The organism is Staphylococcus sp. HMSC072B07, from assembly GCF_001815505.1.
GTDB lineage: Bacteria > Bacillota > Bacilli > Staphylococcales > Staphylococcaceae > Staphylococcus > Staphylococcus simulans.
The window spans coordinates 57,672-115,342 of the sequence record NZ_KV820901.1 but is presented as its reverse complement, the minus strand read 5'-3'; the positions used below and the strand labels follow the sequence as shown (position 1 = coordinate 115,342).

Genomic DNA, 57,671 nt, shown 5'->3' with positions numbered 1-57,671 from the left:
TGCTTCATCAACAAAACTTTTATTGTTATAAAGTTCTTTGATGTAATTCGCTATTTGAATTAAACGCGCTTTAGAAATCTTTTCGTCTACTGCTAATTGAATATGTTCAACATTTCCTGTTTCGAACACAATTACCATAATAACCAAATTAGCGGTTGCGTTAAACAAATGAACATCGCTGATTAAATCTTTTGATTGATTTGGTTTCATTACCAACGTAGTATACTGTGTAAATAATGACAATTCATTCGCATACACACTTAGTGCAGCAGATAAATTAAAGTTATATTCCATTAACAGTTTATTTAAACGTTGGTTATTCGTTTCTTTTAGAGGAGAAGTATTTTCCAACAGTTGGTCTACATAATATCTAAAACCCTTTAATGAAGGTGACCTTCCTGATGATGCATGAGATTTTTCTACTAAACCAAATGATTCTAATTGTTTCATTTCATTTCTTATAGTAGCTGGACTCACATCAACATTATGTCTCTCAATAATTGTTTTAGAACCGACAGGTAGACCATAATCCACATAATCTTCAACAATGGCATTTAAAATGCTCAATTGTCTATCTGTAATCATGTTTCCACCTCATTAGCACTCTCTTCTTCCAAGTGCTAATTATAATTTATCAAATTGGTCAAAGTAAGTCAATGTTAAAGCCTTGACCTCTTAAAATTAATCTAATAAGAATGCTTCAAAGACTTCATTGCCAATAACCTTACCTCGATCAGTCAATTTAACAGCGTTATTGTCATTAATAATTAAGCCCTTTTTACTTAGGTCAGTAAGTGCCTCAGCATAGATTTGATCAATGTTTTCATTGAATTTATGATTGAACACAGATTTATTTACCCCTCGATTCATTCTTAAACCTAAAAACATCTGTTCTTCCATTTGTTCGCGATGAGTGGGTGTGGTTTGATGTAAAATAGGACGTTCGCCGTTTCTAATCTTCTTAATATAGTGATTAACAGGATTGACATTTGAGTACCTTATTCCATGAACGTATCCACTGGCACCTGCTCCGAAGCCATAATAACCTTCGTTCATCCAATACACTTTGTTGTGTTCAGATTCATGACCAGGTTGACCAAAATTCGAAATTTCATATTGATGCATTGAAGATTGATTAATTTTATCAAGTAATAGCTCATACATTTCTTCCCCTACATCTTCGTTTGGAAGTTTTAACTTTCCTTTTCTATATAAATTATAAAATTGAGTTTTAGGTTCAAGAATTAGACCGTAACTTGAGATATGATTAATATCCATTGATAACGCAATATCTAAACTGTCTTCAAATTGTTTAAGTGTTTGACCAGGAAGATGATACATCAAATCAAGACTGATAGAGTTAATCTGGTATTGATTAGCGAGCTCGACAGCATTGTATATATCTGCCGTATTATGTGTACGCCCAAGTACTTTTAATAAATCTTGGTCAAATGTTTGAACACCCATTGAAATGCGATTGACGCCGTAGTCTTTTAAAAGTTTAATCTTTGATGGTGTAAGTTCATCTGGATTTGCTTCAAAAGTATATTCTCCTGAAATAGTAAAGTGCTCATTGATAGCTTTTAACAAACGCTCTAATTGTGACTCATTTAACGCTGTAGGTGTGCCTCCTCCTACAAACATTGTTTTTAATGTGCGATTGTCAGCTGTTTTAAATTCTTCAATTAAGCAATCTAAATACTCATCAACTGGTTGATTTTGTATAAAGTATTTATTGAAATCACAGTAAGTACAAATTCTGACACAAAATGGAATATGAATATATGCACTTTTAACTTTCATATTTTCGCCTCGCTTTTAGGACAAAATTCAAAATAAAAAGCTGGGACATTAGAGTCCCAACCTTATTATTAATCTTCATCCATTTTTAATACTGCTAAGAAAGCGTCTTGAGGTATTTCAACATTACCTACTGCTTTCATTTTTGCTTTACCTGCTTTTTGCTTTTCTAATAATTTACGTTTACGGCTGATATCCCCACCATAACATTTCGCAAGTACATTTTTACCCATTGATTTAATATTTGTACGGGCAATGATTTTATGGCCAACTGCAGCTTGTACGGGTACTTCGAATTGTTGTCTAGGGATTAACGTTTTTAACCTTTCAACAAGCGCTTTACCGCGTTCATATGCAAATTCTTTATGAACAATAAAACTTAAAGCATCTACTTTTTCGCCGTTTAATAAGATATCCATTTTAACTAAATCACTTTCTTTATAGCCGATAAGTTCATAATCAAATGAAGCATAGCCTTTTGTATTTGATTTAAGTTGGTCGAAGAAATCAAATACTACTTCTGAAAGTGGAATTTCATAAATAATATTGACACGAATATCATCTAAATAGTCCATATTGATAAATTGTCCACGCTTACGTTGGCATAATTCCATAACAGCACCTACATAATCATTCGGCACCATCATTGTTGCTCTAACGTAAGGCTCATAAATTTCATCAATTTGATCTCTCTCAGGCATTTGTGCTGGATTATCAACGATTTTTTTCTCTCCATTTTTTAGAATACATTCATAAATTACAGATGGAGCTGTCGCTATTAATTCGATTCCAAATTCTCGTTCGATACGTTCCTGAATAATTTCCATATGCAGCATGCCTAAGAATCCTGTACGGAAACCAAAGCCTAAAGCTTGAGAAGTCTCAGGTTCGAATTCTAGTGATGAATCATTCAGCTGTAATTTTTCTAAGGCTTCTCTTAAATCATTATATTTTTTATTATCAATTGGGAATAAACCACAGAACACCATTGGATTCATTTTTTTATAACCTTTTAATGGTTGTGCTGCTGGGCGTTCTGCATGCGTGATAGTATCCCCTACACGTGAATCATCCACATTTTTGATGCTTGCGATGATGTAGCCAACATCTCCAACAGTTAGTTCTTCGACTGGAAGTTGTTTAGGTGTGTTAATACCAACTTCGGTTACCTCGAATTCTTTACCAGTCGCCATCATTTTGATTTTGTCCCCTGCTTTAACTACGCCATCCATAATTCGAATTGAAGAAATAACACCTCTATAAGCATCATATTCAGAGTCGAAAATTAATGCTTTTAATGGTTCAGAAGGATCCCCTTCTGGTGGTGGTACGACTTCAACGATTTTTTCTAATATTTCTTCAATACCAATATTAGATTTAGCACTTGCTAAAACTACATCATCTTGATCTAAACCAATAACATCTTCAATTTCTTGTTTAACACGTTCAGGATCTGCAGCTGGTAAATCAATCTTATTCACTACAGGAAGTAATTCTAAGTCATTATCAAGTGCAAGGTATACGTTTGCCAGTGTTTGTGCTTCGATACCTTGTGCAGCATCTACAACTAAAATAGCCCCTTCACATGCTGCTAAAGAACGAGAAACTTCATAAGTAAAATCGACATGCCCTGGTGTATCAATTAAGTGGAAAATATAATTCTTACCATCTTTAGCTTCGTATTTTAATCTAACCGCATTCAACTTAATAGTGATACCGCGTTCTCTTTCTAAATCCATTGAATCTAATAATTGTGACTGCATTTCTCGTGTTTCAACACTTTTAGTGTTTTCTAAAATTCTATCAGCCAACGTTGACTTTCCATGGTCAATATGGGCAATGATAGAAAAGTTTCTAATATTTTCTTGTCGGTTTAACCGTTCTTCATTATTCATTCTATCTACTCACTTTCATAATATTCAAATAGAGCATTATGTATGATATTCTTTGATATAATAACGTGTTTGCCCCATAATTGCAACTAATGGCAATTTCATGTACATTTTACTGACAGACTCTATTTTACTGTAAATCATCGCTTGTTAAAAGCCTCATTGAAAATAAATGATTGCAGTTTAATAGTACATTTGATAAAATGTTTCTTGTTGTAATCAAATATTTATTTGATGATCATAGATCACTTTTAGGAGGTGACATTCAATGCCAAATATTAAATCTGCTATTAAACGTGTTAAAACAACTAACAAAGCTGAAGCACAAAACATTTCTCAAAAAAATGCTATGCGTACTGCAGTTAAACGTGCGAAAACAGCTATCGCTGAAAACGCTGAAAACAAAAATGAATTAGTACGTATCGCTGTGAAAAAAGTCGACAAAGCTTCTCAAGCTAACTTAATTCACTCAAATAAAGCTGACCGCATTAAATCAAAATTAATGGTTGCAGCTAAATAATGAAAAAGTTCAAGCATCTGCTTGAACTTTTTTTATATGGATAAAATAAAGAGTTCTAATATAAGCTGTTTGTCCATATACGAAGATTTTAATTTATAATCAGTTTCAGCACATGCATTCATAATATTCATCAAGTGCTTCAAATCATACTGTCTAGATGCTCTCAATGCTAATTTCACTCTAAATGGGTGGACACTGACAGTTTTAGCGATTTGAGCTTGTGAATAACCTTTTTTAGCTAGAATTTTGCATTGATAATATAACCTGAAATTACTAGCAATCAAAGCCAACAACTTAATTGGTTCTTCTTTTAGAGTAATTAAATCATTCACTAAATGCACTGCTTCAGTTTTTTTTCCTTGTTGAATATAATCTGTTAATAAGAAAACGTTCTGCTCTAGGCTTCTATTTACAATTGTCTCAACATCTTGTTTAGTTATAGTTGGACGATCTCCTAAATATAAGATAATTTTTTCTAACTCTTGTTTAACTAAGTTAAAATTTATACCTGTTAAATCAATAAATAAGTTCAAAGCATCTTGATTAATATCCTTATATTGTTCATTTAAGGTATGCTTAATCCAATTTTTAAGCTCATCTTCAGACATTTGCTCGATTTTAACCAGTTTTGTATATTTTTTTAAGCTTTTAACAAGCTTTTTACGCTCGTCTAGCTTAGGATTATAAACTTCAAATATAACCAATGAAGGACCATCATATTTTTCAATAAATTCCTGCAGTTGCTCTATATTATGATTTAAATCTTTATTACCTCTATCACCTGTAAAGATATAAGCGTTTTTCACAATAACAGCCTTCAAGTCAGAGAAGAACGGTAAAGTTAAAGCTTCTTCAATACATACACTGATTTCAGTTTCATTTAAATTAAAACTTGCATAATTGAATTCATCTTTTTCACCTTGCAAATACTGTTGCGTAAGTTCTTGCGTTTTCTTTTCTATAAGCTCTGGAACTTCACCATAAATAGCAATAATATTATTTTCCACAACTTGCACCTCTCAAAATTAGCATACTTAAGTATTATATCATTTGTCCGATAGTCAGACCATTTATAATTATTTTTCAGTTTCCACCTCAATTTCCTTATTTAATTTGAAAGTCACTTCCCCATTGTTTTGCGTATTGTATAACTTAGTACCTACTTTTTTTAATCTATCTACTACAGATTTATTAGGTAATTTATATACGTTGTTTTGACCGCTCGATATAATACTATAAGTAGGATGAATAGTATTTAAATATACTTCACTATTACTTGTTTTACTGCCATGATGTCCTACTTTCAATATATCTATTTTCGGAAGTTTATAATTCGATAGCAACTTCTGTTCATTTTTTATTGTCGCGTCTCCAGTTGTTAATATGTTATAGGTCTTAGTTTGTATCAAAGCTATTATTGAATGATCGTTTAAATCCTTACTTTGAGTGATTGCCGTATTATAAAATTTTATTTTATTATCTCCTAGTTTAATCGAAGAAATACTATTAACATCTAATAGAGTGGTTTTATATTTATGACACAAGTCTTTCAATTGCATTAATGTGTGAGTGGGATAACTTTTAAAATTAATGATTAAGCGTTTAATGTGAACATGGCTAATTATATAATCTAATTCACCGATATGATCAGCATGTGGATGTGTAATAATGACATAATCTAACGAAGAAATACCCCTTTTACGGAGGGTTGGAAGCACATGAAACTTGCTGATAGAATGAGAAGCATTTGCATTCTTGGTACTAAAATCAAAGAGCTCATTTTCGTTTTGTGCCTTACCTCCTGTGTCTATTAATATGCGTTGTCTAGCTCCTGTTTCAAATAAAAAAGAATCTCCTTGTCCAACATTAAGTGCTGTAAATCTTAAATGTGGTAATGATGCTGAATAAGTAATAATGATACTTCCAAGTATAAAAATAACAGTAGATTTTTTTATTTTGCCATTTGTAGTTAACGTAAGCATCAATACGAGCCAAATAAGGGTACCAGCTAAAAGTAAGCTGTTCATTTCCCCTATAAACCATCTATAGCATGTTAAATGCTTGAAAATCGGAATTAAGAGCGTGTCATGTAACCAATAACTAAACGAGATTATTTGATTTAATAACAGATTTGAACCAAAAAATTGATAATAGAAAAAAGTGAAGATAGCAATGGGAAATAGAATGAATGAATAAAATGGTATAAAGATGAAGTTAGCAACAAAACCAATCCATTGAATCTGATTAAAATGAAACGCACTCACTAAAAATGATCCGATTTGTGCTATGAATGTCATTGCATACATAGATTGTATAGTTGTTAATGTTTTTAAAATTGGAGCGCATAACATAATGAAAAAAGTGATTAAGAATGAGAATTGAAATCCAATATCAAAAACGATATCAGGATTGGTAACACATAAAAAAAGGAAGACTGTTGCTAGTATGTCTAATAATGATTGATAGAATCTTTTTGGAATAATCATGACTAAGGACATACAAAGTATTGCTCTTAAAGCGCTCGGTGCAAAATTAGTATAATAAGCAAATAAAAACAATACGAAGATAATAAAAGTCTTTGTAATAAAAAGAGGAATAGAGAAACGATTAAATACAAAGTAAAATATGGATGCTATTACAACGACATGTGAACTACTTACGGCCAATAGATGATAAATGCCGATTTCTTTATCAAGTTCAATTGCACCTTTATCAATATAACTGACATCCCCTGTAATCATTGCATAAGTATTTTGCCAGTATGGAGAATTTAATTTTAAGCGAGTTAATGAAAAAGCCTTGTGTTTTTCAATTATTGAATGAACGGAATTAGACTCGATAGCAGTGCACGATTTCGTATTAAATTTATTTACCATAAGTGAAATCGTGTCGTTAAAATCCGAATCAACTTTTAGCTGCCCTTCTACAATACAATTTAAGTTTGAGGGTAACTTTTTCAATTCAATTAAATGACTTTTTTGCTTTGGAAAATAAAAAAGTTTGACTGAATGATTTTGTAATTTTGCTATCCCTTCTACATATTTTTCGTTTTTAACCTTTAATTGAGTAATTTCAATGCGATTATTCAAATGACTATGAATCTTAAACCACCTTAATTCTTGAATATTAGACTTTATATGGCTAGAAAAAATTTTATAACTTATTATAGGTTGACATAATATCAATATGGTTGATAATATTGGTAGCTTTCTTTTGTATAACATTAAAAATAATAAGCCGGCAAGAATGTATGCAAGCGGCTTATTATATATCAATAAGATGCCTTCTAAAAATGCAAGTGCGATATATATCAAATATGAATCACTTCTTCGTTAAGAATTCTGCAACTTGATCGGCATCAAATGGTATTTTTTTATATTCAATCCCTGATTGTTTCAGTAATTTTAGAGCATAATCATGGTTATGGTAATCTTTAGCATAGTAGATTTTCTTAATACCTGCTTGAATAATAGATTTCGTACAGTTCAAACATGGGAAATGTGTGACATATATCGTTGCTCCTTCAGTTGAAACACCCTGTTTTGCACACTGAAGAATCGCGTTCATTTCTGCATGTATTGTTCTTATACAATGTCCATCTTCCATTAAACAACCTTCGTCAATACAATGTACTTCACCTGCAACTGAACCATTATAGCCACCAGCTATGATTCTATTATCTTTCACTATAGTAGCCCCTACAGATAATCTTGTACATGTTGAGCGAAGAGATAACAAATGGCTTTGAGCCATAAAGTATTCTTCCCATTTAATTCTTTCCACACTTTGAACCTCCTTTGTCTTATAACAATACTATTTTATTACAAATCTTCACAGTAATAAATCAATATTGTTAAACTGTAAAATATTCTTTTAACTTCTCGAACGATTTTTCTCCGATGCCTTTAACATTTTTCAATTGATCCACACTATTAAAAGGTCCTTTTGTTTCTCTAAATTCAATGATCGCCTTTGCTTTTGAAGGTCCTAAGCCATTCACAGTAGTTAATTCATTTTCTTTGGCACTGTTAAGGTTAACTTTCGCTTGTGGTGATTTATTAGTGCTTTGTGTACCAGAGGTGCTAATGCTACTACTTGTTGTTAGATTTTGACCTTTTTCTGGTATGAAAATCATTTTTTGGTCAGTTAATTTCTCCGAAAGATTGATAGTTGTTAAATCAGCCTTGCTCGTTAGCTTTGCTTTATTTAACACATCTTTTATACGTTGATTATCTTTCATTTCATAAATATCAGGGTGTTCAACAGCCCCCTTAACATCTACCACTACTGCTTTAGTTTTTCTATTTGCTTCAGTTTCTGTGTCGGCCTCTTTGTTTGATTCTTTCTTTTTTGAAAAATTTTGTTTGTCATTATCTAAATGAGAGTTGCTCACATTTTGAGCAGTTGATTCTATTTCTTGGTTACTACTATCAGAGTGTAGTTTCATTAAAATAAAAGCAAGCACAATAACTGCAATAACCAATAACCATGAGAAATGCTTATATTGGTTATAGTAGTGTTTTAACTGTTCTAACATAAAAAATTCACTCCTTTATCTTTTAAACGTTTAAAGGAGTGATTTTTCTTCTTTTATTTTTTAACTATGAAGAATAAGCGATCGCTTTGTTCATCATGATTTTCAATATCAAAGTCATAAAATGTATGAATGTGGCTAAAACCAACTTCATTAAGCATTTCAATATATGCTTGTTCGCTGAATGTTTTTTGAAAATGCTCTTCATCAAAACGTCGATAACTTCCATCGTCTTGTTGTTCAAAGAAAGTCATATAATGCCATACACTGTCAGGTAAATCACCTTGAATTGCTTCCCATGCTAAAAAGATATGTTCAGTTTCATCAATATATGTTTGATTTGCAAATAGCGTATTCATTTTAAACTTTGAGTGGACATCAAAGATAAATGTTCCATCAGTATTTAAATGGCGATATACATGCTTAAATGTTTCAATAACATCATGTTGATCAGTAATATAATTTAATGAATCACACAATATAGTAATGACATCAAAATTTTGACCTAATTCAAAATCTGTCATGTCACCCTCAATCCATCTAACTGAATCAGACTTTTGGGAAGCAACTGCGAGCATATCACTACTTAAATCCATTCCTGTTACACTTTTAAAATCAGTTAATAACGTCGTCAAACTACCAGTACCACAACCAATATCCAATATACTAGTTCGCTTAGAAGTTGCTTGTCGTATAATTTCTAGCCATTGATTGTATGGTTGATCTTGTGTAAGCTCATCATAATATTGGCTAAAGCCTTCATACTGGCTCATTTAATAAGCTTCCTCATATGTTTTCATCGGTGCATCTCTATAAAGTTTTTCAATGTTATAATAGCCGCGTTCATCTTTATGGAAGATGTGTACGATAACACCAGATAAATCTAATAAAATCCATCTTGCTTCGTTTAAACCTTCAAACACTGAAACATTAATACCTTCTTTATCTGCAGCTTCTTTTACCGCTCTACCGATTGCTTGTACTTGACGTTCATTATTACCATGACAAATAACAAAGTAGTCTGCCATATCATGAATACCTTCTAAATTAAGTGAAATAACTTCTTCTGCTTTTTTACTTTCAACTGCTTTAATCGCTATATCTAAAATTTGTTCTACTTGCATTTAATCATCCTTTATTCTTTCATCACTGAAATTATAGTAGTTTAAACAATCAATCGTCGCTTTGTACACACTGATATCTTTACCAATTAAAAATAGCACTGTTCTTTTAGAGATTTCATAAATTGTTTGATCTAAGTTGCCTGGTTGTTCTGCCATTCCTCTAATTTCTTCAACGCCTGGTATTTCTCTTTTTGGTTCAATATAGTCCGCAATAAAAACCAATTTTTCTGTTTTTGTCATTTGTGCACGACCAGTCGTATGATAGTGAATAGCAGCTAATACTTCTTCATCAGTAATACCATACTTCTCTTTCATAATAACTGCACAGACTGGGCCATGTAAAATTTCTGAACCATAACTTAATAAATCTGGGTCTAAATTATGCTGACCTACAATTTGATACATATATCCTAAATCATCATATTTTGAAAAGTCATGTAAAACACCAGCAAGTTCAGCTTTTTCCACGTCCCCTTTATGGATTTCAGCTAAATGTTTTGCTGTCTCAGCTACTCTTAATGAATGTTTATATCTTTTCTTTGGCAGTTTTTCTTCAACTAGTTTGATAGCTTCTTCAATTTTCATATAATCGCTCCCTTCTGATATATGATTCAACCTGTTTAGGAACTAGAATTTGTATTGATTCACCTGATTGTACACGGTGACGAATCAATGATGAACTGATATCAATTCTAGGTATCCTTACAGCTATCATGTCTTCTGATACTTCCTGTACTTCTTTTCCTCGATTGACAACAACAAATGTAACAATTTGTTTAAGTTCATCAATACGATACCAACGTTCTAATTGTTCGTATTGGTCTGTGCCGATAATAAAGAAAAGTCTTGAATCAGGATGTTCAGATTTAATTGCATTTAGTGTGTCGTAAGTATAACTTTGACCTTGTCGTTCAATTTCATCCAAGCATACCTCACCAAATCCTAATTCTTCTGTAGCGATCTCTAACATCTTTAGACGATGTGTTGTGTTTAATTCAGAATTATGGCTTTTAAGTGGTGACATGTAACTCGGTAAAAATAAAAAACGATCTGGTTTTAATTGATGATACACTTCACTTGCTACAGCTAAATGTGCTGTATGAATTGGATTGAATTGGCCCCCGTATAATACTATTGATTGCGTCATTAATTAAGGTAATTCAATTTGCTTATTTTCTTTTGATTCTTTATATAGAACAATCATAGACCCAATTACTTGTACCAATTCACTATTTGTTGCTTCACTTACAGCTCGTGCAAGTTCACTTTTATCATCCATATTATTTTGTAAGATATGAATTTTTATTAACTCTCTATTTTCTAAAATTTCATCTAGTTGCTCAATCATATTTTCATTTAAACCAGCTTTTCCAATTTGAAAAGTAGGGTTCACATGATGCGCTTTACTTCTTAAAAATCTCTTTTGTTTTCCTGTAAGCATTTAATTTCTCCTTTTTAATTGTTCGATTACTGCCGTTTTCATCGCCTCAGTATCAGCTGTTTGACCTGTCCAAATTTTAAAACTTTCAGCACCCTGATTAACAAACATATCCAAGCCATTATATATAGGATTACCTTTTTCTTCAGCGAGTGCTAATATCGGCGTTTTGGATGGAATATAGACGATATCACTAACAAGTGTGTGAGGTGCTAGGTTGTCTAATGATATCACTACATCTTTATTTTTATTCATTCCAGCAGGTGTAGTATTTATGACAATATCAAAACGATCCAACATTTTCTCAGCATCACTTAGCGTTAATTGTTCTACAGATAAATCCCAAGTATCGAATCTGCTCATTGTACGATTCGCAACAGCTAAAGGTGTTGTAACAATCTCATTCAATGCGGCTGCTAAACCTTTACTAGCGCCACCTGCTCCTATTAGCAATATTTTTGCATTTTCTAGTTTTGGATATACTTCTTGCAACCCTTTAACATAACCAATGCCATCAGTGTTATAACCTAACCAACGACCATTTTCAATCTTCACTGTATTAATAGCGCCAATTGTTTCGGCATGTGAATCTATTTCATCAAGGTAAGGTATAATGTTTTCCTTATGCGGAATAGTAATATTAAAACCATCCAATTGTTTTTCATTTATAATTTCTTTAATTAAATGAAAATGTTTTGGTGGAATGTTTAATGCTTCATAAGTGTCATCTCGCTTTAACGCTTTAAAGTTTGCGTCGTGCATAATTGGAGATAACGAGTGGTCTATAGGATGACCGATTACTGCAAATTTCATAACTATCACCTGCTACATGATTGAATTTCTCAATACAACATCAACTGATTTCGGAACTCTGACAATAACTTTTGCTCCAGGTCCAATTGTTATAAAACCTAACCCTGCAATCATTACGTCTCTCTTCTCTTTACCCGTTTCCAAGCGTACTGCTTTCATTTCGTCTAAATTAAAATCATCTTTATTACTTGGTGGTGCTAATAATTTACCGAGCTGAGTACGCCATAACTCATTGGCTTTTTCAGTTTTAGTCCGATGAATCGGCAAATTATTAGAAAAATAACAAACCAGTGGGCGTTTACCTCCAGAAACGTAATCGATTCTTGCTAATCCTCCAAAGAAGAGTGTTTGTTCTTCGTTTAATTGATAAACACGTTGTTTTACTTCTTTATTAGGCATAATTTGTTTAAGTTCTTTTTCAGAAACATAATGTGTCATTTGATGATCTTGTATGACACCAGGTGTATCGTACATAAATGAATGATCGTCTAATGGAATATCTATTAAATCTAAAGTTGTTCCTGGGAATCGTGAAGTTGTTACTACATTCTTTTCACCAACACTTTGTTCAATCAGTTTATTGATTAATGTAGATTTTCCAACGTTGGTTGTGCCTACGATATAAACATCTTCTTGTTTTCGGTGTTGTTGGATAGCTTCTAATAAATCTTGAATCCCGTATCCTTTTTCTGCAGAAATTAAAACAACATCTTCCGCTTCCAACCCATATTTTCGCGCGGATTTTTTCAACCAATCTTTAACACGGCGTTTATTAATTTGTTTAGGTAATAAATCAATTTTATTCGCTGCAAGAATCACTTTTTTATTCCCTACAATACGCTTTAAAGCATTTATGAAGGAACCTTCAAAATCAAAGATATCTACAACATTGACTACAAGTCCTTTTTTATCTGCAAGATGATTTAATAAGTCCAAGAAATCTTGGCTATCCATACCCACATCTTGAATCTCATTATAATTTTTTAATCTGAAACAGCGTTGACATATCACATCTTCTTTATGCAGATTGTGCGCTGGCACATAACCTGGTTTCTTTGGATCATCGGCTTGTAAAGTCGCACCGCATCCAATACATTTCGTTTCTGTCAATCAATTTTCCTCCCATTTAATATAGCCTTTTCTTTTGTATCTGTGTAATAAACGTCTTTCAATAATTCGATTGAATTTCGTGATAAATCCATCAGTTTTTTTTACAGGAACAACCATAACAGTATACATGCCACGTCTATTACCGCCAAAGACATCTGTCATCATTTGATCGCCAATAACAACAGTCTCTTCAGGTTTTAATCCCATACGTTCTGATGCATGTTTAAAGGCTTTTCCCATCGGTTTTTTAGCTTCAAAGATATAGTTGACTTTGAGTGGTTGGCAGAAACTAGATACTCTGCCTTGATGGTTATTTGAAACCACTGTCACTTTGATACCTTTTTCATTCAACATATTAAACCAATGAATGACTGCCGGTGTCGGATCAGCTTCGTCCCAACCTACTAATGTATTGTCCAAATCCGTAATAACGCCTTTGATTCCATTTTCTGCTAACTGATCAAAGTCTATTTCATGGATTGATTTAACATAAGCATTCGGCATAAAATTCCTACTTAAAATTCCCATTACATTAATCCACCTTATCTTTATAATGATTTTAACATTTGGAGTACAGTTTCACTTGATGTTTTCGCTGCTTCTCCAATGAATTCATCAAACGTAATATTTGCTTCGCCATTCGCTAAATCTGATACTGCTCTTGTAATAATAAACGGTGTGTTAAATTGATAACATGTTTGTGCAATTGCTGCAGATTCCATCTCTACAGCCATAGCTTTAGGGAAATGTTCTTTAATGTATTCACGTTGTTTAACTTCACCGATAAAACTGTCGCCGCTGACAATCATACCTAAGCGACCTGTTAAGTTTTGTTTCTCAATAACAGCTTGTGCTAATTCTGCTAAGTTATCATCCGCTTCATACGCAATCGGCATATTCGGAATTTGTCCCAATTCATAACCGAATGCCGTCGCATCCGCATCATGATACATCGCTTCTGTCCCAATTAAGACATCACCCACATTCAACGAGTAATCTAGCGCCCCTGCAGAACCTGTATTCAAAATTGCCTCTGGGGAGAATTGTTGAATAAGTAAAGCAGTGGAGATACTTGCGTTAACTTTACCGATACCGCTTAACGTCAAGACGACTGCTTTATCATTAATTTTACCTTTATAAAATTTTACATGAGCAATGGTAACTTCTTCTAAATCCTCAATATGTTCTTTTAATATCATTATTTCTTCTTCCATTGCGCCAATGATTCCTATCATTGCCATTTCCCCTTTCAAATGAACTATCAGTGATATTTTATCATAATTTGTCTAGTGCAACGACCAAAGACCATGTTCACCAAGATCATCACATAAAAAAGGTTGGCGCTTTACTTTTGTCCATTTGAAGCAAGCTTCAAACAAAAGTATCACCAACCCTTTGTTATCTATTTATCATAAAGCGATATCAGCCTTTGTGATAAATGATTATTGTGATTGAATATTAGTAATTTTCACTTTCATTTCTGCACCGTTTGGAAGTGGTACACGAACTTCGTCTTCTAGATGTTTACCGATTAAACTTTTGGCAATCGGTGATTCGTTTGAAATTTTGCCATTGAATGCATCTGCTTCTGCAGACCCAACAATTTGATACACTTCTTCATCGCCATCAGGCAGTTCAACAAATGTCACAGTTTTCCCGATTTGTACCACATTGTTATCGCCTGTATCTTCAATAATCAATGCATTGCGAATCATGTGTTCAATACGTTGGATATCTTGTTCAATGAAACCTTGTTCATCTTTCGCTGCATCATACTCAGAGTTCTCAGATAAGTCCCCGAAAGAACGTGCAACTTTGATTTTTTCTACGACTTCAGGTCGTTTGACAGTTTTTAATTCTTCAAGTTCTTGTTCTAGCTTTTCAAAACCTTCTTGGGTCATTGGATATTGTTTTTGGTTTTCCATATTTTCATCTTCCTTTACTCAAGTGTTACTGTTGATTTTGTATTAATGATTGGATTTTTGTCGTCATTATATCGATAGCAACTTTATTGCTGCCGCCTTCAGGGATAATAATATCCGCATAACGTTTAGTCGGTTCGATGAATTGATTATGCATCGGACGTACGACAGACATATATTGATCAATGACAGATTCCATAGAGCGACCTCGCTCTTTCGTATCACGCATCAAGCGTCTTAAGATACGTAAATCTGCATCGGTATCGACATAAATCTTAACATCCATTAAATCACGTAATGTTTTGTTTTCTAGTGCAAATATTCCTTCTACGATAATAACATCTTTCGGTTGAAATGCAATGGTTTCAGGGCTTCTCGTATGATTGACATAATCATACGTCGGTACCTCTACAGGTATACCATTGCGTAAATCGATTAGATTTTGAATCAATAAATCATTATCGAACGCAAACGGATGGTCATAATTCGTTTGTAAGCGTTCTTCAAATGTTAAATGTGATTGGTCTTTATAATAGTAGTCTTGTGCAATTAATGCAACACTATGACCTTCTAAATTATGCAGAATTTCGTTTGTGACTGATGTTTTACCTGATCCAGAACCGCCTGCAATGCCTATAATGGTAGTGGCTTTCATTATCCTATTTCCTTTCGCATCATGTTGTTTGGATAAATATCATGATCCACTTTAAATTGAACAATTTGAAGTGGGTGACGTGCAGCATCTAATGCATTGCCTTCTTCGTCATAAATCGCTTCGACGACTTGTGTAAAGTTATCGATTTCAGGACCGAAGAATTCAATTTCTTGTCCAGGTTTAAAGTGATTACGCTGCTGAATTGTCGCCATTTTTGTTTCTTTGTCATAGTCTAACACTAAACCGCAGAAATCATATGGTGTTTTCTTATTAGATTCATTACCGAACATTTGTTGTTGGTAACCTGGTGTGCCTTCAAAGAATGAAGAAGCAGTGTCTCTGTTAGCACATTTATCTAATTCTATTAACCACTCTGGTTTAATTTTAAAGTTGTCAGGGTCTGCTGCATACGCATCAATCACTTTACGATAGACAGAAACAACAGTCGCAATATAGTGAATTGATTTCATACGTCCTTCAATTTTAAGTGAATCAATACCGATATCCATCATGTTTGGAATAGATTCGATTAACTTCAAGTCTTTAGGACTCATCGCAAATGGAACGACTTCTTCTTCTTTATAAAACAAGTCTAAGTCGCCATCTTCATCGACTTCTAATAAGTCATAATCCCAACGACAGCTTTGGCAGCATCCGCCGCGGTTAGAGTCACGTGCTGTCATATGATTACTTAAAGTACAGCGACCGGAATATGCGATACACATTGCGCCATGGATAAAAGCTTCGATTTCGATATCTACTTTTTCTTTCATCTCTTTCATTTCCATTGCGCCTGTTTCACGTGCAAGTACAACACGATCTAAACCTTCTTCTTTCCAATACTCTACTGCTTTATAGTTACTTAGTGATTGTTGTGTTGATAAATGAATTTCAAGTTTAGGTGCGACACGTTTACATGTTTCAATAATCAATGGGTCCGCAACAATAATTCCTGTTGCGCCTGTGGCTTCTAGATTTCTTAAATAATCTTTTAAACCATCCATATTTTCATCATGCGCGATGATATTTGTTGTGACATAAATTTTTGCACCGTATTGTGATGCGAATTCAACGCCTTCTTTGATTTCTTCCATTGTGAAGTTATCAGCATTAGAACGGAGTCCATATTCTTGTCCGCCTAAAAAGACTGCGTCTGCCCCATAATGTACAGCAATTTTCAGTTTTTCCAAGTTACCTGCAGGTGCAAGCAACTCTGGCTTTTTCACTTGGCGTTTAGGTTGTGTTTTTACTTCTTTAACTTGAGTAACCAAGATTTTTCCTCCTTAATAAACGGTATGTTTGAATAAGAATCCTTCATCGAATGGTCGATGGTCTGGTTGAATGGCTTCAATCGGATCAACGAGCATGAATTTTTCATCTTCATAAGCTTCAGGGTCTTCATGATATAAATCAATGGCTTCTCTATATTGTTCTGTACATACGTTAATATATTCTTCTGTATGTAATACACCATCAATTTTCAAGCTGTCGATGCCCGCTTCAAGCAACGGCTCTAACTCTTCAATCAAGCAGATATCATTCGGTGACATAATATGTGTGCCGTTATAATCTTCAAACACAGGATATTGATTTTCGCGTTCTTCATCGTATAACAATAAATCCTTGTCTGTTTCATTACGTTTTATCTTCATTTGTCTGTCTTGGAATGTATAATAATTGCCGAGCAGCATACGTTTTGATTGGAACATACATGTCATACCATGGACTTGTACTTCAATTTCAACATCCGCATGTGCTTTAATGTTCAAGATTTCTTCTAAATTCAATTCGCGCGCAAGTACAGCACGTTTCGCACCACGTTTACCCCAGTAATTGCACTGGAAGTAGTTTGTGACTAATGCTTCAGCGTCCCAGTTCAAAGCAATCGGGTCTTGTTGTGCTTTAACATACATCACGACTGCCGGGTCACCGAAGATAATGCGATCTACTCTGATTTCGTGTAAGAAATCAATATAATCTTCTACAGCGTTTAAGTGATAGTTATGAAAAATACCGTTAACAGCCGCATATGCTTTTTTGCCATGTGCATGAATGATATCGACCGCTTCTCTCATCGCAGTACGATCAAATTCACCTGCTAAGCGTAGACCGAACTTTTGTTCGCCTATCACAAAAGCATCAGCACCTTTTTCAATTAAAGTCTCAATATGTGCGACTGATTTAGGTGTCACGAGTAATTCTGTCATTTCGAGTCTCCTTTTACGGCTATTGCTAAACCGTCTTCTATATCTAAAAAGTTTGTTTGATATGCTTCGTTATCATTTAACCATGCGTTGAACTTTTGAATCTTCTTCACCATTTGTTTAATATTTCTGCTGCGAACCACATCAATATCAGCAACAAAATCATGATATAAAATGTTATCAACAACGACTAAACCGCCTTCTCTAAGCAAGGGTGTATACAGTTCAAAGAATTTCTTTGTTTGTGCTTTTGCCGCATCGATAAATATCATATCGAACTGTGTATCAGAGACTTGGTCAAATGTTTCTCTCGCATCTCCATAAATCATATGAATTTGCGTTTGATATCCAAAGTCTTCAATGTTTTGTTCAGCTTGTTGATACATGTTTTTATCACGTTCAATCGTCCATATATGCACAGAAGGATCAACAGACGCAAAATGCATAGCGCTATAGCCAATAGCAGTACCGATTTCTAAAATACGCTTTGGCTGATGGATGCGTATCAACTGTTTGATCATATCTAATGATAAAGGATGAATAATCGGTACCTCATGATCTATCGCATAAGGTCTTAATCTTTCTAATGGATGGGAATGCTTTTGTGATAACGCAACTAAATAACTTTCATTTTTGCTCATATTTCTCTTCCTTTATCCATACAATGTACAAAAGAATAAAAATAAATCAGTCGCAGTTTGACTGATTCTTATATCGCTGTTGCACATATCATTATTTAACTTTACATATTTTACCATAAAACCTATTGAATATTAAGTACTCAGAATGAATATCTGCAAAATACTTTGTTATGAGTCAAGTGAAAATTGGATTTCGAGGCACGAAAAAAGCGGAGGATAACCTCCGCTTCATAACTGCTCATTTATTCCATTTCAGTGTTAACGATTTCTTCAATCATGTCCCACTCTTCTTCAGTTTCAACTGGTAAGAATTTACCGCCGTCACCAGACTCATCTGGGACATTGATCATCGGAATTAATTCAATCATATCATCGTCGTCTGACGCTTCGCCTTCTTCAGCTAAAATGACATATTCTTTGTCAAATTCAGGATGATAAAATTCTAATACTTTACGATAAAGGACTTCATTGCCTTCTTCATCGAATAAAGTTAATAATTCCTCATCGTTATTGATTTGTAATTCCGCTTCTTGATTTTGATTTTTCTCTGACATAAATAACGCTCCTTTTACGGTAAATTAAAGTGAATCTAAATAGCCTTGCAAGATAAACACAGCTGCCATTTTATCGATGACCTTGCTGCGTTTTTTTCTAGAAACATCTGCTTCTAACAATGACCTTTCAGCTGCCATTGTACTTAGGCGCTCATCCCACATTACCACTTTAAGATCTGGTAATGCTTCAAGGAGTGCTTCTTTGTATTTTAACGAAGCTTCGCCTCTAAATCCAATAGAATTATTCATGTTCTTCGGTAATCCTATCACGACAGTATCTGCATCCTCTTGTTTGATGATAGCTGCCAAGCGGTCTATACCTAATTCATTTTCTTCTTCATTGATTCGGAGTGTATCTAAGCCTTGAGCAGTCCAACCCATTAAGTCGCTCACAGCAACGCCGACTGTTTTGCTGCCAACATCTAATCCGATAATTTTATGTGATAACATTGATTATTCTTTATCTGATACCTTCAAATAATTAGAAACAAGTTCTTCCATGATATCATCACGATCGATACGTCTGATTTGATTTCTTGCTTCGTTATGACGTGGGATATACGCAGGATCTCCTGAAAGTAAATATCCTACAATTTGGTTTACTGGATTATAACCACGTTCTTCAAGGGTACGATACACATTAGTCAGCACGGATTTAACATCATCTTTTGGTACTTCTTCAATATTGAAACGCATTGTTTTATCAAAATTGTTCATTTTACTACACACTCCTTCTACTATAGTAGGCTGATACATCCTCTATTCTACATGAGAGTGCAAGGAGATTATAGTGATTTAATGTAGTTTTTAATGAATTGTAATGCATCTGTTATCTTACTTGGCTCGCTGCCGCCGCCTTGTGCCATATCTGGACGACCGCCTCCTTTACCGCCGACAACAGGTGCCATTTCTTTAATAATGTCGCCTGCTTTGACTTTATTTGTCTCTGATTTCGGTACCGTCGCAACTAAAGCAACTTTACCACCGACATCACTTGCTAAGATAATGACCGCATCTTGTAATTTAGATTTGAAATCATCCATAGTTTGTCTTAAGGCTTTCGCATTGTCTGCTTCTACTTGTAACGCTAATACTTTCAACCCGTTAATGTCTTCAACTTGATCATCTAAGCTGCCCATTTTTAGTGCAGTGATTTCTTGGTTACGTTGTTCTAATTGTTTGTGTAATTGTTTTTCGCTGTCAATCACGTGTGTTACTTTTTCAGCCACTTGCGTATCGTCTTTAGCTTTCACTAAGTGTTTCACTTCATTGAATTTATCTTGGATACCTTCAAGGTATAAGAATGCTGCTTTACCTGTTAAGGCTTCAATACGTCTGACACCAGCACCTGTACCTGATTCGCTGACAATTTTAAATAAACCGATTTCTGATGTGTTTTGAACATGAATACCGCCGCATAATTCAATTGAGAATGGTTTCATATCTACAACACGGACAATATCGCCATATTTTTCACCGAATAATGCCATTGCACCTGAAGCTTTGGCTTCTTCAATCGGCATTTCTTTGATTGAAACATTGATGCCGTTCCAGATTTGTTCATTGACACGACGTTCAATTTGTTCTAATTCTTCTTTAGTCACAGGACCGAAATGTGAGAAGTCAAAACGTAAACGTTCGCCTTCAACGAGTGAACCTGCTTGATTGACATGGTCACCTAACACTTCTTTCAGCGCAGCATGTAATAAGTGGGTTGCACTATGATTTTTCGTTATAGCACGACGTTCTTCTTGGTTAACTGAAGCGTCGACTTGTGCGCCTTTTGTGACTTGACCGAATTGCACGATACCTTTATGCAAGTTTTGACCATTTGGTGCTTTCGTTACTTCAGTCACTTCAATTTCGAAGTTGTCATTGCCGACTGTACCTTGGTCAGCCACTTGACCACCTGAAACAGCGTAGAATGGTGTTTGTTTTAAGATAAAGTAAACTGTCTCACCCGCATCTGCTTGTTCTACCGCTTCGCCATTATAAATTAAGTCTGTTAACTCCGTTTGATAATCTGTATGTGTATAACCGACAAATTCACTATCTGTCGTAATATTTTTCAACACTTCACTTTGAATCTGCATTGATTGTGAATTTTGACGTGCTTGACGTGCACGATCTCTTTGTTGCTGCATTTCTGTTTCGAATGTCGCCATATCGACACTTAAACCTTCGTTACCAGCGATTTCTTCAGTCAATTCAACTGGGAAACCATACGTATCATATAATTTGAACGCATCTTCACCTTTAATCATTTTATCGCCTTTTTTAGCTGTTTTGATAAATTGATTTAAAATTGCTAAGCCTTCTTCTAATGTTTCGTGGAAACGTTCTTCTTCAGATTTAATGACACGTTTAATGAAATCTGCTTTTTGTTTTACTTCTGGATAGTAAGGTTCCATAATGTCTGCCACTGTATCGACAAGTTCATACATAAATGGTTTGTTGATATCTAAAGATTGACTGAAACGAACTGCACGACGTAATAAACGGCGTAAGACATAACCGCGGCCTTCATTTGCTGGTAAAGCGCCATCACCGATTGCGAATGCGATGGTTCTGATATGATCCGCAATGACTTTGAATGCAACATCTTGCGTAGCATCTTGTTGATATTTCTTACCTGAAATTTGTTCAACTTCTTCAATGATTGGGATAAATAGGTCAGTTTCATAGTTAGTACGTACATTTTGCGCAATCGATGCCATACGTTCTAGACCCATGCCGGTATCAATGTTTTTATTTGGAAGTGGTGTATACGTATGATCAGGATTATGGTTGAATTCACTAAAGACTAAGTTCCATACTTCTAAGTAACGTTCGTTTTCGCCACCTGGATACATTTCTTCAGCTGGATCATCTTGACCATAGTCTGGACCACGGTCATAGAAGATTTCTGTGTTCGGACCTGATGGACCTTCACCGATATCCCAGAAGTTGCCTTCAATACGAATAATACGGCTTTCATCTAAACCGATGACATCGTGCCATAAATCGAAAGCTTCCATATCTTCAGGGTGAATGGTCACGTATAATTTTTCAGGTTCCATACCCATCCAACGATCACTAGTTAAGAATTCCCAAGCAAATTCAATCGCTTCACGTTTGAAATAATCACCAATAGAAAAGTTCCCTAACATTTCAAAGAAAGTATGGTGACGTGCAGTAAAACCAACGTTTTCAATATCGTTTGTACGAATCGCTTTTTGCGCGTTCACGATACGTGGTTTTTTTGGAATTTCTCGTCCATCAAAGTATTTTTTTAATGTCGCAACACCTGAGTTGATCCATAATAATGAATCGTCATCAATCGGTACTAAAGGTGCAGAAGGTTCGACCATATGTCCATTTTCTTTAAAGTAATCAATGAAATTTTGTCTGATTTCACTTGCTTTTAATCGCTTCATAAATAACTCACTCCTAATATACATATTTAAAACATTGCCGTATAGGTTCTTTCACAAAATAAAAATGCATTCATCCTCAAAGGGACGAATGCATCGCGGTACCACCCTAGTTATGCAGCAAATTATCCTGCATCACTCTTGTTCTTATACGGACTGACATAAAGTAGCGTTCAGCAAATGATGCGATACCTTACACCACCCGGTACCTCTCTTAGGCATAACGATTTGCTTACTCGGCTTTATGCGAATTAATTTTATTTTAGTCTGACAGACTTTAAAAGTCAACATATATCATACTTCACACAACACTTTATTCATGATTAAAAGTATAAGGTGTGACCTTACCCATACCAATCATCGGGTCAATTTCATAAATCGTTGCTTCTGTTAATTCTACGAGTTGTTGTGCAGGTGCTGAGGTTGTTTGATCATTTATTTGTTCATCTGCTTGTTCTTCATTTGTTTCACTCTCATGACCGAAGTAATCTCTGAGCAATTGTGCGAGTCTCGTCATACGAACTTGGCCATGGGTCTTCATACCGATGTCAAAGGCTTGGCTGTCACCAAGAAAAACTAAAGATTGTTTGGCACGTGTAAGTCCTGTATAGATAATCGGACGCTGCAACATGCGATAATATTGTTTTACAATCGGCATAATAACAATTGGAAACTCTGAACCTTGTGCTTTATGAATGGAAGTACAATAAGCATGTGTTAACTCCATCATATCTTGTTTGGTAAATGTAATTTCATTGCCTTCGAAATCAACGACAAGTATATCTTTATTTAATTCGTTTTCACGTGCCCAGAAGATACCGACAATCACACCGATATCACCATTGAAAATATTATCATTAGGACGATTCACAAGTTGTAAGACTTTGTCGCCCTTTCTAAAGACCGCTTCTCCGAACTCAATCTCTCTTGCATCTTCAGCTTTAGGATTCAAGATATCTTGTAATACTTTATTTAAACGCTTAATGCCGGCACTGCCGCGATACATCGGAGCCAAGACTTGAATATCGCTCATATCGTAGCCTTTTTTAACAGCAGAACTCACCACTTTATTGACTACATCTGGTATTTGTTCAGCTGTACAAGGAATAAAGCTGCGATCGTGGAATCGCTCAGTAATGTCTATCGGCTGACCTAATTTCATTTTATGTGCGAGTTCAATGATACTAGAACCATCTTGTTGACGGTAGACTTCAGTTAAATTAACACGTGGAATGACTTTCGCATCAATTAAATCTTTAAAGACTTGTCCTGGGCCGACTGATGGTAATTGGTCTTCATCTCCGACTAAAATGATTTGTGCATCAATCGGTACTGCATTCAAGAACTGATGAAACAACCATGTATCTACCATTGACATTTCATCAATAATGATGAGCTTAGCAGTAATTTCATTTTCTAAGACATCTTCAGGCTTGGTATCTTGACTCCAGCCGATTAAACGGTGGATAGTCATTGCTTCAAGTCCAGTTGATTCTTGTAAACGTTTGGCTGCACGTCCTGTAGGTGCAGCAAGCGCTATCGGATAATCATCTTCTTGGTAATCGTCATAGGATAAGGATAAACCTTGCGTTTCCGCATAGAGTTCAACGATGCCTTTGATAACCGTTGTTTTACCTGTACCTGGACCACCTGTCAACAGCATGACTTTTGAATTAATCGCTGTTTCAAGTGCTTCTTTTTGAGAAGATGCGTAGTTGACTCCATTCATTTCCTCGATTTCACCAATATTGATTTGTAAGTCAGATTGTTCGATATTCTCTAATTTAGCTTGATGTGACGCAATACGATACAGGTTCTGCACACTTTTGACTTCTGAATAATATAAGCTTGGGATAGAAAGTGTTTCATCCGCTTCCACCAACTTACTTTCTTCTGTCAATTCAAGTATCATTTTTTCTAACATACTGGCATCTATCGTTTGGTCATATCCCTTGCTTAACATCTCTAACGAAGTTTCTAATACATAATCTTTAGGTAAAAATGTATGACCTTGTTTAATACACTCTTCTTCTATCGTATAAAGCAGACCTGCTTTTAAGCGTTCAGGGGCGTTATATTCTATGCCTAAATTCTTAGCTAAAGTATCTGCTTTATGGAAACCGACACCACGTACATCATAGACAAGATCATACGGGTTTTTCTCAATCGTTTGTAAGGTATCACTTTGATAAACTTGATAGATGCTCATCGCTAATTTCGGACCGAAGCCTAAATCATGAAGTCTGATCATAATTTTTTCTACTTCTTGATTACTGTAGATTTGATCTGCGATTTGGCTTTGTTTCTTTTTAGATAAATTCGGTACTTCTTCTAGGACTGAACGATCATCTAAAATTTTATTGATGGTATTTTCACCAAGTGTATTTACGATATTTTCAGCCGTTTTCTTACCGACACCTTTAAACAAATCACTTGATAAGTAACTGATAATCGCATCTTTTGTTTGCGGTACTTCTTTTTCGAAAGTTTCAGCTTTTAATTGTTTGCCGTATCTAGGGTGTGTCACAGCTTGACCTTTGAAGGTATAAACATCGCCTTCAGCAATTTCAGGAAAGAACCCCACAATTGTAGGCATATTATCAAAATCTTCATTGGTTTCAATCGGATCTACTTTTAATACGGTATAGAAATTATCTTTATTTTGAAATAAGATTGCTTCTACTGTTCCTTTGACCATCGAATAGTCAAACAATGTAGGGTTCTCCAAATTTATTCCTCCTCTGCATCAAATTGGGTGAATGTTTTAAGTGCATGCTGACTTAATAAATGTTCTGGATCAATCTCTATTGCTTTTTCAAAGTATGGGATTGCTTCATAGATTTCTTCAGTAAACATATAACCCGCTAAACCACGGTTATATAATGCGTCTGTATGTTTGGGATTTATATTTAACACGGTATCTAACTGTTTGACAGCTTGGTCAAACAATTCCAAATGACATAGGACTAAACCGTATTGGAATTGAATTTCTTCATCTTTATTTTGATCTAATTCTGCAGCACGCATAAGGAAAGGTAATGCAGATTTATAGTCACCTAAGTTATTAAATGACATCCCTATCATATAATTGGTATCCGCTTCATCGACACCTGTTTTGAGTGCTTGTTGATAAAGTTTAATCGCATCATTAAAACTTTCTGCATTATAATAAACATTAGCTAAATTATAATAAATCGCACCGTTGTTCGGATCGATAGTTAAAGCTTTTTGGAAAAATTTCTCAGCTTTTTCAATTTCACCTGCTTCCGCAAGCAGAATACCTGAATTAATGTAGTTTTCAATGTCTTCAGGATGTGCATCAATATTTTCAAACAGTGCTTTTAACGCTGTTTCAAATTGACCTTCTTTAATTAACTGATAAATTTCTTCTTGTTTCATGCTTAGTCCTCATTTCTTTCTTATTCAACTCTTTATTTTATCAGAAAAACTTGAAACTATGTAAAAAAGAGACTAGGAAAGTCCTAGTCCCTGATTAAAATTTAGACAACATATGTGAGTTGACCTTCATTTTTATAAACATCATCAATTGTTGCGCCACCTAAGCAAACGTCGCCATCATATAATACAACGGCTTGTCCAGGTGTGATTGCACGTACTGGTTCATCAAAATCAACACGGATTTGATCATCACCGATTTGTGTCACTGTCACCCCTGTATCTTTTTGACGATATCTAAATTTTGCGGTACAACGATAACCTTGTGATAAGTCGATATCGTTCACAAGTGAAACGTCAGAAGCGATCAAATAATCACTGTACAATGCATCATGATGGAAACCTTGTTCTACATATAACACATTATCTTCAAGGTTTTTACCTACAACAAACCATGGATCTCCATCGCCGCCGATACCTAGACCATGACGTTGACCGATTGTGTAATACATTAAACCGCCGTGTGTTCCCATTTTTTTACCGTTTAATGTGCGCATATCACCAGATTGCGCTGGTAAATAATTAGATAAGAAATCTTTGAAGTTTCGTTCGCCGATAAAGCAGATTCCTGTCGAATCTTTTTTCTTCGCAGTTGCTAAATCTTGTGCTAACGCGATTTCTCTGACTTCTGATTTCTCCATGCCGCCAAGTGGAAACATTACTTTTGATAGTTGTTCATGTGTCAGTTGATTTAAGAAATATGTTTGGTCTTTATTATTATCCACACCACGCAGCATTTCTACTGTGCCATCTTCATTGCGTCTTACTTGTGCATAATGGCCTGTCGCCACATAATCTGCACCGAGTTTCATAGCATGGTTTAAAAATGCTTTGAACTTAATTTCTTTATTACACATCACATCAGGATTTGGTGTGCGTCCTTTTTTATATTCATCTAGGAAGTAAGTAAAGACTTTATCCCAGTATTCTTTTTCGAAGTTTACCGCATAATACGGTATACCGATTTGGTTACAAACAGCAATCACGTCATTGTAGTCTTCTGTCGCGGTACAAACGCCATTTTCATCAGTGTCATCCCAGTTTTTCATGAAAATACCGATGACGTCATAGCCTTGTTCTTTTAAAAGATAGGCAGTCACTGAGCTGTCTACGCCGCCAGACATTCCTACTACAACACGAGTATCTTGGTTGCTCACGCTTATTCCTCCTTAAATTTCAAATAAATTTTCTGTATTTCTGCTACGATATATTTAATGTCACGTTCAGTTGTTAATTCGTTAAAACTGAAGCGGATAGATTGTTTTGTTCTAGGGTCGTCATCACCATACATGGCTGCTAAGACATGTGATGGTGTAGTTGAACCTGCAGTACATGCAGAGCCTGATGAGACTGCAATATTCGCTAAATCAAGCAAAGTTAACATCGTTTCCACATCGATGAATGGGAAGTACAAGTTCAAGATATGTCCTGTTGTATCGGTCATTGAACCGTTCACTTCAAATGGAATACTGCGTTCTTGTAAGTTGACTAAAAATGTTTCTTTAAGATTCATTAAATGAATGTTGTTTTCATCACGATGTTCTGTAGCTAACTTTAATGCTTCAGCCATTCCCGCAATTTGCGGTACATTTTCTGTTCCTGCACGACGTTTTGTTTCTTGTTCACCGCCAAGTTGTGAAAATTGAATAGGTGTCTTCGGTTTAACTAACAATGCACCGACACCTTTAGGGCCACCGAATTTATGTGCTGTTATACTCATTGTATCGAATTTAAAATCATCAAATTCAATCGGCAGATGTTCAACTGCTTGTACAGCATCCACATGTAAATAAGCATCATGTGCTTTAACGATGTCTTCTATATCATACATCGGCTGTACGGTACCTACTTCATTGTTCACAAACATGATAGAAACAAGAATAGTTTCATCACTCATAGCTGCCTTTAATTGTTCTAAATCGATGATACCTTCACGATCAACATCTAAATACGTAACGTGAAAGCCTTCACGCTCTAGTTGTTCAAATACATGCAAGACAGAATGATGTTCAATTTTTGATGTAATTAAATGCTTTCCTTTATGTTGATTAGCATATGCTAACCCTTTAATCGCAGTATTATTAGATTCAGTTGCCCCACTAGTGAAAATCACTTCATTAGGCGTTGCGCTTAATAATGACGCAATTTCTCTACGTGATGCATCTAAATATTGTCTGGCATCTCTACCTACACGATGAATGGATGAAGGATTGCCATAATGCTTCGCATACAATTCCATCATCTTATCAATTACTTCTTCTTTTACTGGAGTTGTTGCTGCATAATCTGCATATACTTCCATTTGTCAGACACTTCCTCACAATTTTATCAATGTTCCAATTCTAGCACCAACACTACAATTTTTCTAGTACTCTGTTCCACAAATATTATAACATGCAAAGCACATGCTTTAAGCAATAAAATTCTTTCTAATATTTGTTCTTGTTATAATTAATATATCATTCAAAACGAGGAGGTCTTTATGTGAGTGAAATTAAAGTTTCTGCACTCAATTTAGTACCTGTTAAATCAGGTGAAGATGAGAAGCAAGCCATCGATAATATGGTGGACTTAGCTCAACATCTAGATGAATTAGGATATGAACGATATTGGATTGCAGAACATCATAACGCTCCGAATTTAGTGAGTTCTGCGACAGCGTTATTGATTCAACACACATTAGAGCATACGAAAAACATCCGTGTCGGTTCAGGCGGTATTATGTTGCCAAACCATGCACCATTAGTCGTAGCTGAACAATTCGGTACATTAGAAACAATGTTTAAAAACCGAGTCGATTTAGGCTTAGGTCGTGCACCGGGTACAGATATGATGACAGCGAGCGCATTACGCAGAGATCAACATAATGGTGTTTATGCGTTCCCTGAAGAAGTTGCACAACTACAAAAATACTTCGGACCGGAAAACCAACAAGGCTACGTACGTGCATATCCTGCTGTTGATAAAAACGTTCCATTATATATTTTAGGTTCTTCTACAGACTCTGCACATCTCGCTGCAAGAATGGGCTTACCTTATGTATTTGCTGGTCACTTTGCACCGCAACAAATGAGAGAAGCTATGTCCATTTATAAAGAATTATTCGAACCATCTGAAGTATTAGACAAACCATATATGATTGTATGCTTGAATGCGATTGTTGCTGAAACAGATGAAGAAGCTGAAAAATTAGCAACAACATTAGCACAAGTTACAGTGAGCATTACACGCGGCAGAATGGAACCGCTGCAACCACCAATTGATAATTTAGCAGATGTGCTTACTCCTGCAGAATTACAAATGGCAAAAGGTCGCTTAGGTGTTTCATTAGTAGGTTCAGAAGAAACTGTTAAACAACAAATCGAAAAATTCATGGATATCTACGGCGAGTTTGATGAATTGATGGCAATCAGTTATATCTATGATCAAGAAAAACAAAAAGAATCATTCGAACGCTTACAACGTGTTATGAAACAAGTTCGTAAATAAATATATATACGTTGATCAGTATTTTGGTTAAAACACAAATAACGGGCAGAACCTTAAATGATTCTGCCCGTTATTTCTATTTATTGATTGATAATTATTTATCTTTATTGAATTTATCTTTTAATTTGCCAGCTGCATCTTTTGCTTTGTCTGCAGCATCATTGATTTTTTCATCAACTTTACCTGAAGCTTTATCTGCTTTACCTTCATTTTCTAATTTCTTATTATCAGTAGCATTACCTACTGTTTCTTTAACGTTGCCTTTTGCTTGTTCTAATTTGTCTTCACCTTTATTTGCCATAATCGATTCCTCCAATTATTTCAAATCTAGTTATATTATATGAATACCACATGTGAATTTGAATAAACATATCCATATTACGCATTAAAAAATGCAGTCCAACAACCTGTAGTTGAACTGCAATACTTATTAAATATAGAACATGTAATTATCGCGTTTATCAGTATCGTTAAAGTCTGCTAAATATTTTAACGTTGTGCCATCTAATACTTCTCTGACTGCGTCTCTCATGCGCAACCAAAGTTCTTGTTGTGCTGGCGGCTCTGAATCTATACTTTCAACGAATGAAATCGGACCTTCAAGCAGGCGAATAATATCTCCGGCTTTAATTTCATCAGCTGGGACACGGAGTTGGTATCCACCTTTAGCACCGCGTACACTACGAATCAATCCGGCATTTCTTAAAGGTCCTACTAATTGTTCTAGGTATAGATCACTTAATTTATTTTCTTCTGCAATAGTTTTTAACGATACGCAACCTTGACCTTCCCTCTTAGCAAGAGAAATCATTAAGGTTAAGCCATATCTCCCTTTTGTTGAAATTTTCATTTTATTACCTCGCTTAATCCGATTTTATTTTATTCAATTCTAGCATTTTTTACGTTAATATAGTAATAGAAAGGTGTGACTCTATCTTGACTAACGAACCTTTAGCATCTAGAATGCGTCCGCAAAACCTAGATGAAATCATATCACAACAACACTTAGTTGGTCCAAAAGGTATCATTAGAAGAATGGTTGAATCCAAACGACTGACTTCAATGATTTTTTATGGACCTCCTGGTATTGGAAAAACCAGTATTGCGAAAGCCATCGCAGGTTCTACACAGTTTAAGTTCAGACAATTAAACGCTGTGACAAATACCAAAAAAGACATGCAAATGGTGGTTGAAGAAGCGAAAATGTCTGGTCAAGTCATTTTACTGCTTGATGAAATCCATCGTTTAGATAAAGCTAAACAAGATTTCCTGTTACCTCACTTAGAGAACGGAAAAATTGTACTTATTGGTGCGACAACATCCAATCCGTACCATGCGATTAATCCTGCTATTCGTTCACGAGCACAGATATTTGAACTCTATCCTCTGACAGAAGAAGATGTTGCTGTAGCATTAGAACGCGCTTTAGCTGATGAAGAACGCGGTCTTGCTACCTATCATGCAACAGTTGATCATGATGCAATGCAATACTTCTCTACTCAAAGTCACGGTGATGTGCGCAGTGCTTTAAACGCCTTAGAACTTTCAGTACTAAGTGCTAAACCTGATGAGAATGACAAAATTCACGTTTCTTTAGAAGATGCCAAAGATTGTATGCAAAAAGGCAGCTTTGTCAGTGATAAAGATGGTGACATGCACTATGATGTCATGAGTGCTTTCCAAAAATCAATTCGAGGCAGTGATACTGATGCCGCATTACATTATCTTGCACGACTGATTGAAGCAGGAGATCTCCCAACCATCGCGAGAAGATTACTAGTGATCAGCTATGAAGATATCGGTTTAGCATCCCCTGGTGCCGGGCAACGTACACTCGCTGCCATTGAATCTGCAGAACGTTTAGGATTTCCAGAAGCACGCATTCCGCTCAGTCAAGCAGTTATTGAATTATGCTTATCACCTAAATCAAATTCAGGTATCAAAGCCATTGACGCTGCTTTATCTGATATTAGAAAAGGTTATGTCGGCCAAGTGCCTAATCATCTTAAAGATGGTCATTATAAAGGCGCTAAAGAATTAGGTCATGCAATTGGTTATCAATATCCGCATGATTCTGAGAATGGCTTTATACCACAGCAATATCTGCCGGATAAACTTAAAAACAGACATTATTACCATCCTAAAACAACATCTAAAACTGAACAGCAACTTAAACAAATCTATGACAATATTACTAAGCAGCAAAACAAGCGTTAATTAAGGTTGATAGAAGAATCGTAGTCAGTCTACGATTCTACATCAGCCTTTTTTTTTTGGTTTTTATCTTTGATTCTAGTCACAGGTATATCTTTTAAGACATCGTTGATGACATAACTTGCACAAATTAAGCCTACTACACTTGGCACAAATGCATTTGAAGATGGTGGCATTTGACCTTTACGCGTTGCCGCATTTTTATCGCCGACTGTTTCTTTAACATCTTCTCTGATGACGATTGGACTTTCATCTGAAAAAACAACTGGAATCCCTTTTTTAATACCTTCTTTTTTCAATTTTTGTCTAATTATTTTTGCGATAGGATCTGTATTCGTTTTAGAAATATCGGCAATTTGGAAACGTGTTGGATCTGTTTTATTTGCAGCACCCATACTAGAAATGATTTTAATGCCGCGTTTCAAACATTCTTTCATCAAATGCACTTTATAAATAATTGTGTCGCTCGCATCAATAATGTAATCAATATCATAATCATTGAACAGTTGTTCATACGTTTCTTCGGTATAGAACATATGTAAAGAAGTTACTTTACAATCAGGATTGATTAATTTGATACGTTCTTCCATCAATGTCACTTTACTTTGACCGATAGTCGTTGTAAGTGCATGTAATTGACGGTTCACATTAGTAATGTCCACATCATCTTTATCAATTAAAATGATATGGCCGATATTTGTTCTAGCTAAAGCTTCTGCTGCAAAAGACCCAACGCCTCCAACGCCAAGTACTGCAACTGTTTGTTGTTTTAATAAATCAAGTCCCTCTTTACCGTATGCCAATTCATTACGTGAAAATTGATGTTTCATCAAATCTATACTCCTTTAATCTAACTTTACTACCATATACCATTATAACAAATTTAGATAATATTATTTCGTGAAAAAGCCAAACTTTGAAAAGAAAATAAAAAAAAATACGTAGGACCGAAGTCCTACGTACGATAGAATCCGTTGTACCGTAGTTATTAGAGCTTGATCATTTTGGCCTGCTAATTACAGGTGGGTGCCCTGTTTCTTGTTTTGCAAGTCCTCCTTAAGAGGCGTGTGCGCTGCAAGAAAACCTATTGGACTCCCTGATCAAAGAGTGTTAGGTCAAAATACATACAGCAAACTACGAGTATTTCAGACGACTATCTTATACTTAGATATTACCACATAAAATGGTAATTGCAAATATAAACACTCTCAAAGTGTAATTTTTCTATTAATGACGAATGCGCAATGCTAATTCTTCTAATTGTTTATTAGAAACTTCACTTGGTGCTTGTGTCATTAATGATACAGCTGACGCAGTTTTAGGGAATGCGATTGTATCACGTAAGTTTGTACGTCCTGTTAATAACATGACGAAGCGGTCAAGACCTAATGCGATACCGCCATGTGGTGGTGCACCATATTTGAATGCATCAAGTAAGAAGCCGAATTGATCTTGTGCTTCTTCTTTTGTAAAGCCTAAGACTTCAAACATTTTTTCTTGAATATCACCATTGTGGATTCTGATTGAACCGCCGCCTAATTCATAACCGTTTAATACGATATCGTACGCTTTCGCTTGTGCTCTTTCTGGTTCAGAATCTAATTTGTCTAAATCTTCATCTTTAGGTGATGTGAAAGGATGGTGCGCTGCTACATAGCGTTTTTCATCTTCATCATATTCAAGTAACGGCCAATCTGTTACCCATAAGAAGTTTAATTTATCTTCATCAATTAAGCCTAACTCATGCGCTAATTTTACACGTAATGCACCTAAACTTTGTGCGACAACACTTGGTTTATCTGCAACAAATAATACTAAATCTCCTGCTTCTGCATCTGTTAAAGATTTTAATGTTTCAACATTTTCAACTTCAAAGAATCTTGCGATTGGTCCGCTTAAGCCATCTTCAACAACTTTGACCCAAGCTAATCCTTTTGCACCATAGATATTCACAAACTCAGTTAATTTATCAATATCTTTACGTGTATATTTGTCTGAAGCACCTTTCGCAACTAATGCTTTTACTTCTCCGCCTTTTTCTACTGTATCTTTAAAGACTTTGAAGTCCATTGTTTCTCCTAGTTTTGAAACATCCAATAACTCCATGTCAAAACGTGTATCTGGTTTATCAGAACCATAACGTGACATAGCTTCTGCGTATGTCATACGTGGGAATTGTTCAGTCAATTCAACACCTTTAACATCTTTTACAACACTTTTCAGCATGTCTTCACCAAGTTCCATAACATCTTCTTGGTCTACGAAACTCATTTCAATATCGACTTGCGTGAATTCAGGTTGTCTGTCTGCACGTAAGTCTTCGTCACGGAAACATTTTACGATTTGGTAATATTTATCGAAGCCGCTGATCATCAATAATTGTTTGAACAATTGTGGTGATTGCGGTAGCGCATAGAATTTACCTTCATGCACACGAGATGGTACTAAATAGTCACGTGCACCTTCTGGTGTTGATTTAGTTAAGAAAGGTGTTTCGATATCTAAGAAACCTTCTTTATCTAAATATTCATGAATTGCGCGTGTAATGTGGTGACGCATTTTAATTGTTTGCGCAAGTTCTTGTCTTCTTAAATCTAAATAACGATATTTTAAACGGATATTTTCATCCACTTGTTGTGAATCATCATTTATTGAAAATGGCGGAGTTTGTGCTTTGTTGATGATATTGATTTTATCAACTTGTACTTCAACATTACCTGTTTTAATTTTAGGGTTTACAGTTTCAGGATCACGTTTTGTTACTGTACCTTCAACTTCAATCACGTATTCAGAACGGATAGATTCCGCAACTTCTAATGCCTCTTTAGAAAAGTCTGGGTTGAAGACGATTTGTACATAGCCTTCACGGTCACGTAAATCAACAAAGATTAATCCACCTAAGTCACGACGATTGTGTACCCATCCTTTTAAAGTGACGTGTTGTCCTAAAAGGTCTTCCGTTACAAGACCACAATAAGTTGTTCTTTTACTCATAATTACTCTCTCCTCTTATTTCGCTTTCTTCTCTTCAAAATATGAAACTAAATCCGTGAGTTGAATCGCTTCTGATTCTCCGCTCTCCATATGTTTGATATTGATATTTCCATCTTCAAGTTCTTGGTCGCCTATTACAATCGTATATTCAGCTCCTACACGGTTCGCTTGCTTCATTTGACCTTTAATTTTACGTTTCAAGTAATCTTTATCTGCTTTAATACCGTGATGGCGTAAATCATTTAATAATTTAACTGCGTAACGGTCCGCTTTTTCACCCATCGTTACAATAAATAAATCTAAATGATCTTCATCTTCGATTTCGATACCTTCTTCTTCTAACGCAAGTAGTAAACGTTCAATACTTAATGCGAAACCAATACCTGTTTGTTTTGGTCCATCTAGTAATTCTAATAAACCATTGTAACGTCCGCCGCCGCATAGTGTTGTGATGGCACCATCATAATCTGGACTGTCAATCATTAATTCAAAAGCAGTGTGTGTATAATAATCCAGACCACGAACTAAGTTTGGATCTTCCACATAAGGAATACCTAATTCATCTAAATAACTTTTAACTTGTTCATAATAAGCTTTTGATTCTTCGTTTAAATATTCTGTGATGCGTGGTGCAGTTTTAACCGCTTCTTTATCTCTATCCACTTTACAATCCAAAATACGCATTGGATTCGTATACAAGCGAGATTGGCAGTCACTACAGAACGTATCAATGACAGGTTCAAAGTGCTTAATTAACGCTTCGTTATATTCCTTACGAGAATCAAAGTCACCCACACTATTAATCACAAGTTTCAAGTGTTTTAAGCCGAATGATTCATAGATATGCATTACCATTGCTAAAACTTCAGCATCAATACTTGGATCTTCGGCACCGATTGCTTCTACACCGAATTGATTAAATTGACGATAACGCCCTTTTTGTTTACGTTCATATCTGAACATCGGACCATTATAGTAAAGTTTAATCGGTTGGTTCGGATCACCTTGCATTTTATTTTCAATGTATGAACGAACTACTGCTGCAGTACCTTCTGGTCTTAATGTAATACTGCGATCACCTTTATCTTTGAATGTATACATTTCTTTTTGTACAACATCTGTTGAATCGCCGACACCTCTTGCGAATAAGTCAGTGCTTTCAAAAATAGGTGTGCGAATTTCTTTATAATTATAAAGTTCCATTAATTCATCTAATTTTGTTTCAATATATCTCCATTTTCTGCTTTGATCAGGCAGAATATCTTGTGTACCACGTGGGATTTTAATCATATCGTCACTTCCTTTTAGAAATAAAAAAGCCCCTTGTATGATATCACTATCACACAAGGGACGAATTTTCCGTGTTGCCACCCTAATTGAACTGTATAGCACAGTTCCACTTTAAACATTTAACGTATGTTGTACGGAAGATAAACAGAAACTATTTACCTTCACCTCTTCTTGTGTTCAATAATGACAAAATTACTCTGAATAATCTTTCAGCCTAGGATTATTTCTCTTGTATCATTTCGTAATGTCTATTCAAGAATCGTAACGGTTTTAATTATTTTATTCAGATACTATCATAACGATTTTAAGCATTGATTGCAACTATTTAAGCTGAAAAATACATACGCAAACCATCAACAATAGACTGTTCTAATATTTGGCGATGCAATTTATCTCGTATCATCATCTCATCTGTTGGATTACTGATATACCCTAGTTCAATTAACACAGCTGGTATTTTAGATTGACGCAATACTTGATAATTTTCCTGTCTCGCACCTTTAGGTGACAGCAAACCTTTTTTCTGTATACTCATACTTAAAACTTGTGCTAAATCTTCTTGTTTTTTCTTGTACCAATATACTGTTGCGCCATTTGCTTCAGGAGACTCCAAAGCGTCATTATGTAAGCTGATAAACGCATCACCTTTAAGATTTCTATCTTTCAGTTTGACGTAATTATCATTGTCACGCGTCATTTTAACAGTTGCGCCTTCTTGCTCAAGTTTCTTTTTTAACTCCAATCCAGTTTTTAAAGTATAAACTTTTTCTAAAGATTTATACTTAGTGCCACTGGCTGCTCCCTGGTCACCACCGCCATGACCAGGGTCCAGTACAATCACTTTGCCTTTTAACGGCTTAGCATTCGGATCATTATCTGGCGGAATATCTAAATCCGTATGCCATCCAGCCACCCATCCTTTTTGCTTGCCATTACTCGTTTCAACATAAATCCATTTACCTTTTTTATCAAGTTTATGGAATGTTTCACCTTTTTCAGCAGGAAAAATCTCAGGATAAACGGCGTTAGGACCCGTTCTTAATTCTGCATCTTCTTTCATTGTTACACTATCATCATGTTTATCTTGATAATTGGCAACGAGAATTATCGTAAATACAACAATAATAATTAAGAGTGCAGCAATGAGTACGGGAATCGGTTTAAGTCTATGCTTTTTAAACCACCGTTCTATTCGGTTCATATCACTTTGCCGTCCTGACTTTCATAAATAATCGTCACAGGACCGTCATTTGCGATATCCACTAACATATCAGTACCGAATTCACCTGTCTTAACTTCTAAGTCATAAGTACGTAATGTATCGTTCAATGCTTCGTATAAGCGATTTGCTTCATCTGGAGATTTAGAATTTGAAAAGCCAGGTCTATTGCCTTTTTTAACATCAGCATATAACGTGAATTGAGATATAGATAATATCTCACCCCCGATTTGCTGAACATTCAAATTCATTTTTCCTTCTTCATCTTCAAAGATTCTTGCATTGGCTATCTTTTTTGCCACTGCTTGCACATCTGCTTCAGTCGAATCTTTACCGACACCAACTAACAAACATAAACCTTTTCCAATTTGATTATTTAACGTTTCATTTGTTACAGATGCTTGTTTGACACGTTGTACTACTACTCTCATTTATATACACCTCAGTTAGTTCCAAACTCTTGTTACTGTATAGACGTCTCCTAGTTGTTTAATACGTTCTACGACTTTAAATACTTCGTTGACGTTTTTAACCATCACACTTAAATTAATAATAGCATTTTTTTCAACATCAGATTTACCTGATACTTTAACTAAATTACTGTCAGTTGCGTTAACCGCTTGTAGTACTTCATTAAGTAATCCGTTGCGGTCATAGGCAGTGACTTCTAAATCAACTTGATAACGTTGTGTAGAGTCTTTAGATTTCACCCACTCTACGCTGATCAAACGTTCTTTTTCATTTCGGATATTCGGACAATCTGTACGGTGTACTTTAATACCATGTCCTTTAGTAATATAACCTACAATATCGTCACCTGGAATCGGATTACAGCATTTAGATAATTTGATCAATACGTTTTCAATACCTTCAACATAAACACCGCTGTCTGTGGTGATATTGTCTTTAATCGGTACAGATTTTGTGACTTCTTGCGCTTCATTCAATGCACGTTGCTTGTCAAGAATACGTTGTTTTTCCGTTAACTTGTTAACGATTTGTGATGATGTCACACCGCCAAAACCTACTGCCGCAAATAAATCATCTTCATTTAAGAAATTATATTTTTGATTGACGATATCTATATTCGCTTCTGTCAATACTTCATCAACTTTAAAGCCTTGTTCCTTAATTTCCGCTTCTACCATAAACTTACCTTTTTCAATGTTTGAAGAACGGTCTTGTTTTTTGAAGAAGCTTTTAATTTTGCTTTTTGCACTGGAAGAACGAACAATTTTCAACCAGTCTCTGCTTGGTCCATAGGAATGTTTGCTTGTTCGTATTTCAACAATATCTCCAGTTTGCAATACGTAATCAATCGGTTCGATTTTACCATTGACCTTTGCACCGATCATTTTGTTGCCGACTTCACTGTGTACGGCATAGGCGAAGTCAATCGGAACTGCACCATAAGGTAATTCAATCACATCACTTTGTGGTGTGAAGGCATATACTTTATCACTTTGTAAATCGAACTTCAATGATTCCATAAATTCTTGTGCATCATTCGCTGTTTTATCCGCTTCTGCCAAGTCTTTCAACCATGATAGTTTCTTAGCATAACTTGAATTATCATCAGTGACTTTCTTGCCTTCTTTATAAGCCCAATGCGCCGCAACCCCGTGTTCAGCAATTTCATGCATTTCATGTGTTCTGATTTGAATTTCTAAAGGATCGCCATTTGGACCTACAACAGTGGTGTGCAACGATTGATACATGTTTTGTTTAGGCATCGCAATATAGTCTTTGAATCTGCCAGGCATCGGTTTCCATAAAGTATGTACTAAACCTAATACCGCATAACAATCTTTAATTGAATCAACAATAATACGCACTGCTAATAAATCAAAGATTTGATCGAATTGTTTCTTTTGTTTCATCATTTTACGATAGATACTGTAAATATGTTTAGGACGGCCGTTAATCTCACCTGAAATATGCATTTTATCCGTTTCAGCACGTATATTGTCTATCGCGTTTGCAATATAAGCTTCACGCTCACTACGTTTTTTCTTCATGAGATTGACGATACGGAAGTACTGTACACCATCGATATAACGAAGCGCTATATCTTCAAGTTCCCATTTGATTGTATTAATCCCTAAACGGTGTGCAAGAGGTGCGTAAATCTCTAATGTTTCTTTAGAAATTCTAATTTGTTTTTCTCTCGGCATCGCTTTTAAAGTACGCATATTATGCAGTCTATCTGCTAATTTAACTAAGATAACACGTACATCTTTGGCAATCGCAATAAATAACTTTCTATGGTTCTCAGCTTGTTGTTCTTCTTTAGAACGATATTTGACTTTCTTTAATTTCGTAACCCCTTCAACAATCATGGCTACTTCATCGTTAAACATCGCTTTTACGTCATCAAATGTGTAAGGAGTATCCTCAATTACATCATGTAAGAAGCCTGCAACAATAGTCGGTCCGTCAAGATGCATCTCAGTTAAAATACCAGCTACTTGAATCGGGTGCATAATATAAGGCAAACCATTTTTTCTGAATTGGCCTTGATGCGCTTCATATGCGATATGATAGCTTTTCAAGACATGTTCATACTCCTCTTTGGATAAGTAGGATTTTGCTTTATATAAGACTTCATCTGCGCTGTATGGATATTCATTATTCACATTAGACACCCCCACATCTTCTTTTTAAGTACATTTTATTTTATAAACTGCTTGTCAGTTTGTTTGAATATTTCGTATTTCGACAATAGTTATATAGGTTACCAGCCTATTTTCAACTCGTTCCTTTTATCACAACTTACATTTATATTAAATAATATATCTATTCTACTATACATTGACAGATAATTGAACCACTATACTTCGACGTATTGTGTGAACTTTCGCAATTATCTTGTCAGTGTCGTTTACAAGCTTACCTTGTAGAATTAACTTTTATTTTAAAAACAAAAAACAAATTTTGCAAATAAATAAATGTATCGCTTACTCTTCACTAGTAAGCGATACATTATTTTACTCATTATATGAAATTAAGCTTAATACTTCGTAGTCTTTAATCTTTTCATAACCATGTAAATATTTTAATTCGATGATAAAGGCAATACCAGCCACAATACCTCCTAGTTCTTCAACGAGTTTGATTGTAGCTTCAATCGTGCCGCCTGTCGCTAGCAAATCATCAGTAATTAAGACGCGTTGTCCTGGTTTAATAGCATCCTTATGCATAGTTAAAACGTTAGTACCATATTCCAAGTTGTACTCATATTTGATGACTTCTCTAGGAAGTTTGCCTTCTTTACGTACTGGTGCAAACCCAATTCCCATTGAATACGCTACAGGACAACCGATGATAAAGCCACGTGCTTCAGGACCTACAACGATATCTACTTCTTTTTCTCTAGCAAATTCAACGATTTGATCTGTCGCATAACCATAAGCTTCCCCATTATCCATAATCGTTGTGATATCTTTGAAATTGACGCCTTCTTTAGGCCAATCTTGTACTTCTGAAACATATTGTTTTAAATCCATTTATTTATTTCCTCCTAATTACTTAGCTAGCTGTTCTTTAATCCAAAGTTTCACCTTTGAAAAGTCATCATATAACAAGAATTTCTCAACATCTATCCGTTTAAGTCTTGCTTGATAAAGCTTACTAGAAGTAATGTCCTTTTTATCTACATTTTTATTCACTTTAATTATACCATGATTATTCTCAATAAAATCTAATTCATTAAAGACTTTGAGCATAAATATCAATAAAGGCGGTTTGATTTTTAAATAGTTGCATAACTGCATTCCATCTTGTTCTAAGTTGATTTCATCTTTCATAAATAAGGCTTTATAGCACGCCTTAAAATGGTTCATTTGCGGCATGCCGTCAAAATAAATAGAGTGTTGATGGTTCAACTCTAAAATAATTTGACTGGCTTGAATTGACTTTAATGTTTGTGCCATGGTTTCTAAATCCAATGGTAACTCTTTAAAGATATATCTGTCATAAACTTGTTCAATTATATCTCCATAGAAATATTGATGTTCATGTGCTTTTTCAGCCTGTGCATTGATAATTTCTGCAGTCGATGCATTATCATGCATCTCATGTTGACGTGCTTTGCCTCTGAAGTCTAAAATTTGCAGCTGTTCTGAAGCCATATCTTGTACCATGAATTGAGGCGATTGATTACCATTCCATTCATTTATTTGTAAAGTCCCGATTAAATTTAAGGGCTCGTTCGGTTCTAGTTGGTGTGCATATGCACCATTTTGCCAATAAAGGGCTTGTAACTTAGAATCACCTAGTGTCATTTTTAAATGTTTGCCTTCTTGACCAATCCCTTTAGATTGTTTGACTTGAATCCCATCTAATTCAAACACAGGACTAGTAAAGTCTGTACCGAATGGTCGTAACTTTTCAATATCTGAAATATTTTTAACCGTAATATCAGATTCGCTTAATACTAAATCTACTTTTTTCCTAGGTGTTAAATCTACGTGTTTTGCGAGTTCTGCCATATGAGCATTTAACGCTGTTTTAAGCTTTTCTATATTCTCAATTGGTAAAGTCATTCCCGCTGCCATATGATGCCCACCGAATTTTGAAATCAATGGTCTTTCTTTATCTAGCATCTCATACATTGAAACTTGTTCAATACTGCGTGCAGAACCTTTCGCAAAATCTTGTGCAGTATCAATATTTAGAATGATCGTCGGCAAGCCATATGTTTCAACAATTCGTGAGGCAACGATGCCAAGAACACCTTCATGCCAATTTTCTTGGGCAAGGATTAAGAAGCGGTTTCCAGCTTCTACTTCCGCTTGTGCCATTTCAAGTGCTTCGTCTGCAATCTCTTGAACAATATCTTTTCGTTCTTGATTAAAATGTTCAACTTGCTCAGCTAAGAATTCCGCTTCTTCCGCACTTTCACACATTAACAATTCCGCTGCTAAACTTGCATCATCTAGACGGCCTACTGCATTCAAACGCGGTCCTATTATAAAACCAATCGTTTCTTCGTTTATCGCGTCGTTATACCCTGCTTGACTTAGCAGCGCTTCGATGGCAACTGATGGATGATTGTTCATCACCTTTATACCTTGTTGTACAATAGCTCGGTTTTCGTCTGTTAATGAGACCAAATCAGCAACTGTACCGATGGCTGCCAAAGCTGTAAATTCAGGTGCAGGATGATCAAGTAATGCTTGAGCAATTTTTAATGCGACCCCTGCACCGCTTAAGTATTTAAATGGATAGTCAAAATCTGGATGCATCGGATGCACAATCGCATAAGCTTCCGGTAACGTTTCACCAATTTCATGGTGATCTGTAATAATCACATCTATGTCTAATTCTTTAGCCACTAGCATTTCATGATGACCTTGGATACCATTATCAACTGTAATAATCAAATCGATACCTTCATCCGCTGCATTTCTAAAGGCTGCTTCATTTGGTCCATATCCTTCAGTAAATCGATTTGGAATATACCATCCGACTTCTGCACCAAGTTCTCTTAATGCACTGACTAATATAGATGTAGATGTTACCCCATCAGCATCATAATCTCCATAAACTAAAATACGTTCTTTTTTATCAAGTGCTTGATTGATACGTTCAATAGTTTTCTTCATATCACTTAACGCATAAGGGTCATGCTGAATTTGAGATGGTTCTAGTAATTGTTTGATTTCAGAAGACGCTATTACACCTTTGCTTTGTAATATTTTTTGTACGATAGGTGTAAGCTTTAATGCTTTAGCGTCATCTGATGTGATTTCTGATATATTCGATTGTAAATCCCATTTATACTTAGCTTTAATCATATAACGACTTCCCTCTTTTCCACATGTCATTATACAGAAGAACTCATAAAATAAAAAGCAACTTCTACCAAACATAGCGTTTTACATCATAAAAAAACTCCCAGACTAAAAAGTCCAGGAGTTAATACTCTCGTTCTATTAAACCAGAATTTTATCTTCGTTTTTACGTTTTTCACGATAAACGACAAGTTTATGATTTGGTGCTTTTTTAAGCTGTTGTTTTTTCATCATGCCCCATAAAGGTACAGCGATGAACACAGATGAGAATACACCAGAAACTAAACCAATTAATAATGCAAGTGCAAAGTTGAAGATACTTGATGCACCGAAGATTAATAATGCGACTACAACAATCACAACTGTTAATACAGTGTTGATTGAACGTGTCAGTGTTTGTCTGATTGAACGGTTTACAATTTTGTCAATCTGTTCTGGTTTAGTAATCACCCTGATTTTATGCAAGTTCTCACGTACACGGTCAAACGTAACGATTGTATCGTTAATAGAGTAACCGATAATTGTTAGAACTGCTGCGATAAATGTTACATCTACTTCAATTCTGAACAAGCTGAATACCGCAACAATCATAAAGGCATCATGCAGTAATGCGATGATAGATGATAAGCCCATTCGCCATTCGAATCGTAATGAAATGTATATAATCATACCGATTGATGCGTAAATCAATGAAAGTAATGCGTTTTTCGCAATTTCTTGACCAATCACCGGTGAAACTGTGTTAACAGTAGGTTCATTACCGAATTCTTTTTTCATCACATTTTTAACTTTAGCAACTTCGTCTTTGCTCAAATCATTTTTAAATTGAACAGAAGCGCTATCGTTATTACCAGATAATGAAATACGGTCAGGCTTCATATGCGCTTTGTCTAATTGTTTTGTAACATCTTCTTGTGTAATCTTATGATCTGCTTTCATATCAACACGTGTACCACTTGTAAAGTCGATACCTAAGTTTAATTTGAATATAAACAGAATCACTACACCAGCAGCAATCACAATACCACTGAACCAGAATAATGGTTTCGCAAGTTTCATGAAGTTCCAATGATCATAAGGTGTTTTTAATTGATACACATCAATACCTTCATTGATATCATGTCTATCTTTCTTCTTAATACCAAATAACCAGAAACTTTTCTTGAAGTAATTTGATTGTACTAACAATGATAATAAGATACGTGTTAAGAATACTGCTGTCACGAAACTCATTAAGATTGCGAGTAATAACATCGTAGCGAAACCTTTAACCGCACTTTCACCAAAGAAGAATAACACAGCTGCCGCTAAGACAGTTGTTAAGTTCGCATCTAAAATCGTAATAAAGGAACTCTTATTCGCTTTGTGGAAAGCTTGTTTCAATGTTCGTCCGATTCTCAACTCATCTTTAATCCGTTCATACATGATGATGTTCGCATCAACCGCCATACCGACACCAAGTACCAGTGCCGCTAAACCTGGCAATGTAAGTACACCATGAATGAAGTTGAAGGCTACTAAAGTTAAGTAGATATATGTTGTTAATGTAATTACGGCAATAATACCAGGTAATCTGTAGAATCCTACCATAAATAAGTAAATGACTCCGACACCTAATAATGAACCGAAGATTGTTTTATCTAATGCATCTTGACCGAACTGTGCACCTACAGAGTTAGAGTAAATTTCTTTAAGATGTACTGGTAAAGAACCAGAGTTCAATAAGTCAGCAATTTGTTTTGCTTTTTGAACGCCTTCTTCGCCATTAAATCCACCAGAAATTTCTACACTGTCAGAGTTGATAGGTTGATCAACTGACGCTGCTGAAACATATTTCGGGTCTTTTTTCTCTTTTTCTTTTTGGTAACTATCGCCTTTTTCGTAGTCTAACCAAACAACCATCACGTTTTCTTTACGTTTTGAAATCTCTTCTGTGACTTTCTTGAATTTTTTACTATCTTTCAATTTGAAAGTAACAGCCGGTTGGTTGGTATTCTGCTTAAACTCTTGTTTTGCAGAACCTTGAACTAAATCCTTACCTGTTAATTTAACGTTATCGTCTGAGTCGCGAATCGTTAAATTCGCTTGTGAAGATAAAATGTCTCGAGCTTCATTTTGGTTTTTAACACCAGCAAGTTGTACTCGAATACGGTTATTATCTTCAACAGTAATCTTAGGTTCAGATACCCCTAAGACGTTGACCCTGTTTTCTAACGTTTTGGCTGTGGCTTGAACAGCCTTATCGTCTATCTTATCACCCTTTTGTAATGGATTAACTTGGTAAAGTACCTCAAATCCACCTTGAAGGTCCAAGCCTAAACGAACGTCTTTAATTACATTCTTGTAAGTTGCTGCCATGCCAGCAAAAAGCAACACAACAAGTAACAAGAATGCAATTATTCTACTGTTTTTCTTCACATGAACACCTCATTATTTACTTATGTAAATAGCATACTTGATTTTTCAAATGAACTGCAAGCTAAAACCAAACGTTTCGGTTTGTTCTTACACTGCACTTCAATTGAATGAACCTATATAGCTTACTACATCCTTACTCAGCTTTCAAAAATTCGAACAATACTTTGTGTGATGCATAGCGTGTACAATTGATTAAAATCAACATTAAATCACGTTAATACTATGCAAAACCTTATAAAATCGTATTCCAATATTGAATTATACACGCTCCTACACTAATTTAAAACAACTTTTCATGCATTTAAAGTAATTCAAACAAAATTAAAACATCCTAAAACAATCTATATCGGATCGCTTTAGGATGTTTATTGGGTTAATCTATGTACAGGTAATTCGCTTACGCTTGCCTATACTATGTCATACTAACATTAATTAGTCTGGATTAACTTGTTTTACAGCACCTTTTTCAAATGTGATTTGAGTGCCTTTGTCGTTAACTGAAATGACAACTGTTGTTTCATCAACTGCACGTACGACACCTTTGATGCCGCCGATTGTTGTAACGTGTTGTCCTGATTCCAAACGGTTCACCATTTCACGGTGTTCCTTTTGACGCTTTTGTTGTGGTCTGATCATGAAGAACCACATTAAAGCTAATAATGCAATAGGTAAAATAAGACCGGTTAAATTCACAAACATTACTCCTTTAATTAAAAGTTTTTAGGATTTTCTTCATTCAATCCATATTGTTCAAAGAATTCCTCTTTAAAATCTAAAAGACGATCCTCCCGAATGGCCTGTCTGATATCCTCCATTAATTTTAACAGAAAATATAAGTTATGATAAGTAGTTAGGCGTATACCAAAAGTTTCTTCTGCTTTTATTAAATGACGTAAGTAAGCTTTTGTATAGTTACGGCATGTATAACAATCACAATTTTCATCAAGCGGACTTAAATCGTCTGCATATTTTGCATTTTTAATAACCACACGACCATTAGAAGTCATACATGTACCATTTCGTGCTATACGTGTTGGTAATACGCAATCAAACATATCCATACCACGAATACTACATTCGATTAAAGCATCTGGTGAGCCGACACCCATTAAATAACGTGGTTTATCCTTAGGCATGAATTGTTCAGTAAATTCAACCATGTCATACATGACTGGTTTAGGTTCACCCACAGATAATCCGCCAATCGCATAGCCAGGAAAATCTAACTTCACTAATTCTTCAGCGCTTTGCTGACGTAAATCTTTATATTCTCCACCTTGGATAATTCCGAATAAAGCTTGGTCTTCTGGTCGTTTATGTGCTTTCAGACAACGCTCTGCCCATCTTGTTGTTCTTTCGATAGAGTCTTTGACATATTTATATTCAGCAGGCATTGGCGGACATTCATCAAATGCCATCATAATATCTGAACCTAAATCATTTTGAATCTCTGTCGCTTTCTCAGGACTCAAGAATAATTTAGAACCATTTTTATGATGTCTGAAATGAACACCTTCTTCTGTGATTTTACGTAAATTACTTAAACTGAATACTTGGAAACCACCTGAATCAGTCAGAATTGGGCCATTCCAATTCATAAATTTATGCAAACCACCCGCGCGTTTAATAATGTCATTGCCGGGTTGCAACCATAAATGGTATGTGTTTCCTAAAATGATTTGTGCATTAATTTCCCTTAGCTCTTCAGGACTCATAGTTTTAACGGTAGCTTGTGTTCCTACTGGCATAAACATAGGTGTTTCAAATGAACCGTGCGGTGTATGCACGATTCCTAACCTTGCACCGGATTGTTTACATGTTTTGATATGTTCATAAGTTACTGCAGGCATAACTTTTTCACGACTCCCTTAAATAATTAACATTGCATCACCAAAGCTGAAGAATCGATATTTCATTTCGACAGCTGTTTGGTATGCATTTAAAATATATTGTTTTGAACTGAATGCTGAAACTAACATGACAAGTGTGGACTTCGGTAGATGGAAGTTCGTAATTAAAGCATCAATAGCTTTAAACTCAAAGCCTGGATAAATAAAGATATCCGTCCATCCGCTTTGTGCTGTAAATTGGTCATGGTCTCTGCGAATCGTTTCTAATGTTCTTGTTGATGTGGTACCAACTGAAATAATACGATGTCCTTTTTGTTTTGTTTCATTTAACAAATCAGCTGTAGCTTGAGACATCTGATAATATTCACTATGCATTTTATGATCATCTATATTATCAACGCTGACAGGTCTGAAGGTACCTAAACCGACATGCAATGTTACAAATGCAAGGTTCACTTGTTTCGCTTTTAATTGTTCTAACAGCTCATCTGTAAAGTGTAAGCCGGCTGTTGGTGCAGCGGCAGAACCTGTTTCCTTCGCATAGACTGTTTGATAGCGATCTGGATCATCTAAACGTTCTTTGATGTAAGGCGGTAATGGCATTTCACCTAATTCATCTAAACGTTCTTGTAAAATACCTTCGTAATATAAACGCATAATGCGTCCGCCTTGTTCTAATTCCTTAATACATTCTGCGATGATTTTCCCTTCACCAAATGATAATTTTTGACCCACTTTGATACGTTTTGCAGGTTTCAATAACACTTCCCAATCATTACCTTCGATTTGTGTCAGCATCAACATTTCTACTTTAGCTTTTGTATCTTCTTTTAAACCAAATAAGCGCGCAGGCATGACTTTAGTATCGTTTAAGACAAGCGTGTCACCTGGATTAAAATATTCAATAATGTCTTTAAAATGACGATGTTCAATGTCGCCATTCTTTCTATTTAATACTAATAAACGACTTGTATCTCTATCTTTTAACGGCGTTTGTGCGATTAGTTCTTCCGGTAAATGATAATCAAACTCTTCAATATTCAAAATTGTCCCTCTTTCCATGTTCAGTGCCAAAGTGTTCATAAGCTAGGGGTGTCGCTTTTCTTCCTCTCGGTGTGCGTTCTAAAAAGCCTTTTTGAATTAAGAAAGGCTCATAGACATCTTCGATTGTAATGCGTTCTTCACCGATAGAAACAGCGATTGTGTCTAAACCGACAGGTCCCCCATTATATTGATTAATAATACAGCGCATCATTTTATGGTCGATGTAATCTAAACCATAATCATCCACTTGTAGAAGTTGTAATGCACGTTTTGTTGTTTCAATATATATTTTGTCGTCTTCATTGACTTGTTGGAAATCTCGAACGCGTTTAAGAAGACGGTTGGCAATACGTGGTGTACCTCTACTACGTTTCGCAAGTTCTGCAGCACTCTCTTCATCAATTTCTGTACCTAGTACTTCTGCAGTTCGCTTAATAATATCTTCTAGTTCACCCTCGTTATAAAACTCCAAACGTAAATGAACACCAAAGCGATCACGTAAAGGGCCCGTTAAGCTGCCGGCTCTTGTCGTTGCACCTACTAATGTAAATGGAGGCAAATCAATACGAATACTGCGCGCTTCTTCTCCTTTGCCGATCACGATATCTAAATAGAAATCTTCCATTGCAGGATATAAAACCTCTTCAACTACACTGCTTAAACGATGAATTTCATCAATAAACAAAACATCACCTGGTTGCAAACCTGAAAGGATTGCTGCTAAATCACCAGGTCGTTCTATTGCTGGTCCAGTGACTGTTCTGATGTTTACACCCATTTCATTCGCAATGATGTTTGACAAGGTTGTTTTACCAAGTCCAGGGGGGCCGAATAATAAAACATGATCTAATGGCTCCTCACGCATCTTTGCTGCTTTTATAAAGACTTCTAAATTAGCTTTAATTGATGCTTGACCGATATATTGTCTTAGTAAATGTGGTCTCAATGATAATTCAAAAGAATATTCATCATCATGGACCGTTTGATCTACCATTCTGTCATCCATTGTGTCCCCTCCTTTTGACTTATTTTTAAGAAACTAATATTTTCAAACCTGCTTTAACCGCTTCATCCACAGATTCAAACTGCTCTGTACTCAATTTCTTTTCAACTTTTTTCAATTCACGCTTAGAATAACCTAATGCTTCTAATGCAAGCAAGGCTTCTTCTAGGACTGGTGAATTGCCGGATACAGTTGTATCAGGTTGCTGTAATAAAGTATCTGCACTTTCATCTGTGATTTGAACTTTACCTTTTAAATCTAAGATGATTTGACGTGCGGTCTTCTTACCGATACCTGGGAATTTTGTTAAATACGCTTCATTTTCATTTTCTATACCGATTTTCACTTCATTAGGCGTACTTGCAGCTAAAATTGCCAATGCCGATTTTGGACCAATACCTGTCACTTTATTCAAGCTTAAAAACATTTCTTTTTCTTCTTCTGATATAAAACCATACAACAACTGTGCATCTTCTCTAACAACTAAAGACGTGTAAATTACTACTTCTTGTTGAAATGAAGATTGAAAACGATAAGAGTTCGGTGTTTGGATTTCATAACCGACACCATTCGTTTCCACCACCACGTGTGTTGGGAACAATTGTGTTAATTGACCTTTAATATATGCGTACACGCCGTCACTTCCTTACATTGACATACTGATTATTTCTACTTTATAAACATTTTCAATGTTTCGTAATGCAAAAATCACATCTTCAATCGAAGTCTGACTGCCTGCAGTATTTAAAGACAATGTGATTGTTGCTTTATCTTCCATCGGAATACTTTGATGAATCGTTAAAACAGACATGTGAATTTGAGAAATCGTATTAAGAACTTGTGCAAGCATACCAACCTTATCATGTACATAAAGAATGATAGTGAATTCTCTTGTATCTTCTACCTTTTCATCAATTGGAAAGATAGTATCTTTATACTTGTAAAAGGCACTACGAGATAAACCGTATTGTCTGACTGCTTCATAAATAGACAAATGCGGATTTTCTTTTAATGCATCTTTAATTTGCAATGTTTTAATGACAGACTCTGGAAGTACATCTTCTCGTATCAGATAGAACTTTTTCACTTGTTTATCGTTCACTTAGACACCTCTATTCAACGAATTCAAATTCTCCGCCTAAAATTCTTACGATATCTCCATTTTTCGCACCACGTTCTCTTAATGCATCATCAATACCCATTGAACGCATTTGACGCGCAAAACGTCTAACTGCCGGGTCACTATTGAAATCAGTCATATGGAACATTCTTTCAATTGCTTTACCGCTGACCACAAATGCTGCATCATCATCACGTGTAATTGTGAATGCATCTTGTGATGGTGTGTGTTTGTATAATACACGGTTCACACCTAATGCTTCATCATCTTCTTTAGAGAAATCAACATCTTTATACTCTTCTAGTTTATCAGCAATCGCATAAAGTAATTGATCAAGGTTTTCTCGTGTATAAGCAGAAATTGGAATAATCTGTACATCGTCACCAACTTCAGACTTAAAGAGTTCTAAATTATCTTGCGCGTCTGGCAAGTCCATTTTATTTGCGACGATGATTTGTGGACGATCTTCTAAACGTTGACCGTAAGATTTCAATTCATTGTTAATAGTTTGGTAATCTTCATAAGGATCTCTGCCTTCTGATCCACTCATGTCAATCACATGTACAATGACTTTAGTTCTTTCGACATGACGTAAGAATTGATGTCCTAAACCAACACCCTCTGAAGCACCTTCAATTAATCCAGGTAAATCAGCCATAACAAAGCTACGACCGTCAGGTGTTGAAACAACACCTAAATTTGGTTTAATCGTTGTGAAATGGTATGCTCCGATTTTAGGCTTTGCTTTTGAGACTGTTGAAAGCAATGTAGATTTACCTACACTTGGGAAACCAACTAAGCCAACATCTGCCATTAATTTTAATTCTAATGTGACTTCAATTTCTTCACCAGGTTCACCATTTTCACTGAAATCAGGTGCTGGGTTTCTTGGTGTTGCAAATCGAGAGTTGCCTCGACCGCCACGTCCACCTTTAGCGACAACGGCACGTTGTCCATTTTCTACTAGGTCAGCGATGACTTCATCCGTTTCAACTGCTTTAATAATTGTGCCTGGTGGGACTCTTAATACTAAATCTTCCGCATTTTTACCATGCATGTTACTACTTTGGCCGCCTTCACCACGTTTGGCTTTGAATTGGCGTTGATATCTGAAATCGAGTAATGTACGTAACCCTTCGTCTACTTCAAAAACTATAGATGCACCGCGACCGCCGTCTCCGCCTGCCGGGCCTCCGAAAGGAACATATTTCTCTCTTCTATATGCAGTGATACCGTTACCGCCATCGCCTGCTTTTAATAATATTTTAACTTGATCGACAAACATGTTTCTCACCTCTTTTATATATATTTTCTAATGCAATATCTAGATTATTATATCATTCTTTATGTACGCTTAGAAATAAAGACAAAAATAAAACACCAGAAGTTAAACTTCTGGTGTTGCGTCAACAAAAATTACTCAGCTGCAGCGTATACTGAAACTTGTTTTTTGTTACGGCCTTTGCGTTCGAATTTAACAACGCCGTCAATTTTAGCGAATAATGTGTCATCGCCGCCGCGACCTACATTTTCACCAGGGTAGATTTTAGTTCCGCGTTGACGGAATAAAATTGATCCACCTGTTACGAATTGTCCGTCAGCACGTTTAGCGCCAAGACGTTTAGATTCAGAGTCACGTCCGTTTTTAGTAGAACTTACCCCTTTTTTCGATGCGAAGAATTGTAAGTTTAATTTTAACATCTGGATACACCTCACTTATAATTTAATTTTATATTATCGTGGTACTCGTCTTCAATAGTTTGAAGTGATACGAGCATTGCTTGCAAAATCAATTGCGCTTGTTCATCGTTTACGTTTACACTTCTGAGATGGAAATAGCCTCCATCATCGTCATAATCTATGTCAGGTCTTTCAGATGTTAATCCGAGGATAGCATTGACACTTCCGAATAAAACCGCTGAAGCGCCAGCACAGACAATATCATGACCATACTCGCCATGTTCAGCATGACCATCCATGATGACATCTGTTACTTGACCCTCTTCATTAAACGAAACGTCTATCTTAATCATGATTAAGCGTTGATTGCGTCGATTGTTAATTTAGTGTATGGTTGACGATGGCCTTTTTTACGTTTATAGTCTTTACGACGTTTGTAAGTAAATACAGTGATTTTCTTACCGCGACCTTGTTTGTTTACTGTAGCTGTTACTGTCGCACCTTCAACTGTTGGCGCACCAACTTTGACTGCGTCTCCACCTACAAATAAAACTTTGTCAAAAGTGAAAGTGTCACCTTCGTTTACATCTAATTTTTCAACGTAAATTTCTTGACCTTTTTCTACTTTAATTTGTTTACCGCCTGTTTCGATAATAGCAAACATACTTTGCACCTCCTATAAAATAAGTCACGCCATATATAGGTGATACACTTGGTATACTTAAACCTATATTTGAGCGGTTGTATGTAGCTATAAACTACTCAACTGCTAAAGCTTACCATCCCTAGGCTTTCCTGTCAATTGGCAAATCTAATTTTTTGATTAATTTTTTAATCAAGCTAAAAACAATCAACAATAACAGTAAATTTACGAAAGCGGTTGGTAATAATCGGAATAATAAAAAGTCCCAAAGATTAAATTTAATTAATCCTAACAAACCATAAATTAATGCTTGGTAAATTTCAAAGATGATTGTAAACAGCCAAACACCAATGAATACCATCGTATGATCTCGATAGTATACTTTGAAAAAGAAATCCATCAAAATCACAAACAATAAATAACCAAATGTATTTAAACCATAGATTGTTCCATAATATAAATCAGTAGTTAATCCGAAAATTATCGCAAGTACAACTGCGATACTTGGTTTTTTATAGATGGTAATAATCAACAAATACATCAGCAATAAATGCGGTACGAAGATAATCCCTCTTCCACCGATTTGCATCGGTATCACTAAAGCGATTAATGAATCAAGATAGAACAATACAGCCCCAATTAAAAAATAGTAAAACGCACGCATTATTCATCACCGCTTTCATCAGGAAGTGTTTTCGGATCGCGTTGTGCAACATAAACATGATCTAAGTCACTTAAATCTGCCGCTGTTTTTACTCTCACTTCTTTTGAAAGCCCATATTGATCATTTTCTACTTTAGTAACTTCACCGATATATAAGTTGCTTGGTATTTGATTCGCTAAACCACTTGTCACAACTTTATCGCCTTTTGCGATTTTATCCTTATTATCAATATCACTGATAACTAATTCATTTGTTTTTCTATCATAATGGTTAATCAACCCGAAGATTTTTTTAGAATCATGTTGAATATTAACTGAAAGTTTACCATTACGAGATGAAGTTGAAAGCAAATCTACTTGAGCAGAAAACTGATTGACTTTGACAACTCTGCCGACTAACCCTTCAGCTGTAATAACAGCTTGGTTTTGTTTGATTCCGGCTTTTTTCCCTTTATCAATAATCGCTTTATTCATCCATTGGTCTGGATTTCTAGCAATTACTGTTGCGCTGAGAGGTTCGTATTTAGAGATGTCTTTAATATCTAATTCTTTACGAAAACCTTCATTTTCCGCTTTCAATCTCTCATTTTCTGCCTCTAATTGTTTGATTTTATTTTTATCCTCTTTTGATGTTTTTCCATTGAATAAACCGTCAATTGAACCTGTTACTATATGTAATGGATAAGATAGTACGCGTTGAGGAACGGACACGGTATCACCGACATATTGTTCCACAGGCGATTGGTGATGTGATCTGATCGATAACCCTATTAACGATATAAATAGAATCAGGGAACAGAAAATAACAATCAATTTGTTATTTTTAAAAAACTTGGACAACCTGAACACCTCTATTAACTCAATTTTTCATATCTCACTATATTTTATATTATTATACACCTTAGTTAAAGTGCCAACTGTACCTGGCAAAAAATACTTAAAAAAAGAGCATCAGCAATTCATTTGAAATCGGCTGATGCCCAAAAAACATCTTCATTTTATTTTAATTAAAAATCAGCTGTAAATGTTCATATACACTATCTAAGTCTGAATCATTATTTCTTGTTGCTGTCTTCTTTTTCATCTTCTTTATACAGGGTTTCTTCTTTTCTCCAGTTCTCAAACAGCTTTTGCGCTTTTGATTGTTCAGCAGCGTTTTTTCCATTTGTTTGTTTACTCATTAAAGAACACCAAACCTCTCTATCAATGATTCAACACAAGGGTAACGTAAGACTGTATTATTTTCAAGATAATGCACTATAGAAACAACTCGATTTATTTAAAATAAGCTACAGGGTGCATTTGTATATTTTGCTGCATCGCTTGTAAGTCTTGATGCAGTTCAATTTCCGTTGCATAAATACGTAATTCATCAGAACCAAATTTGTACATGATAAACTGATTGCCACGTTGTCCAATTAAATAATTTTCATTATAGCCCATTCTGCTTAATCCGCTGACATCCATAAACTCTTCTTTATTCAACATGTTAAAGATGTTCTTAGTCTGACTTGCGGGCATATTATTCAAAATATCATTTTTTTCTACAACATAACATTGGCCAGGTTTGAAATCTTCAATTGGTACATTACCGCCTTGATAAGATGAATAGGTAGTTTTATTGCTGATTGGATTCCATTCTTGTTCTTTTAAAAACGGTGCATATTTCAACGCAAAAAAGACAATTACAATGATGCATCCGACTGCTATAATATTTTTAATGATGTTAAATAGAAAACGCATCCTCACACCGTCCCATTCTTAATGATTTCATTGTACGCTTTTTTACGAGAATTTTCATCAGACTAGAGAACGACACTTGATTTAAATCCCAAGACCGATGCATCCACAATACATTTCAGTTACACTATATGTAAAGGAGTTGCAGCCATGTCAATTTTAACAATTATTTTACTCGTATTATTGATTGGTCTACTCTTCAGAGTAGGTGTTTCATTACTACGTTTTATCATAAAAATTGCGATTTTCGCTTTAATTATTTATTTAGCTTATCAAGGGATTATGTGGATTCTGAACTATTTTCAAATGCATCCATTTTAAATCAAAGCATATTTACTACATTCCGATAACACCTTCATGTCGTGTTATCGGTTTTTTAATCATCAAAATACCCCGCTTCAACCAAACTCAAATACTTCGCATCTCCAATAATTATATGATCAAGCAATTCAATGCCAAGCACTCTGCCACACTCTTGCAATCGTTTTGTTGTATGAATATCTTCTTTTGAAGGTGTCACATCACCAGACGGATGATTATGTACCACAATAATCGCATTGCTCGACCACTTAATAGCTGCTTTAAATACCTCTCTAGGATGCACCACAGAAGAATTCAAAGTTCCTACAAAGATGACTTCATGACGAATTACAATATTCTTTGAGTTCAAAAATAATACCTCAAACTGTTCATGTGTTAAATGCATCATCCTCGATAAAAAATAATCCGCCGCATCTTGGGGTGAATTAATTTTTACTTTCTCTTTTTGATCCGGCGCATTCATACGTTCACCTAGTTCAAACGCTGCCTTTAAAATCACCGCTTTATACATACCGATACCTTTCACATCCATCAAGTCATTTAAAGACAATAGTTTTAAATCTTTAAGCTTCGTTGTTAAATTTAATAAATCTTGCGCAACTTCGACACTAGACCGCCCTTTTCTGCCAGTATTAATCAATATGGCAAGCAACTCGGACTCAGATAAGTGTTGCGCTCCTTTAGCTATAAGCTTCTCTCTAGGTTTATCACAATCAGGTAAGTGTTTTATATTCAAAATGAAACCTCCGTTTAATAAAAGTGAAGTATAAATAATAAGTTAGGATAAAAGATAGAAATAGTTAAAAAGCTGATAAAAATAAAGGGGATAAGTGGCACTTCTAATATTCTACGCTTCGTGAACAAACGAAACATTATCATAAATAAACCACCAATAATAAAAGTCATACAGAATATCATGAGGAAAAATAAATAAGGAAAGACGAGACTGAGTAAAGTGAAAATTAAAATGTCTCCGTACCCTATCGCATGAGGTGCAAGTATAAATAAAATGTGAAGCAAAATTACAATACCAATTTGCGTTATAAACACCTTTGGCGCTAAGGCTATGACAACTATAATAAAAATTAAATCAAAGTGGACGGGAATCGTATGTGTATGCATATCATACAGTGCAGCAACGAGCAGAAATAAATATAAAGCAAGAAATAATGCAGAAGATGGGTAAATTACATTGAAAACAAGCAAACCGATTGGCAATAACGCACATAATTCACCAATAACATGTAATTTAGAAAGCTTATGTCTACAATATCGACATCGGCCTTTTAATATCACAAAACTAATAATCGGAACTAAATCATACCATTTTAAATCATGATGACACGTTTCACATTTTGAACGTTGTTTCATATAACTGAAGTTTAATGTTTTAACAAAACACAGTTGATACAAAAAACTTTCAAGCACTGAAGTGATTAGGACAGCTACAATAACGTGCAGAAGCTTCACCTACTTTCTGAAATATCAACGTTATTATACGTGCTAGGAAGGTCATTTTCAAATAGTATGTATAAAATATTTTATTTTAATTTTTTACGAACAAACACCATATATAATTGTCATTTTTACATGCAGAAAACATTAAAAACTCCTTCTGAAATGGCCGTGAATAAACGTCATCTCAAAAGGAGTTTAGTATTTAATATTTAATTAAAGCCATTAAGCTTCAAAGTTCACTTTTGCTTTCACTTCACTGATGAAGTATAAGCTGCCAGTAATAACCAATGTATCGCCTTCATAATTCTCTACAAAGTCTACATAGTCATCAATTAAAATTGGATCAAAATGTTCTGCTTCATTTGCGATTTCTTCTTTTGGCTTCGCACGATAGAAATCAAAGTCTGTGATATAAACATGATCTGCAATTTGTCCTAAATCTTCTAACATATGATGAATTGGTTTGCCGCTTACAGCTGAGAACAAAATATCAACCTTATCTTTATGATAATAATTTTGAATTGTACTCACTAATGCATCGATGCTTTCATTGTTATGAGCGCCATCAATAATCATAAGCGGTTTTTCTTTAACTTCTTCAATACGCCCTGTCCAGCTGACTTCTTCCATAGCTTTAATCATTTTATTGAAGTC

General features: G+C 35.2%; 61 protein-coding genes, 1 other RNA gene and 1 other annotated feature (2 of these 63 cut by a window edge). Of the genes, 4 read left to right on the top strand and 58 right to left on the bottom strand.

Annotation, left to right across the window (positions count from 1 at the left end; genetic code table 11):
* From hrcA to lepA, 3 genes are all read right to left on the bottom strand, one after another.
* Nucleotides 1–585, bottom strand: the 5' portion of a protein-coding gene (gene hrcA, locus HMPREF3031_RS03420) for a heat-inducible transcriptional repressor HrcA (RefSeq protein WP_002481077.1). It extends 375 nt beyond the left edge of the window; 585 of the gene's 960 nt are visible here — the first part of the coding sequence; it begins with the start codon at nucleotides 583–585; its stop codon lies beyond the left edge, outside the window.
* Nucleotides 586–681: 96 nt separating this feature from the next.
* Nucleotides 682–1,803 (bottom strand): radical SAM family heme chaperone HemW, encoded by a 1,122-nt coding sequence (gene hemW / locus HMPREF3031_RS03415; RefSeq protein ID WP_002481078.1) that lies wholly within the window; start codon nucleotides 1,801–1,803, stop codon nucleotides 682–684.
* Nucleotides 1,804–1,871: 68 nt separating this feature from the next.
* Entirely contained in the window at nucleotides 1,872–3,695 is a 1,824-nt protein-coding gene (lepA, locus tag HMPREF3031_RS03410; protein ID WP_002481079.1) for a translation elongation factor 4, read from the bottom strand.
* 265 nt (nucleotides 3,696–3,960) lie between these two features.
* Here lepA and rpsT point away from each other — a divergent pair, with 265 nt between their 5' ends.
* On the top strand, nucleotides 3,961–4,212 hold the full coding sequence (gene rpsT / locus HMPREF3031_RS03405) for a 30S ribosomal protein S20 (RefSeq protein WP_002481081.1): 252 nt from the start codon (nucleotides 3,961–3,963) through the stop codon (nucleotides 4,210–4,212).
* Between the two features lie 32 nt (nucleotides 4,213–4,244).
* Here rpsT and holA read toward each other — a convergent pair whose 3' ends face one another.
* The 26 genes from holA to HMPREF3031_RS03275 form a co-directional block, all read right to left on the bottom strand.
* Nucleotides 4,245–5,219 carry a DNA polymerase III subunit delta gene (gene holA, locus HMPREF3031_RS03400; RefSeq protein WP_002481082.1) on the bottom strand — a complete coding sequence of 325 codons (975 nt, stop codon included), beginning with the start codon at nucleotides 5,217–5,219 and terminating at the stop codon, nucleotides 4,245–4,247.
* 69 nt (nucleotides 5,220–5,288) lie between these two features.
* Nucleotides 5,289–7,526: a DNA internalization-related competence protein ComEC/Rec2 gene (locus HMPREF3031_RS03395; RefSeq protein WP_070724603.1), complete on the bottom strand. Its 2,238-nt coding sequence runs from the start codon at nucleotides 7,524–7,526 to the stop codon at nucleotides 5,289–5,291.
* Between the two features lie 7 nt (nucleotides 7,527–7,533).
* Complete coding sequence (locus HMPREF3031_RS03390) at nucleotides 7,534–7,995, bottom strand: ComE operon protein 2 (protein ID WP_002481084.1); 462 nt, start codon at nucleotides 7,993–7,995, stop codon at nucleotides 7,534–7,536.
* 70 nt (nucleotides 7,996–8,065) lie between these two features.
* Nucleotides 8,066–8,749: a ComEA family DNA-binding protein gene (locus HMPREF3031_RS03385; protein ID WP_002481085.1), complete on the bottom strand. Its 684-nt coding sequence runs from the start codon at nucleotides 8,747–8,749 to the stop codon at nucleotides 8,066–8,068.
* Nucleotides 8,750–8,802: 53 nt separating this feature from the next.
* On the bottom strand, nucleotides 8,803–9,519 hold the full coding sequence (locus HMPREF3031_RS03380; protein WP_002481086.1) for a class I SAM-dependent DNA methyltransferase: 717 nt from the start codon (nucleotides 9,517–9,519) through the stop codon (nucleotides 8,803–8,805).
* Nucleotides 9,520–9,870: a ribosome silencing factor gene (rsfS, locus tag HMPREF3031_RS03375; RefSeq protein WP_002481087.1), complete on the bottom strand. Its 351-nt coding sequence runs from the start codon at nucleotides 9,868–9,870 to the stop codon at nucleotides 9,520–9,522.
* Complete coding sequence (gene yqeK, locus HMPREF3031_RS03370) at nucleotides 9,871–10,455, bottom strand: bis(5'-nucleosyl)-tetraphosphatase (symmetrical) YqeK (protein ID WP_002481088.1); 585 nt, start codon at nucleotides 10,453–10,455, stop codon at nucleotides 9,871–9,873.
* Nucleotides 10,445–11,017: a nicotinate-nucleotide adenylyltransferase gene (locus HMPREF3031_RS03365; RefSeq protein WP_002481089.1), complete on the bottom strand. Its 573-nt coding sequence runs from the start codon at nucleotides 11,015–11,017 to the stop codon at nucleotides 10,445–10,447. The genes yqeK and HMPREF3031_RS03365 overlap by 11 nt, the downstream gene beginning before the upstream one ends.
* Nucleotides 11,018–11,020: 3 nt before the next feature.
* Nucleotides 11,021–11,311, bottom strand: coding sequence for a ribosome assembly RNA-binding protein YhbY (yhbY, locus tag HMPREF3031_RS03360; RefSeq protein ID WP_002481090.1), 291 nt, complete (start codon nucleotides 11,309–11,311; stop codon nucleotides 11,021–11,023).
* Complete coding sequence (aroE, locus tag HMPREF3031_RS03355) at nucleotides 11,312–12,121, bottom strand: shikimate dehydrogenase (protein WP_002481091.1); 810 nt, start codon at nucleotides 12,119–12,121, stop codon at nucleotides 11,312–11,314.
* Between the two features lie 12 nt (nucleotides 12,122–12,133).
* Nucleotides 12,134–13,231, bottom strand: a complete 1,098-nt coding sequence (gene yqeH, locus HMPREF3031_RS03350; RefSeq protein ID WP_002481092.1) for a ribosome biogenesis GTPase YqeH — start codon at nucleotides 13,229–13,231, stop codon at nucleotides 12,134–12,136.
* Complete coding sequence (locus tag HMPREF3031_RS03345; RefSeq protein WP_002481093.1) at nucleotides 13,232–13,759, bottom strand: YqeG family HAD IIIA-type phosphatase; 528 nt, start codon at nucleotides 13,757–13,759, stop codon at nucleotides 13,232–13,234.
* Between the two features lie 20 nt (nucleotides 13,760–13,779).
* Nucleotides 13,780–14,466 (bottom strand): 5'-methylthioadenosine/adenosylhomocysteine nucleosidase, encoded by a 687-nt coding sequence (locus tag HMPREF3031_RS03340; RefSeq protein ID WP_037556408.1) that lies wholly within the window; start codon nucleotides 14,464–14,466, stop codon nucleotides 13,780–13,782.
* 207 nt (nucleotides 14,467–14,673) lie between these two features.
* Nucleotides 14,674–15,156 (bottom strand): transcription elongation factor GreA, encoded by a 483-nt coding sequence (greA, locus tag HMPREF3031_RS03335; RefSeq protein ID WP_002481095.1) that lies wholly within the window; start codon nucleotides 15,154–15,156, stop codon nucleotides 14,674–14,676.
* A gap of 25 nt (nucleotides 15,157–15,181) precedes the next feature.
* The gene (gene udk, locus HMPREF3031_RS03330; RefSeq protein ID WP_002481096.1) at nucleotides 15,182–15,808 is read right to left on the bottom strand and encodes a uridine kinase; all 627 of its coding nucleotides are present in this window, start codon (nucleotides 15,806–15,808) and stop codon (nucleotides 15,182–15,184) included.
* Nucleotides 15,808–17,079, bottom strand: a complete 1,272-nt coding sequence (locus HMPREF3031_RS03325) for a peptidase U32 family protein (protein ID WP_070683969.1) — start codon at nucleotides 17,077–17,079, stop codon at nucleotides 15,808–15,810. Before HMPREF3031_RS03325 ends, udk begins: the two co-directional genes overlap by 1 nt.
* Before the next feature lie 12 nt (nucleotides 17,080–17,091).
* A complete protein-coding gene (locus tag HMPREF3031_RS03320; RefSeq protein WP_002481098.1) occupies nucleotides 17,092–18,015 on the bottom strand; it encodes a peptidase U32 family protein in 924 nt (307 codons plus the stop codon).
* Nucleotides 18,012–18,653, bottom strand: a complete 642-nt coding sequence (locus HMPREF3031_RS03315) for an O-methyltransferase (RefSeq protein ID WP_002481099.1) — start codon at nucleotides 18,651–18,653, stop codon at nucleotides 18,012–18,014. The genes HMPREF3031_RS03320 and HMPREF3031_RS03315 overlap by 4 nt, the downstream gene beginning before the upstream one ends.
* Before the next feature lie 242 nt (nucleotides 18,654–18,895).
* On the bottom strand, nucleotides 18,896–19,207 hold the full coding sequence (locus HMPREF3031_RS03310; protein ID WP_002481100.1) for a DUF1292 domain-containing protein: 312 nt from the start codon (nucleotides 19,205–19,207) through the stop codon (nucleotides 18,896–18,898).
* A 24-nt stretch (nucleotides 19,208–19,231) separates the two neighbouring features.
* Nucleotides 19,232–19,657: a Holliday junction resolvase RuvX gene (ruvX, locus tag HMPREF3031_RS03305; RefSeq protein WP_002481101.1), complete on the bottom strand. Its 426-nt coding sequence runs from the start codon at nucleotides 19,655–19,657 to the stop codon at nucleotides 19,232–19,234.
* 3 nt (nucleotides 19,658–19,660) lie between these two features.
* Nucleotides 19,661–19,924 carry an IreB family regulatory phosphoprotein gene (locus HMPREF3031_RS03300; protein ID WP_023015119.1) on the bottom strand — a complete coding sequence of 88 codons (264 nt, stop codon included), beginning with the start codon at nucleotides 19,922–19,924 and terminating at the stop codon, nucleotides 19,661–19,663.
* A 68-nt stretch (nucleotides 19,925–19,992) separates the two neighbouring features.
* Entirely contained in the window at nucleotides 19,993–22,623 is a 2,631-nt protein-coding gene (alaS, locus tag HMPREF3031_RS03295) for an alanine--tRNA ligase (RefSeq protein ID WP_002481103.1), read from the bottom strand.
* Nucleotides 22,624–22,933: 310 nt separating this feature from the next.
* Complete coding sequence (locus tag HMPREF3031_RS03290) at nucleotides 22,934–25,348, bottom strand: SF1B family DNA helicase RecD2 (protein WP_002481104.1); 2,415 nt, start codon at nucleotides 25,346–25,348, stop codon at nucleotides 22,934–22,936.
* Nucleotides 25,349–25,350: 2 nt separating this feature from the next.
* Nucleotides 25,351–26,019, bottom strand: a complete 669-nt coding sequence (locus HMPREF3031_RS03285) for a tetratricopeptide repeat protein (protein WP_002481105.1) — start codon at nucleotides 26,017–26,019, stop codon at nucleotides 25,351–25,353.
* A gap of 101 nt (nucleotides 26,020–26,120) precedes the next feature.
* Nucleotides 26,121–27,233 (bottom strand): tRNA 2-thiouridine(34) synthase MnmA, encoded by a 1,113-nt coding sequence (gene mnmA / locus HMPREF3031_RS03280; RefSeq protein ID WP_002481106.1) that lies wholly within the window; start codon nucleotides 27,231–27,233, stop codon nucleotides 26,121–26,123.
* Nucleotides 27,234–27,235: 2 nt separating this feature from the next.
* On the bottom strand, nucleotides 27,236–28,378 hold the full coding sequence (locus HMPREF3031_RS03275; protein WP_002481107.1) for a cysteine desulfurase family protein: 1,143 nt from the start codon (nucleotides 28,376–28,378) through the stop codon (nucleotides 27,236–27,238).
* A 182-nt stretch (nucleotides 28,379–28,560) separates the two neighbouring features.
* Between HMPREF3031_RS03275 and HMPREF3031_RS03270 the strand changes: the two genes are divergently transcribed.
* Nucleotides 28,561–29,565, top strand: a complete 1,005-nt coding sequence (locus tag HMPREF3031_RS03270; protein ID WP_002481108.1) for an LLM class flavin-dependent oxidoreductase — start codon at nucleotides 28,561–28,563, stop codon at nucleotides 29,563–29,565.
* 94 nt (nucleotides 29,566–29,659) lie between these two features.
* Here HMPREF3031_RS03270 and HMPREF3031_RS03265 read toward each other — a convergent pair whose 3' ends face one another.
* On the bottom strand, nucleotides 29,660–29,866 hold the full coding sequence (locus HMPREF3031_RS03265; RefSeq protein ID WP_002481109.1) for a CsbD family protein: 207 nt from the start codon (nucleotides 29,864–29,866) through the stop codon (nucleotides 29,660–29,662).
* A 129-nt stretch (nucleotides 29,867–29,995) separates the two neighbouring features.
* Entirely contained in the window at nucleotides 29,996–30,415 is a 420-nt protein-coding gene (gene cymR, locus HMPREF3031_RS03260) for a cysteine metabolism transcriptional regulator CymR (protein WP_002481110.1), read from the bottom strand.
* An 86-nt stretch (nucleotides 30,416–30,501) separates the two neighbouring features.
* Between cymR and HMPREF3031_RS03255 the strand changes: the two genes are divergently transcribed.
* Nucleotides 30,502–31,782: a replication-associated recombination protein A gene (locus tag HMPREF3031_RS03255; protein ID WP_002481111.1), complete on the top strand. Its 1,281-nt coding sequence runs from the start codon at nucleotides 30,502–30,504 to the stop codon at nucleotides 31,780–31,782.
* A gap of 29 nt (nucleotides 31,783–31,811) precedes the next feature.
* On the opposite strand, the gene HMPREF3031_RS03250 is transcribed toward HMPREF3031_RS03255, so the two are convergent.
* The 24 genes from HMPREF3031_RS03250 to HMPREF3031_RS03140 all read right to left on the bottom strand — a co-directional run bounded on the left by HMPREF3031_RS03250 (nucleotide 31,812) and on the right by HMPREF3031_RS03140 (nucleotide 55,241).
* Complete coding sequence (locus HMPREF3031_RS03250) at nucleotides 31,812–32,609, bottom strand: tRNA threonylcarbamoyladenosine dehydratase (protein ID WP_070724601.1); 798 nt, start codon at nucleotides 32,607–32,609, stop codon at nucleotides 31,812–31,814.
* Between the two features lie 134 nt (nucleotides 32,610–32,743).
* A non-coding RNA gene (gene ssrS / locus HMPREF3031_RS03245) (6S RNA) lies at nucleotides 32,744–32,934 on the bottom strand.
* Between the two features lie 72 nt (nucleotides 32,935–33,006).
* A complete protein-coding gene (aspS, locus tag HMPREF3031_RS03240; protein WP_070724600.1) occupies nucleotides 33,007–34,773 on the bottom strand; it encodes an aspartate--tRNA ligase in 1,767 nt (588 codons plus the stop codon).
* 15 nt (nucleotides 34,774–34,788) lie between these two features.
* Nucleotides 34,789–36,063 (bottom strand): histidine--tRNA ligase, encoded by a 1,275-nt coding sequence (hisS, locus tag HMPREF3031_RS03235; protein ID WP_002481114.1) that lies wholly within the window; start codon nucleotides 36,061–36,063, stop codon nucleotides 34,789–34,791.
* A 325-nt stretch (nucleotides 36,064–36,388) separates the two neighbouring features.
* The gene (locus HMPREF3031_RS03230; protein WP_002481115.1) at nucleotides 36,389–37,264 is read right to left on the bottom strand and encodes an N-acetylmuramoyl-L-alanine amidase family protein; all 876 of its coding nucleotides are present in this window, start codon (nucleotides 37,262–37,264) and stop codon (nucleotides 36,389–36,391) included.
* A complete protein-coding gene (dtd, locus tag HMPREF3031_RS03225) occupies nucleotides 37,261–37,713 on the bottom strand; it encodes a D-aminoacyl-tRNA deacylase (RefSeq protein WP_002481116.1) in 453 nt (150 codons plus the stop codon). Before dtd ends, HMPREF3031_RS03230 begins: the two co-directional genes overlap by 4 nt.
* Nucleotides 37,714–37,728: 15 nt before the next feature.
* Complete coding sequence (locus tag HMPREF3031_RS03220; RefSeq protein ID WP_070724597.1) at nucleotides 37,729–39,918, bottom strand: RelA/SpoT family protein; 2,190 nt, start codon at nucleotides 39,916–39,918, stop codon at nucleotides 37,729–37,731.
* A gap of 351 nt (nucleotides 39,919–40,269) precedes the next feature.
* Nucleotides 40,270–40,788 (bottom strand): adenine phosphoribosyltransferase, encoded by a 519-nt coding sequence (locus HMPREF3031_RS03215; protein WP_002481118.1) that lies wholly within the window; start codon nucleotides 40,786–40,788, stop codon nucleotides 40,270–40,272.
* An 18-nt stretch (nucleotides 40,789–40,806) separates the two neighbouring features.
* Nucleotides 40,807–43,080, bottom strand: a complete 2,274-nt coding sequence (recJ, locus tag HMPREF3031_RS03210) for a single-stranded-DNA-specific exonuclease RecJ (protein WP_037556412.1) — start codon at nucleotides 43,078–43,080, stop codon at nucleotides 40,807–40,809.
* A 138-nt stretch (nucleotides 43,081–43,218) separates the two neighbouring features.
* Nucleotides 43,219–45,495: a protein translocase subunit SecDF gene (secDF, locus tag HMPREF3031_RS03205; protein ID WP_002481120.1), complete on the bottom strand. Its 2,277-nt coding sequence runs from the start codon at nucleotides 45,493–45,495 to the stop codon at nucleotides 43,219–43,221.
* Nucleotides 45,496–45,927: 432 nt separating this feature from the next.
* On the bottom strand, nucleotides 45,928–46,188 hold the full coding sequence (gene yajC / locus HMPREF3031_RS03200) for a preprotein translocase subunit YajC (protein ID WP_002481121.1): 261 nt from the start codon (nucleotides 46,186–46,188) through the stop codon (nucleotides 45,928–45,930).
* Between the two features lie 17 nt (nucleotides 46,189–46,205).
* A complete protein-coding gene (gene tgt / locus HMPREF3031_RS03195; protein WP_002481122.1) occupies nucleotides 46,206–47,345 on the bottom strand; it encodes a tRNA guanosine(34) transglycosylase Tgt in 1,140 nt (379 codons plus the stop codon).
* An 18-nt stretch (nucleotides 47,346–47,363) separates the two neighbouring features.
* Nucleotides 47,364–48,389 carry a tRNA preQ1(34) S-adenosylmethionine ribosyltransferase-isomerase QueA gene (gene queA, locus HMPREF3031_RS03190; protein ID WP_002481123.1) on the bottom strand — a complete coding sequence of 342 codons (1,026 nt, stop codon included), beginning with the start codon at nucleotides 48,387–48,389 and terminating at the stop codon, nucleotides 47,364–47,366.
* Nucleotides 48,379–49,395, bottom strand: coding sequence for a Holliday junction branch migration DNA helicase RuvB (ruvB, locus tag HMPREF3031_RS03185; RefSeq protein WP_002481124.1), 1,017 nt, complete (start codon nucleotides 49,393–49,395; stop codon nucleotides 48,379–48,381). The genes queA and ruvB overlap by 11 nt, the downstream gene beginning before the upstream one ends.
* Nucleotides 49,396–49,420: 25 nt before the next feature.
* Nucleotides 49,421–50,026 carry a Holliday junction branch migration protein RuvA gene (gene ruvA, locus HMPREF3031_RS03180; protein WP_002481125.1) on the bottom strand — a complete coding sequence of 202 codons (606 nt, stop codon included), beginning with the start codon at nucleotides 50,024–50,026 and terminating at the stop codon, nucleotides 49,421–49,423.
* 12 nt (nucleotides 50,027–50,038) lie between these two features.
* Nucleotides 50,039–50,494, bottom strand: a complete 456-nt coding sequence (locus HMPREF3031_RS03175) for an ACT domain-containing protein (protein ID WP_002481126.1) — start codon at nucleotides 50,492–50,494, stop codon at nucleotides 50,039–50,041.
* Nucleotides 50,495–50,504: 10 nt separating this feature from the next.
* Nucleotides 50,505–51,797, bottom strand: coding sequence for a GTPase ObgE (gene obgE / locus HMPREF3031_RS03170; RefSeq protein WP_002481127.1), 1,293 nt, complete (start codon nucleotides 51,795–51,797; stop codon nucleotides 50,505–50,507).
* Between the two features lie 131 nt (nucleotides 51,798–51,928).
* A complete protein-coding gene (rpmA, locus tag HMPREF3031_RS03165; protein ID WP_002481128.1) occupies nucleotides 51,929–52,213 on the bottom strand; it encodes a 50S ribosomal protein L27 in 285 nt (94 codons plus the stop codon).
* An 11-nt stretch (nucleotides 52,214–52,224) separates the two neighbouring features.
* Nucleotides 52,225–52,545, bottom strand: coding sequence for a ribosomal-processing cysteine protease Prp (locus HMPREF3031_RS03160; RefSeq protein WP_002481129.1), 321 nt, complete (start codon nucleotides 52,543–52,545; stop codon nucleotides 52,225–52,227).
* Between the two features lie 2 nt (nucleotides 52,546–52,547).
* Entirely contained in the window at nucleotides 52,548–52,856 is a 309-nt protein-coding gene (gene rplU / locus HMPREF3031_RS03155; protein ID WP_002481130.1) for a 50S ribosomal protein L21, read from the bottom strand.
* A 12-nt stretch (nucleotides 52,857–52,868) separates the two neighbouring features.
* Nucleotides 52,869–52,945: a sequence feature (ribosomal protein L21 leader region), on the bottom strand.
* A 32-nt stretch (nucleotides 52,946–52,977) separates the two neighbouring features.
* Entirely contained in the window at nucleotides 52,978–53,499 is a 522-nt protein-coding gene (gene mreD, locus HMPREF3031_RS03150) for a rod shape-determining protein MreD (RefSeq protein ID WP_002481131.1), read from the bottom strand.
* Nucleotides 53,499–54,338, bottom strand: coding sequence for a rod shape-determining protein MreC (gene mreC, locus HMPREF3031_RS03145; protein WP_002481132.1), 840 nt, complete (start codon nucleotides 54,336–54,338; stop codon nucleotides 53,499–53,501). The genes mreD and mreC overlap by 1 nt, the downstream gene beginning before the upstream one ends.
* Nucleotides 54,339–54,553: 215 nt before the next feature.
* A complete protein-coding gene (locus tag HMPREF3031_RS13645) occupies nucleotides 54,554–54,679 on the bottom strand; it encodes a hypothetical protein (RefSeq protein WP_002481133.1) in 126 nt (41 codons plus the stop codon).
* Nucleotides 54,680–54,773: 94 nt separating this feature from the next.
* Nucleotides 54,774–55,241 (bottom strand): DUF4930 family protein, encoded by a 468-nt coding sequence (locus HMPREF3031_RS03140; protein WP_070724595.1) that lies wholly within the window; start codon nucleotides 55,239–55,241, stop codon nucleotides 54,774–54,776.
* 147 nt (nucleotides 55,242–55,388) lie between these two features.
* Here HMPREF3031_RS03140 and HMPREF3031_RS13415 point away from each other — a divergent pair, with 147 nt between their 5' ends.
* Complete coding sequence (locus HMPREF3031_RS13415) at nucleotides 55,389–55,559, top strand: hypothetical protein (RefSeq protein WP_002481135.1); 171 nt, start codon at nucleotides 55,389–55,391, stop codon at nucleotides 55,557–55,559.
* Nucleotides 55,560–55,614: 55 nt separating this feature from the next.
* Here HMPREF3031_RS13415 and radC read toward each other — a convergent pair whose 3' ends face one another.
* The 3 genes from radC to HMPREF3031_RS03130 form a co-directional block, all read right to left on the bottom strand.
* A complete protein-coding gene (radC, locus tag HMPREF3031_RS03135; RefSeq protein WP_002481136.1) occupies nucleotides 55,615–56,295 on the bottom strand; it encodes a RadC family protein in 681 nt (226 codons plus the stop codon).
* Between the two features lie 14 nt (nucleotides 56,296–56,309).
* Nucleotides 56,310–56,987, bottom strand: coding sequence for a prepilin peptidase (locus tag HMPREF3031_RS13865; protein WP_180363463.1), 678 nt, complete (start codon nucleotides 56,985–56,987; stop codon nucleotides 56,310–56,312).
* Between the two features lie 252 nt (nucleotides 56,988–57,239).
* Nucleotides 57,240–57,671 carry the final stretch of a bifunctional folylpolyglutamate synthase/dihydrofolate synthase gene (locus HMPREF3031_RS03130; protein WP_070724593.1) on the bottom strand. 837 nt of this gene lie beyond the right edge of the window, so the window shows 432 of its 1,269 coding nt (coding positions 838–1,269); its start codon lies beyond the right edge, outside the window — the gene reads right to left on this strand; the stop codon is at nucleotides 57,240–57,242.

Excerpts from the sequence above, each read along its gene's own strand:
- hemW (WP_002481078.1), bottom strand. The coding sequence starts at position 1,803 with ATGAAAGTTAAAAGTGCATATATTCATATTCCATTTTGTGTCAGAATT.
- lepA (WP_002481079.1), bottom strand. The coding sequence starts at position 3,695 with ATGAATAATGAAGAACGGTTAAACCGACAAGAAAATATTAGAAACTTT.
- rpsT (WP_002481081.1), top strand. The coding sequence starts at position 3,961 with ATGCCAAATATTAAATCTGCTATTAAACGTGTTAAAACAACTAACAAA.
- HMPREF3031_RS03385 (WP_002481085.1), bottom strand. The coding sequence starts at position 8,749 with ATGTTAGAACAGTTAAAACACTACTATAACCAATATAAGCATTTCTCA.
- HMPREF3031_RS03380 (WP_002481086.1), bottom strand. The coding sequence starts at position 9,519 with ATGAGCCAGTATGAAGGCTTTAGCCAATATTATGATGAGCTTACACAA.
- rsfS (WP_002481087.1), bottom strand. The coding sequence starts at position 9,870 with ATGCAAGTAGAACAAATTTTAGATATAGCGATTAAAGCAGTTGAAAGT.
- yqeK (WP_002481088.1), bottom strand. The coding sequence starts at position 10,455 with ATGAAAATTGAAGAAGCTATCAAACTAGTTGAAGAAAAACTGCCAAAG.
- HMPREF3031_RS03365 (WP_002481089.1), bottom strand. The coding sequence starts at position 11,017 with ATGACGCAATCAATAGTATTATACGGGGGCCAATTCAATCCAATTCAT.
- yhbY (WP_002481090.1), bottom strand. The coding sequence starts at position 11,311 with ATGCTTACAGGAAAACAAAAGAGATTTTTAAGAAGTAAAGCGCATCAT.
- aroE (WP_002481091.1), bottom strand. The coding sequence starts at position 12,121 with ATGAAATTTGCAGTAATCGGTCATCCTATAGACCACTCGTTATCTCCA.
- HMPREF3031_RS03345 (WP_002481093.1), bottom strand. The coding sequence starts at position 13,759 with ATGGGAATTTTAAGTAGGAATTTTATGCCGAATGCTTATGTTAAATCA.
- HMPREF3031_RS03340 (WP_037556408.1), bottom strand. The coding sequence starts at position 14,466 with ATGATAGGAATCATTGGCGCAATGGAAGAAGAAATAATGATATTAAAA.
- greA (WP_002481095.1), bottom strand. The coding sequence starts at position 15,156 with ATGGAAAACCAAAAACAATATCCAATGACCCAAGAAGGTTTTGAAAAG.
- udk (WP_002481096.1), bottom strand. The coding sequence starts at position 15,808 with ATGAAAGCCACTACCATTATAGGCATTGCAGGCGGTTCTGGATCAGGT.
- HMPREF3031_RS03320 (WP_002481098.1), bottom strand. The coding sequence starts at position 18,015 with ATGACAGAATTACTCGTGACACCTAAATCAGTCGCACATATTGAGACT.
- HMPREF3031_RS03315 (WP_002481099.1), bottom strand. The coding sequence starts at position 18,653 with ATGAGCAAAAATGAAAGTTATTTAGTTGCGTTATCACAAAAGCATTCC.
- HMPREF3031_RS03310 (WP_002481100.1), bottom strand. The coding sequence starts at position 19,207 with ATGTCAGAGAAAAATCAAAATCAAGAAGCGGAATTACAAATCAATAAC.
- ruvX (WP_002481101.1), bottom strand. The coding sequence starts at position 19,657 with ATGTTATCACATAAAATTATCGGATTAGATGTTGGCAGCAAAACAGTC.
- HMPREF3031_RS03300 (WP_023015119.1), bottom strand. The coding sequence starts at position 19,924 with ATGAACAATTTTGATAAAACAATGCGTTTCAATATTGAAGAAGTACCA.
- alaS (WP_002481103.1), bottom strand. The coding sequence starts at position 22,623 with ATGAAGCGATTAAAAGCAAGTGAAATCAGACAAAATTTCATTGATTAC.
- HMPREF3031_RS03285 (WP_002481105.1), bottom strand. The coding sequence starts at position 26,019 with ATGAAACAAGAAGAAATTTATCAGTTAATTAAAGAAGGTCAATTTGAA.
- HMPREF3031_RS03275 (WP_002481107.1), bottom strand. The coding sequence starts at position 28,378 with ATGGAAGTATATGCAGATTATGCAGCAACAACTCCAGTAAAAGAAGAA.
- HMPREF3031_RS03265 (WP_002481109.1), bottom strand. The coding sequence starts at position 29,866 with ATGGCAAATAAAGGTGAAGACAAATTAGAACAAGCAAAAGGCAACGTT.
- cymR (WP_002481110.1), bottom strand. The coding sequence starts at position 30,415 with ATGAAAATTTCAACAAAAGGGAGATATGGCTTAACCTTAATGATTTCT.
- HMPREF3031_RS03250 (WP_070724601.1), bottom strand. The coding sequence starts at position 32,609 with ATGAAACATCAATTTTCACGTAATGAATTGGCATACGGTAAAGAGGGA.
- aspS (WP_070724600.1), bottom strand. The coding sequence starts at position 34,773 with ATGAGTAAAAGAACAACTTATTGTGGTCTTGTAACGGAAGACCTTTTA.
- hisS (WP_002481114.1), bottom strand. The coding sequence starts at position 36,063 with ATGATTAAAATCCCACGTGGTACACAAGATATTCTGCCTGATCAAAGC.
- HMPREF3031_RS03230 (WP_002481115.1), bottom strand. The coding sequence starts at position 37,264 with ATGAACCGAATAGAACGGTGGTTTAAAAAGCATAGACTTAAACCGATT.
- dtd (WP_002481116.1), bottom strand. The coding sequence starts at position 37,713 with ATGAGAGTAGTAGTACAACGTGTCAAACAAGCATCTGTAACAAATGAA.
- HMPREF3031_RS03215 (WP_002481118.1), bottom strand. The coding sequence starts at position 40,788 with ATGGATTTAAAACAATATGTTTCAGAAGTACAAGATTGGCCTAAAGAA.
- recJ (WP_037556412.1), bottom strand. The coding sequence starts at position 43,080 with ATGATTAAAGCTAAGTATAAATGGGATTTACAATCGAATATATCAGAA.
- tgt (WP_002481122.1), bottom strand. The coding sequence starts at position 47,345 with ATGCCTGCAGTAACTTATGAACATATCAAAACATGTAAACAATCCGGT.
- ruvB (WP_002481124.1), bottom strand. The coding sequence starts at position 49,395 with ATGGATGACAGAATGGTAGATCAAACGGTCCATGATGATGAATATTCT.
- obgE (WP_002481127.1), bottom strand. The coding sequence starts at position 51,797 with ATGTTTGTCGATCAAGTTAAAATATTATTAAAAGCAGGCGATGGCGGT.
- rpmA (WP_002481128.1), bottom strand. The coding sequence starts at position 52,213 with ATGTTAAAATTAAACTTACAATTCTTCGCATCGAAAAAAGGGGTAAGT.
- HMPREF3031_RS03160 (WP_002481129.1), bottom strand. The coding sequence starts at position 52,545 with ATGATTAAGATAGACGTTTCGTTTAATGAAGAGGGTCAAGTAACAGAT.
- rplU (WP_002481130.1), bottom strand. The coding sequence starts at position 52,856 with ATGTTTGCTATTATCGAAACAGGCGGTAAACAAATTAAAGTAGAAAAA.
- mreD (WP_002481131.1), bottom strand. The coding sequence starts at position 53,499 with ATGCGTGCGTTTTACTATTTTTTAATTGGGGCTGTATTGTTCTATCTT.
- HMPREF3031_RS13645 (WP_002481133.1), bottom strand. The coding sequence starts at position 54,679 with ATGAGTAAACAAACAAATGGAAAAAACGCTGCTGAACAATCAAAAGCG.
- HMPREF3031_RS03140 (WP_070724595.1), bottom strand. The coding sequence starts at position 55,241 with ATGCGTTTTCTATTTAACATCATTAAAAATATTATAGCAGTCGGATGC.
- HMPREF3031_RS13415 (WP_002481135.1), top strand. The coding sequence starts at position 55,389 with ATGTCAATTTTAACAATTATTTTACTCGTATTATTGATTGGTCTACTC.